The 48,701-nt window shown below is 43.8% G+C and carries 36 protein-coding genes and 1 pseudogene; 18 read left to right on the plus strand and 19 right to left on the minus strand.

Features of this window, described 5'->3' with window-relative positions:
- The first annotated feature begins 259 nt into the window (after positions 1 to 259).
- The 9 genes from JMX83_RS11905 to JMX83_RS11945 all read left to right on the plus strand — a co-directional run bounded on the left by JMX83_RS11905 (position 260) and on the right by JMX83_RS11945 (position 16,171).
- Positions 260 to 8,923, plus strand: a complete 8,664-nt coding sequence (locus tag JMX83_RS11905) for a YadA-like family protein (protein WP_201602055.1) — start codon at positions 260 to 262, stop codon at positions 8,921 to 8,923.
- An 85-nt stretch (positions 8,924 to 9,008) separates the two neighbouring features.
- A complete protein-coding gene (locus JMX83_RS11910; RefSeq protein ID WP_201602058.1) occupies positions 9,009 to 9,467 on the plus strand; it encodes an outer membrane protein assembly factor BamE in 459 nt (152 codons plus the stop codon).
- Positions 9,468 to 9,775: 308 nt separating this feature from the next.
- Positions 9,776 to 10,198: a tetratricopeptide repeat protein gene (locus JMX83_RS11915; RefSeq protein ID WP_201602061.1), complete on the plus strand. Its 423-nt coding sequence runs from the start codon at positions 9,776 to 9,778 to the stop codon at positions 10,196 to 10,198.
- A 27-nt stretch (positions 10,199 to 10,225) separates the two neighbouring features.
- Positions 10,226 to 11,380 (plus strand): flavin monoamine oxidase family protein, encoded by a 1,155-nt coding sequence (locus JMX83_RS11920; RefSeq protein WP_201602064.1) that lies wholly within the window; start codon positions 10,226 to 10,228, stop codon positions 11,378 to 11,380.
- Between the two features lie 72 nt (positions 11,381 to 11,452).
- Entirely contained in the window at positions 11,453 to 12,391 is a 939-nt protein-coding gene (locus tag JMX83_RS11925; protein ID WP_201602067.1) for a DMT family transporter, read from the plus strand.
- A gap of 189 nt (positions 12,392 to 12,580) precedes the next feature.
- Positions 12,581 to 14,341, plus strand: a complete 1,761-nt coding sequence (locus tag JMX83_RS11930) for a TrkH family potassium uptake protein (protein ID WP_201602070.1) — start codon at positions 12,581 to 12,583, stop codon at positions 14,339 to 14,341.
- Positions 14,342 to 14,419: 78 nt separating this feature from the next.
- Positions 14,420 to 15,121 (plus strand): potassium channel family protein, encoded by a 702-nt coding sequence (locus JMX83_RS11935; protein ID WP_201602073.1) that lies wholly within the window; start codon positions 14,420 to 14,422, stop codon positions 15,119 to 15,121.
- Between the two features lie 43 nt (positions 15,122 to 15,164).
- Positions 15,165 to 15,707, plus strand: a complete 543-nt coding sequence (locus tag JMX83_RS11940; protein ID WP_201602075.1) for a DUF3124 domain-containing protein — start codon at positions 15,165 to 15,167, stop codon at positions 15,705 to 15,707.
- A 50-nt stretch (positions 15,708 to 15,757) separates the two neighbouring features.
- Positions 15,758 to 16,171: a PaaI family thioesterase gene (locus tag JMX83_RS11945; RefSeq protein WP_201602077.1), complete on the plus strand. Its 414-nt coding sequence runs from the start codon at positions 15,758 to 15,760 to the stop codon at positions 16,169 to 16,171.
- A 46-nt stretch (positions 16,172 to 16,217) separates the two neighbouring features.
- Here the strand turns inward: JMX83_RS11945 and JMX83_RS11950 are convergent, their stop codons facing one another.
- The 10 genes from JMX83_RS11950 to JMX83_RS11995 form a co-directional block, all read right to left on the minus strand.
- Complete coding sequence (locus JMX83_RS11950; protein WP_201602121.1) at positions 16,218 to 16,847, minus strand: c-type cytochrome; 630 nt, start codon at positions 16,845 to 16,847, stop codon at positions 16,218 to 16,220.
- Positions 16,848 to 16,994: 147 nt separating this feature from the next.
- Complete coding sequence (locus JMX83_RS11955) at positions 16,995 to 18,596, minus strand: flavin monoamine oxidase family protein (protein ID WP_201602079.1); 1,602 nt, start codon at positions 18,594 to 18,596, stop codon at positions 16,995 to 16,997.
- Positions 18,597 to 18,689: 93 nt separating this feature from the next.
- The gene (locus JMX83_RS11960) at positions 18,690 to 20,084 is read right to left on the minus strand and encodes a c-type cytochrome (protein ID WP_406947636.1); all 1,395 of its coding nucleotides are present in this window, start codon (positions 20,082 to 20,084) and stop codon (positions 18,690 to 18,692) included.
- 140 nt (positions 20,085 to 20,224) lie between these two features.
- Positions 20,225 to 20,794 (minus strand): YceI family protein, encoded by a 570-nt coding sequence (locus JMX83_RS11965; RefSeq protein ID WP_227675843.1) that lies wholly within the window; start codon positions 20,792 to 20,794, stop codon positions 20,225 to 20,227.
- A 239-nt stretch (positions 20,795 to 21,033) separates the two neighbouring features.
- Entirely contained in the window at positions 21,034 to 21,828 is a 795-nt protein-coding gene (locus tag JMX83_RS11970) for a PAP2 family lipid A phosphatase (protein ID WP_201602083.1), read from the minus strand.
- 49 nt (positions 21,829 to 21,877) lie between these two features.
- Positions 21,878 to 22,339: a diacylglycerol kinase gene (locus JMX83_RS11975; RefSeq protein ID WP_406947637.1), complete on the minus strand. Its 462-nt coding sequence runs from the start codon at positions 22,337 to 22,339 to the stop codon at positions 21,878 to 21,880.
- Between the two features lie 222 nt (positions 22,340 to 22,561).
- Positions 22,562 to 23,908: a sensor histidine kinase gene (locus tag JMX83_RS11980; protein WP_201602088.1), complete on the minus strand. Its 1,347-nt coding sequence runs from the start codon at positions 23,906 to 23,908 to the stop codon at positions 22,562 to 22,564.
- Positions 23,909 to 23,985: 77 nt separating this feature from the next.
- Positions 23,986 to 24,687 (minus strand): response regulator transcription factor, encoded by a 702-nt coding sequence (locus JMX83_RS11985; protein ID WP_201602091.1) that lies wholly within the window; start codon positions 24,685 to 24,687, stop codon positions 23,986 to 23,988.
- Positions 24,688 to 24,743: 56 nt separating this feature from the next.
- Complete coding sequence (locus JMX83_RS11990) at positions 24,744 to 26,432, minus strand: phosphoethanolamine transferase (protein ID WP_227675844.1); 1,689 nt, start codon at positions 26,430 to 26,432, stop codon at positions 24,744 to 24,746.
- Between the two features lie 166 nt (positions 26,433 to 26,598).
- Positions 26,599 to 27,288: a Crp/Fnr family transcriptional regulator gene (locus JMX83_RS11995; protein WP_201602097.1), complete on the minus strand. Its 690-nt coding sequence runs from the start codon at positions 27,286 to 27,288 to the stop codon at positions 26,599 to 26,601.
- An 85-nt stretch (positions 27,289 to 27,373) separates the two neighbouring features.
- Here JMX83_RS11995 and JMX83_RS12000 point away from each other — a divergent pair, with 85 nt between their 5' ends.
- From JMX83_RS12000 to JMX83_RS12010, 3 genes are all read left to right on the plus strand, one after another.
- On the plus strand, positions 27,374 to 28,165 hold the full coding sequence (locus JMX83_RS12000) for a class II aldolase/adducin family protein (RefSeq protein WP_227675845.1): 792 nt from the start codon (positions 27,374 to 27,376) through the stop codon (positions 28,163 to 28,165).
- A 394-nt stretch (positions 28,166 to 28,559) separates the two neighbouring features.
- Positions 28,560 to 30,917 (plus strand): ATP-binding protein, encoded by a 2,358-nt coding sequence (locus tag JMX83_RS12005; RefSeq protein ID WP_201602100.1) that lies wholly within the window; start codon positions 28,560 to 28,562, stop codon positions 30,915 to 30,917.
- 33 nt (positions 30,918 to 30,950) lie between these two features.
- Positions 30,951 to 31,883, plus strand: a complete 933-nt coding sequence (locus JMX83_RS12010; protein ID WP_201602103.1) for a response regulator — start codon at positions 30,951 to 30,953, stop codon at positions 31,881 to 31,883.
- A gap of 123 nt (positions 31,884 to 32,006) precedes the next feature.
- On the opposite strand, the gene JMX83_RS12015 is transcribed toward JMX83_RS12010, so the two are convergent.
- From JMX83_RS12015 to JMX83_RS12035, 5 genes are all read right to left on the minus strand, one after another.
- Entirely contained in the window at positions 32,007 to 32,780 is a 774-nt protein-coding gene (locus JMX83_RS12015; protein ID WP_227675846.1) for a sulfite exporter TauE/SafE family protein, read from the minus strand.
- A 197-nt stretch (positions 32,781 to 32,977) separates the two neighbouring features.
- Positions 32,978 to 34,483, minus strand: a complete 1,506-nt coding sequence (locus JMX83_RS12020) for a tripartite tricarboxylate transporter permease (protein WP_201602105.1) — start codon at positions 34,481 to 34,483, stop codon at positions 32,978 to 32,980.
- A 5-nt stretch (positions 34,484 to 34,488) separates the two neighbouring features.
- Complete coding sequence (locus JMX83_RS12025; protein WP_201602107.1) at positions 34,489 to 34,944, minus strand: tripartite tricarboxylate transporter TctB family protein; 456 nt, start codon at positions 34,942 to 34,944, stop codon at positions 34,489 to 34,491.
- A 115-nt stretch (positions 34,945 to 35,059) separates the two neighbouring features.
- Positions 35,060 to 36,079: a Bug family tripartite tricarboxylate transporter substrate binding protein gene (locus JMX83_RS12030; protein ID WP_201602109.1), complete on the minus strand. Its 1,020-nt coding sequence runs from the start codon at positions 36,077 to 36,079 to the stop codon at positions 35,060 to 35,062.
- A 612-nt stretch (positions 36,080 to 36,691) separates the two neighbouring features.
- Complete coding sequence (locus JMX83_RS12035; RefSeq protein ID WP_201602111.1) at positions 36,692 to 37,981, minus strand: SLC13 family permease; 1,290 nt, start codon at positions 37,979 to 37,981, stop codon at positions 36,692 to 36,694.
- Positions 37,982 to 38,326: 345 nt separating this feature from the next.
- Here JMX83_RS12035 and JMX83_RS12040 point away from each other — a divergent pair, with 345 nt between their 5' ends.
- The 3 genes and pseudogenes from JMX83_RS12040 to JMX83_RS12050 all read left to right on the plus strand — a co-directional run.
- A complete protein-coding gene (locus tag JMX83_RS12040; RefSeq protein WP_227675847.1) occupies positions 38,327 to 38,929 on the plus strand; it encodes a GntR family transcriptional regulator in 603 nt (200 codons plus the stop codon).
- Between the two features lie 113 nt (positions 38,930 to 39,042).
- Positions 39,043 to 40,011: an IS4 family transposase gene (locus JMX83_RS12045; protein ID WP_227675850.1), complete on the plus strand. Its 969-nt coding sequence runs from the start codon at positions 39,043 to 39,045 to the stop codon at positions 40,009 to 40,011.
- Between the two features lie 22 nt (positions 40,012 to 40,033).
- Positions 40,034 to 40,249, plus strand: a pseudogene (locus tag JMX83_RS12050) (GntR family transcriptional regulator); the annotation flags it as partial.
- A gap of 157 nt (positions 40,250 to 40,406) precedes the next feature.
- Here the strand turns inward: JMX83_RS12050 and JMX83_RS12055 are convergent.
- Positions 40,407 to 41,102 (minus strand): hypothetical protein, encoded by a 696-nt coding sequence (locus JMX83_RS12055; protein ID WP_201602113.1) that lies wholly within the window; start codon positions 41,100 to 41,102, stop codon positions 40,407 to 40,409.
- 217 nt (positions 41,103 to 41,319) lie between these two features.
- The gene (locus JMX83_RS12060) at positions 41,320 to 42,711 is read right to left on the minus strand and encodes a GntP family permease (RefSeq protein WP_201602134.1); all 1,392 of its coding nucleotides are present in this window, start codon (positions 42,709 to 42,711) and stop codon (positions 41,320 to 41,322) included.
- A gap of 530 nt (positions 42,712 to 43,241) precedes the next feature.
- On the opposite strand from JMX83_RS12060, the gene JMX83_RS12065 reads away from it, so the two are divergent.
- Positions 43,242 to 44,105 carry a LysR substrate-binding domain-containing protein gene (locus JMX83_RS12065; protein ID WP_201602115.1) on the plus strand — a complete coding sequence of 288 codons (864 nt, stop codon included), beginning with the start codon at positions 43,242 to 43,244 and terminating at the stop codon, positions 44,103 to 44,105.
- Between the two features lie 385 nt (positions 44,106 to 44,490).
- A complete protein-coding gene (locus JMX83_RS12070; protein WP_201602118.1) occupies positions 44,491 to 45,915 on the plus strand; it encodes an aspartate ammonia-lyase in 1,425 nt (474 codons plus the stop codon).
- Positions 45,916 to 45,929: 14 nt separating this feature from the next.
- On the opposite strand, the gene JMX83_RS12075 is transcribed toward JMX83_RS12070, so the two are convergent.
- Positions 45,930 to 46,811, minus strand: coding sequence for an IS3 family transposase (locus JMX83_RS12075; RefSeq protein ID WP_201602136.1), 882 nt, complete (start codon positions 46,809 to 46,811; stop codon positions 45,930 to 45,932).
- Positions 46,808 to 47,119, minus strand: a complete 312-nt coding sequence (locus tag JMX83_RS12080) for a transposase (protein WP_192529932.1) — start codon at positions 47,117 to 47,119, stop codon at positions 46,808 to 46,810. The genes JMX83_RS12075 and JMX83_RS12080 overlap by 4 nt, the downstream gene beginning before the upstream one ends.
- 255 nt (positions 47,120 to 47,374) lie before the next feature.
- Between JMX83_RS12080 and JMX83_RS12085 the strand changes: the two genes are divergently transcribed.
- Positions 47,375 to 48,367: an IS110 family RNA-guided transposase gene (locus tag JMX83_RS12085; RefSeq protein ID WP_105244335.1), complete on the plus strand. Its 993-nt coding sequence runs from the start codon at positions 47,375 to 47,377 to the stop codon at positions 48,365 to 48,367.
- Positions 48,368 to 48,701: the final 334 nt, after the last annotated feature.

A 48,701-nucleotide genomic window follows, 5' to 3' on the forward strand; every position in this document is an offset into this window, starting at 1 on the left:
AAATTATAGTATATAAACCTTATGGTTAATAAGGAATTAAGATAAGCGGTAGTAAATTGATGATTAACGGCATTGATCTGAGTTTCAATGTGTATTAAGATAGACAGAATAGTATTGAATTTGTTACTTAAGATATTTAAATTATTTCTGCTTCGATATTCTTGCATAAAGCCCGAGTTTCAGTTGAGTTAGCCTTACTGGCTAAAAGGTTTTACTGTCGTACACCGCCCACTTACTCTTATTAAAGGAAGAAACCGATATGAACCGTAATTATAAAGTGATATGGAATAGGTCATTGGGATGCTTTACGGCAGTTGCCGAATACGCTAAGGGCCGCGGCAAGTCTTCAAGCTCAGCTGTTACCTCAGGTACCAGCCCACTTGAGACAGGAGGCACGCAAGCATTTACTCTAAATATATTAAGATCAGGCATGGTAACTGCTGGTCTGACCAGTTTAGTATTTATTGTATCGCCGCAGGCATTAGCTGAAACAGGGACAAACGGTGGTACTGGTACTGGTACAGCAATCTCGAATGACTGTATACCTGCGACTACAGGAACAGGTGCAGGCACAAGTGGAGTTGTAGCGAACTCAGGCCCTAGCACTAACAATATTGCTATTGGTTGCTCAAGTGCCACAAATAATGGCGGTGCAACTATTGCGGATCGTGGTAATCCTTATTATACGTCTCTCACTGCCAACTCCAATACTGTTCCAGCAGCAGATCGAAATACCTTTACACCACTTAATGCCTCTACTGGTTCTGTAGCGATTGGCACAGGGTCAACAACGGCATCAATCTTAAGTCTCGCAGTAGGTCAATATGCAAAGACAGAAAGCGTTGCTGGTATAGCCATCGGTACAGCAGCTTTATCAAAGGGCAATACAGCACTAGCACTAGGGCGACAGTCTGTTGCTAGCGGTGATTTCTCTCAAGCATTAGGTAACGTATCAGCTGCTATCGGTGTAGGTTCACTTGCTATAGGTCACTCTGCAACAGCCACAGGGTATCGCTCTATCGCTATTGGTGCACCAGATATTACTGGCGCTGGTAGTGTTGGCGGGCAGCCAGGTGCAGCGTATCAAACTGTGGGGCAAACTAAGTCATCTGCTCAGGACTCTATTGCACTCGGTGGCGGCGCACAAGCAACGGCAAATAATGCTTTATCACTTGGTGCTTTTTCAGCTGCAACCGCTGAAAAGTCAGTCGCTATCGGTACAAATGCTCAAGCAACCGCAACCAATGCAGTGGTAATTGGTGATGGTGCAAATACTGCTGTAACAGGCGGTGTTGCTATTGGTCTCAATGCACAGGTAACCGGTGATGATAGTGCGGCGTTAGGGCAAGGTTCAGTTGCAACTGCACAATCTGGAAGCTCATATTTAACGGATGTCGCTCAGAATAATCAAGGAACACTATCTGTTGGTCGTACAGCAACAGGTAACGGTACTGACATTAATACTCCTGGCTCAACAGCTAATAGATCAGCAATTACTCGTCGTATCACTAACCTAGCTGATGGTTCAGCCGCTAGTGATGCTGTCACTGTCGCTCAGTTAACGCAACGAAGCACATTAACTGATAAGCAGGGTACTGATACAGCCGCTGCACTTGGTGGTAACTCTCAGTATAGTTCTGCGACAGGAGCTATCACGGCACCTACTTACTCTGTCGTCAGTAACCCTGCCAATGCAGCGAGTAATGTCACTGGTGTCGGTGGTGCTATTAGCGCCCTAAACTCAGCCGTACAGACGCCACTGACTTTTACTGGAAATACAGGCACAACCACTCGTAAGCTTGGAGAGGCGCTAGCTATTACTGGTAGTGGCAACTTAAGCACTGTATCTTCTGCCACTGGTGTTGCTATTAGCTTAAGTAACACACCAACCTTTACCAGCGTTACTACGGGCAACAGCTTACTGAACAATACAGGTTTGACTATCACTGGTGGTCCAAGTATCACAACTAATGGTATCAATGCTGCTAACAACAATATTACTAACGTTGCTAATGGGAGTATTGCTGCGAACAGTAAAGACGCCATTAATGGTGGTCAAGTGAGTACTCTGGTAAACACTGTTACAGGTCAGCTAAACACAACCAACGCCAACGTAACCGACAATACCAATCGCTCTACAGGCAATATGACAGCGTTAGGTGGTAGTTATGATGCTGCAAATAATGTTTATACACCGCCAAGCTACAGCGTCTTTACTAACCCAAGTGAAACAGGTCCTACTGGTACAGGGAATGGTACAGGTGACACGGTCAACACTGTTGGTGGTGCGATAACCGCAATAAATAGCGCGTTACAAACACCACTGACTTTTGCAGGGGATACAGGCACTAACGTGACTCGTCAGCTAGGTCAGACACTTGCTGTAAAAGGTGGCATTACGACAGCAACTGATTTAACAGATAACAATATTGGCGTTGTGGCTAATGATACCGACAGCTCTTTGACCATCAAACTGGCTAAGAGTCTTACTGGTCTTACCAGTGTGACAACAGGCAATACAACTTTAAATAATTCTGGCGTAACCATTCTTAGCAGTACTGGTGGTGATACAGTCATATTGAACAGTTCTGGTCTCAATAATGGAAATAATAAAATTACTGCTGTAGCTAACGGGGACATTTCTACTAATAGCAAAGACGCTGTAAACGGTGGTCAGATCAACACTCTAGTCAACACGGCGACTACTGCAATTAATAACAACGCCACCAATATCACTGACAACACAAATCGCTCTATAGGCAATATGACAGCGTTAGGTGGTAGTTATGATGCAGCCACAGATACTTATACTCCACCAGAATATATTTTAGACAACAGTACTACTACGGTCAATACTGTCGGTGAGGCTCTTGGCAACCTAGATGGTCGTATTACGACTAACACAGGTGACATTGCTGATCTGACTAATACAGTTGCCCAACAGAGAGTGAAATATGTCAGCGTTAACTCAACTGGCGGCACTAATGAAAATAACGATGGTGCGATTGGTCTAGATGCGATTGCTATTGGTAAAAATGCACAGTCTGATTTAGAGGGAGCAACTGCAGTCGGTAGGGATGCGAATGCTGCCGGATTTAGTACGGTCGCTGTGGGTGATAATAGTACAGCTAATCAAGTCGGAGACGTTGCTATAGGGGTTAATTCTATCGCAACAGGTGGCGGTGCAGATAACATTGGAGCTGTAGCATTAGGTGCAGACTCGCGAGCGTTAGGGAATGGTAATATTGCTATCGGAGACAATTCAAGCTCAACAAGTGGAAATCGTGCAACAGCGTTAGGCTCAAATGCAACAACTACAGGCAGTCGGACCACTGCGCTAGGTTATAATTCAGTTGCAACAGGTACTGCTGCTACAGCTTTAGGAGATGCAGCAAGAGCAGAAGGTCAGTTTACAGTAGCTATCCGCGGACAAGCCTTAGCTGACAGCGCCATTGCGATTGGTGGACAAGCCTTAGCTGAAAATGCCATTGCACTTGGTGGCAGAGTAACAGCATCTGCTGCTAACTCTGTTTCAATCGGGCGAGGTAGCGTAGCAAATGGTAATACATTATCTACAGCTGCGTATCAGCCATTAGATGCAAATGGCAATGCTATCTCTGTTACATTGCCTACTGCTGCCGCTGAAGTAAACATTGGTAGTAGACGTCTAACAGGGCTAGCAGCAGGTGCTACTGATACCGATGCTGTCAATGTCTCACAGCTAAAGGCAGTTAATACTAATGTTACAACTAATACTACCAATCTTAATAATCTGACGACAGGTGTCACAGGTATCGTACGTCAAGATGCTGGAACAGGTGCGATCACTGTAGGTGGTCAGACTGGCGGCACTAGCGTAAGCTTTGCGAATTCAAATGATGATGCTCGTAATATAACAGGTGTTGCTGATGGCGACATCTCAGTGGGATCAACTGACGCTGTAAACGGTGGTCAGATCAACACTCTAGTCAACACGGCGACTACTGCAATTAATAACAACACCACCAATATCACTGACAACACAAATCGCTCTATAGGCAATATGACAGCGTTAGGTGGTAGTTATGATGCAGCCACAGATACTTATACTCCACCAGAATATATTTTAGACAACAGTACTACTACGGTCAATACTGTCGGTGAGGCTCTTGGCAACCTAGATGGTCGTATTACGACTAACACAGGTGACATTGCTGATCTAAATACCAGAGTTGACGGCATAGACTTCCCGATACGGTCGAGCAATGCTCAACCGTTTACAACAACTGCTACAGGTATCGATACGCTTGCAGTCGGCTCTAACGCTACGGCAAGAGGTATTAGATTAACTGCCGTTGGAGAAGGTGCTAACGCAAGTGGAATAAATGCAACAGCAATCGGACAGAATGCTAAAGCAGATGGTATCGCTGTAACAGCAATCGGGCAAGATGCTACTACGGATGGAATAAATGCAACTGCCATTGGGCAAAATGCTAAGGCAAATAGTATAAATACGACGGCTATCGGGCAGGGTGCCAGTGCAAATAGTATAAATGCGACGGCTATCGGTGTAGGTGCTAGCTCAGGCTTTAGTGGGTTAGCGGGTGGTCAAGGTGCCAATGCAAGTATGAGCTCAGTGGCACTTGGCGCTCAGTCTGCCGCAAGTGCAATGGGTAGCGTAGCAATCGGTAACAACTCTTCTGCTACAGTCAATAGCGGTATTGCACTAGGTCAAGATTCGGTAGCAAGTATCGAAGGCGGAGCAATAGGTTTTGTTCCAACAGCGGCACTAACTGCTGATCAAGATGCAATCACCGCGACGGACAGCACTAACTTAGGTGCGGTATCGGTCGGTACAGGTACAGCTGGAGGCAATCGTCAGATCGTCAATGTTGCAGCAGGTACAAATGACAGTGACGCGGTGAACGTCTCACAACTAAAATCCGTTGCGAACATAGCCAATCAAGGCTTCAATATCACTGCTGACAACAGTGATCTGGCTAATAATGAAACTGAAGACAATGTTCAATTGGGTGAAACGATTGATTTCACTAACACTGATAACAACTTAGTTGCAACTGTGTCAGACAATGGCATCAACTATGACTTGGCTGAAAACATCGACCTAGGAGTTAATGGTAGCGTCACGACTGGTAACACCGTGACTAACAATACTGGCGTAACCATTACTGATAGCACTAATACAGCTATTAAAACCACCATCACCACTGCAGGGACTAATGTGACTGATGGCAATGGCAATACTGGTAACTATGGTGCTGCTACCACAGTATTGACTGATGACTCAGGCAATACCAATGCGAGTGCGGCCTTCGGTAATGCGATATTCGACGACTCAGGAAATGCTAATTTAAGTGGTGCCATCGGTAATGCGATATTTGATGATTCAGGTAACGTTAACCTTAGTGGTGCTCAAGGCAATATAATACTGGATGATTCAGACAACGTCACTACTACCTCAGCAACTGGTACTAACGTTACAGACGGTACCAATACTAGTGACTACGGCGCTGATGGCTTCACAGCCACTAATGGCGTCACTAGCACCGTCTTTAATCAAGCAGGCGTTAGCTTCTTAGATGATCAAGGCGCACCGATAGGTCCAAGCATCACAGCCACAGGTATCGATGCAGATGACACGGTTATTACAAGCGTATCAAGCGGACTTGAGGGTGGCACTTTAGCTGCCGCTACCGGCGACACGTTAACCAATGCTGCTAATATCGGCGACTTACAGAATGCTACTACCGACCTAACTGAGCTTGGTCTCAACTTTGTTGGCGACGATGGCACTGTCATTGACCGTGACTTAGGTCAAACCTTAAGCGTTACAGGCAATGCGACTGGTAACTTAACTGATGGCAACATTGGTGTGGTTGCAGATGGCACAGAAGGACTTAGCATCCAACTTGCTGAAAACATCGACCTAGGAGTTAATGGCAGCGTCACAACTGGCAACACCGTGACTAACGACACTGGCGTTAGAATTGATGATGGCAATGGCAACGTGACCGCAGTCACATTAACAGGTACCAACATTACTGACGGTACTAACATCGCAGATTATGGCCTAACAGGTGCAAGCCTGACAGATGGTACCAACACCAACGACAGCACCGCACTTGGTAACACTATTACCAGTGGTACTGATGTGACCACCATCACGGGTACAGGTACCAGTGTGACAGACGGTAATGGCAATACTGGTAATTATGGTGCTGCTACCACAGTATTGACTGATGACTCAGGCAATACCAATGCGAGTGCGGCCTTCGGTAATGCGATATTCGACGACTCAGGAAATGCTAATTTAAGTGGTGCCATCGGTAATGCGATATTTGATGATTCAGGTAACGTTAACCTTAGTGGTGCTCAAGGCAATATAATACTGGATGATTCAGACAACGTCACTACTACCTCAGCAACTGGTACTAACGTTACAGACGGTACCAATACTAGTGACTACGGCGCTGACGGTCTAGTTGCCGCAGATGGTGCTGGTAATAGTACTATCGTTAACCAAACAGGTCTTAGTTTTACTAATACTAATGGTACAACAACTCCAAGTATCACAGCAGCTGGCATTGATGCTGGTATGACTCAAATTACTGGTGTCGAAAGTGCTGGTGATATTACTAATATTGCCAACGCTAATAATGCCACCAACGCAGGAGACGTGAATGCTGCTATCACTGGCGTCACAAATCTAGGCTTAACGTTTGCTGGTGATAGCGGTAACGACGTTCAGCGTAATCTTGGTCAAACTTTAAACATTACAGGTGGTGCAACTGGTAATTTAACTACAGGTAATATCGGCGTAGTTGCTAATGGTGCAGACGGCCTAAGCGTACAACTTGCTGAAGCCATTGACCTAGGAACTACTGGTAGTGTCAGAGTAGGAAACACTAACGTAAACAATGCCGGTATAACTATCTTAAATGGCCCAGTTGATACGGTTATTCTTGGTAGAGCTGGACTTAACAATGGTGGTAATAGAATCACGAATGTAGCTGATGGTGTTGTATCAAACGATGCGGCGACCTTTGGGCAAGTTGAAGCGGTTGATGCAAAAGTAGATACTTTGGGTAGCAACACTGCAACTAACTTAGGTGGCGGCGCTCTTTATGATGATACGACTGGTAGTATTAGTGCACCTACCTACACTCTAGATACAGGAGCTAATACAGGTACTACGGCTGACTTTAATGATGTAGGTAGCGCGCTTAGTAATTTAGATGGTCGTACTACAACTAATACAGGTGCTATCGCCGACATTCAAACGCAAGCAAACCAAGGTTTTAACGTTAGTGCAGCAGGCGGTACAGCTGATAATGTGCAGTTAGGTCAAACTGTTGACTTTACCAATACTGATGGCAACCTTGTGGTTACCAATGATGTCGATAATGGTATCAACTACAATCTAGCAGAAAACATTGACCTAGGCGTTAATGGAAGCATCACAACAGGCAACACCGTTACAAACAACGCAGGCGTCAAAGTTGATGACGGTGAAGGTAACGCAACCACCATCACCACAGGCGGTACCAATGTTGTAGATGCAGCTGGCAACAGCGCTGACTATACGGCTATCGGCTCAACCTTAGATGACGGTAACGGCAACACCAACGTCAGCACAGCCACAGGCAACACCTTAGATGATGGCAATGGCAATGTAACCATTACCTCAGCCACAGGTACCAACGTTACTGACGGTGCTAACACTAGCAACTATGGAGCTAATGGTTTTACCGCGACCGATGCTACTGGCAATAACGGTATCTCAATCAATCAAGGTGGAATCAGCTTTATTAATGGCGCAGGTGCACCGACTGGTCCAAGCGTTACTGCAGCTGGTTTCAATGCTGGTGGAACAGTTATCACCAATGTTGGAGACGGTGTAGCAGCAACAGATGCTGCAAACAAAGGCCAAGTTGATGCAGTGTCTGATGGCTTAGCAGATTTAACAGCAGGTGCAGTTCAGTACGATAAGAACCAAGACAACACTGTTAATAAAGGTAGTATTACCTTAGGTGGCACTGGAGGCACAACGATAACGAATGTTAAAGCTGGTAATGTCAGTGCTGGTAGTACAGACGCCATCAATGGTAGTCAGTTACATAATCTAGGAAGTGATGTTGCGAGTATTATTGGTGGCAATGCGACGCTCGATGCTGACGGTAACCTAACAGCTAGCAACATTGGTGGAACTGGCAAAGGCAATCTTAATGATGCGATTGCTGCTGTGAACCAAGGTAATGCTCAGGCTAACGAAAATATTCAAGCTAACACTGATAGACTGGATGCTGGACTGAGCTTCAGTGCCGATAATGGTGACAATATCAGTAAGTCAATAGGCGATGGCGTGATTCAGCTGGAAGGTGGTGATAATATCACAACAACCACAACTGCTAGCGGTATCAAGTTTGACTTGAGCGGTAATATTAACGTGGACAGTGTGACTGCTGATAGTGTGACCACTGGTAATACGACGCTTAACAGCAATGGCGTGACTATAACAAATGGTCCAAGCATGACCTCTGCAGGAATTAATGCAGGCGGTAAAACAATCACTGGTGTCGCTGATGGTATCGAAGCTACTGATGCTGTCAACTTTGGTCAGTTGAGTGCTCTAGATAGCAAACTGAGCAATAGCGTGAATGAGTTGGGCTATAAGATCAATGAAGTAGAAGATGATGCTAACGCTGGTATCTCTGCTGCTATGGCAATGTCTTCACTGCCACAAGCTTATATCCCTGGTAAATCAATGATTGGTGGTGGTGTCGCGACATACAATGGTGAGAGTGCAGTTGCTGTTGGTGTCTCTAAAGTATCTGATAATGGTCGTTGGGTATTTAAGGTAAATGGTACAGCAGATACCCAAGGGAATGCTGGTGGTGCAGTTGGTGCAGGCTTCCATTTCTAACATAGCCCTATTGTCTCATGATAGCACCTATCTAAAATAAACAGGTGCTATCAAATTACTCATAAAATACATTAAGGGATGGATAATGAAAAAATCTTTTTATCGTCATGGCTTATTAGCAACAGCTGCTTTACTATTCACAGTGACTGGTTGTACTCAAAAAAATATAATGCCGACTTGGCATTTAACGCCTGGCGCTCAGCACGGATCTGTTGATGCTAACAATTTAGTATTTCCTAATCCAGAGAAAGCATGGCAAAAAGGGGGAACTATTGCCACTCCTGATGATATTGCCAAGATTCAAGTAGGGACTACTAAAGATGATATTTACAAATTAATAGGTACCCCTCACTTCAGTGAAGGGTTCAATGCCCGTGAATGGGACTATATCCTCAAATTTTACGATGCTGATAATAATGTAGAAACTTGCCAATACAAAATCATCTTTGATGATAGTTATGAAGGTCGTATGCGCGACGATGAATTTTTTGCCACTGAGTTCTATTGGCAGCCAGCCTCTTGTGCTAAATATTCACAGTTCTAGCACTCGGTTTAATTCTCATAAGTAACAAAAAAAGCAAGGCATTTAGTGCCTTGCTTTTTTTTCAGAATAAAGTCCGATAAGATATATATCATACTGAGCTTTACCAGATACCGTATTGTTCTTCTTTTGACTTATAACCGCTCATATACAGAAAAGCCTAAATAACATCAATGATAGAACATACGATAAACTAAATGGTTTATTCTATAGCAATGAAAATTTGGGCGTCTCGAGTTTTTTAAACTTCATATCTCTTGTTATTTGCGACAAAAATTATCTAATGAGTTATACAAAAAAGGTTATAAGCAATGATCAATACCAAAATATATAAAGCCATCTATACCTTAGCCGAAGAATTGCTAGAGGCCGATCGCAGAGGCGATCAAGCAAGATTTGACGCGCTTTATGCAGAACTAAAAGCCATTTGTACCGACAACGAAAATACCGATAAAGATCATCCAGAACAGTGGGAGACACTTGCTGATTTCACAGAGGATTTGGACGAAGCATTGGTTATTTATGATAAAGCATTAGTCAAAGCTACGGCGATCAATTCAAAAGATCATATGTCATCAATTGCTTTTTCTATGGCGGTTCTACAGCTTGAGACAGGTGAGACTGAAGCTGCTATCCAAAATCTACAAAATGCCAAAGTCACAGCCAATAAAATTGAAGACAAAGAGTTTAAGGTTGAGATAGATGAGCTACTCACAAAACTGCTAGCTGAGTAACCTCAACTAAACAGGAATAAATCTAATATGCAAGACATACCTGTGGTGATCGTCGGCGGCGGGCTAAGTGGACTATACGCCGCCTTTTTATTAGAGCAAAAGGGCATAGCGTATAGACTGCTAGAGGCGCGTAATACCTTTGGTGGTCGCATTGCAGTTGCTAAATATTCAGATGCACACACTGTTGATAACAGTACTGATATCGATCAAGCAGAATCAAGCACGGCGTTCGACTTGGGACCATCTTGGTTTTGGCCGGATTATCAAACGCAGTTAAGTAGTCTGATTGAGTCGTTGAATTTATCACGTTTTTCGCAGTTCGAAGAAGGCAATATGATGGTTGAGCGCGCTGCCAACCAGCCACCTGTGCGTATGCAAGGTTATAAAAGCGCACCACCTTCTATGCGGCTAGTCGGTGGTATGGCTGCTTTGATTGAGGCGCTATACGCTCGTTTAGATGCTAGGTGTATCATAACCAATCAAACGGTACGGCAATTGAGTAAGACGGATGGACATATTGAAGTACAGAGCGAAGATACTTTCGGACATGTCACCAGACGTGTAACTACGTTTCGAGCGCAGCATGTGTTACTTGCGCTACCACCTCGGTTGGTAGAAGGTCGTATAACATTTCAGCCAGCATTACCGCAAAATCTGAGTACACAGTGGCAAGAGACAGCCACTTGGATGGCACCCCATGCCAAATATGTGGCGGTCTATGAGTCACCATTTTGGCGATATAACGGTCTCTCAGGCGCAGCGCGCAGTGCGGTAGGGCCACTCACCGAGATACATGATGCTTCTACGCTAGAAGGCAATGGCGCGTTGTTTGGCTTCTTTGGCGTTCCCGCGCAAGTGCGCCAAAGTGTCTCTGATGATGTGTTAAAAGAACACTGCCGTGCGCAGTTGGTGCGGCTATTTGGGAAACAGGCGGATACGCCAATTGCTGAGTATCTCAAAGACTGGGCGCAAGACCCATTGACGGCGATGCCAGCAGATGTCAGCGGCGATGGTCAGCATGCAGTAGCGCCACCATCTAAGCCACAAACAGGCGTATGGCAAGATTGTTTAACAGGCTGTGGTAGTGAATGGTCAGCGCAATTCCCTGGTTATATTGCGGGCGCTATTGATGCGGCAGCAACGGCGGTACAAAGCTTGCCTGCGACAGTGTTATCTCGATAGTGTTGTCTCGATGATAAACACTGCAAAAAGTTATCCAGCTAGATAAAACATCGTCATCCAATAGGATAGCTGATGAATAACTCGCTCAAAAAAAACACTCGCAAGGCTACTTGGCTTGTGCCTTTTGCTTGCTTATTAGCAGGCGGCGCGCTCACTGGTATTTCGACCAATCTAGCAAAATACGCTGGTGACATTGGGCTGACACCACTAGCGTTTTTGTTTTGGTCGATCACTGGTGCTGCTATTATTCTCTTGATAGTCTCTTTGCTTAGGAAAGAAGTCCTTCCTTTTAGCGCCCGTAGTATTGAATATTATTTCGTTGCTGCCTTTGTCAGTGTGGCTGCTGCTAACTTACTGTTATTTTCTGCTATTCCTCATGTTGGGGCAGGGTTTGTTGCCCTTATTATATCTTTACCCCCACTGCTAACGTATCTTGGCGCACTAATGCTGCGTATGGAGCGTTTTTATCTCATTCGTGCGCTTGGCGTAGTGGCGGCGCTTTTTGGCGCAGGGGTGTTGGCTATTCATAAGCTTTCTGCGCCAGAGTCTAGTGTCTTTTGGATTTTAGTCGCGCTGTGCGGGCCAGTGCTACTCGCCATTGGTAATATCTATCGGACATTACGCTGGCCTGACAATGCTTCATCTAGTGCGCTTGCACCTGGCATGCTGGTTGCGGCGGCGCTGCTGTTAGGTTTATTTAGTGCGCTCTCTAATTTTTCTGTCGCGATATCTTTGGGTGCTTGGTTGCCGCTAGGGTTGATAGCTGTACAAGCATGGGTGTTTGCGGGTCAGTTCTTATTATTATTTCTTTTGCAAAAAACAGGCGGCCCTGTTTTGCTCAGTTTATTAGGTGCAGTGGGAGCAGTCGTTGGTGTGCCTATTGCGATTTTTTTACAAGGAGAGCGTCCGCCTGAAGGCTTGTTTTTGGGAGCGATGTTAATAGCCATTGGTGTGGTGTTGGTTACATGGGGCGGTGTAAAGATGACGACGGTAACGATAAAGGATGAGTGAAAGTCAGCTTAGCAAGCAACACAATCAGTCAGTGTGCTATATCCTTGCAAGTATTTGATATTCTTTTTTAATCCTGATTATGTTCTATATTGATTCAATAATTAGTTACGATTATTTCAAATCAGTTTTTGTGAATACCATAAAAAAGGAGTATAAGTATCGTGGTTATCGTTGTCATGGACTCAGGCTATGAATGCAGCCGCACGCTATCAATTATTAAATAATTTTACGATTCTTATTAGTGTTATCGGAGTAGTTGTTGCCCTGTTAGATAGTGGCTTTACGCTACCGACATGGATACAACAAGTTTTTCATATTTTTTATTTGGTCATTATCTTGCTGAGCTTTGTGGTGACGGTTGGCCGTTATATTTACACAAAAAAACCGCTAACGCTTAATAAAGTCGCCGTGTTTGACGCCTTTACCAGTACAGCGATTGTCATTTTATTGATGGCGCATTTCACTGACTTGGTGCGTTCTGGATTGGACGCCGCCGTTGATGGTTTTGTCGCGATAAAAATCGCCGTGTTTGTCACCTTTATCCGTGAACTCTCTGATCATAATTTTAATCTCAATCGTACCTTTCTAAATCCTGCACAGTTTTTTATCTTAAGCTTCTTAGCCGTTGTGCTGGTTGGTGCTTTGCTCCTGATGATGCCCAATGCGACAACGCAGCCGCTGTCCTTTATTGATGCACTCTTTACCGCGACCAGTGCCGTTTGTGTGACTGGGCTTATTGTGGTGGATACGGCAACCTATTTTACGACGTTTGGCCAAGTCATTATCATGGGACTGATACAAATCGGCGGCCTAGGTATTTTGACGTTCGTGACGTATTTTAGTTACTTCTTTAAGGGCGGTGTCAGCTATGAGACGCAAGCGAGCATTAGCGAGATGTCTTATATGCGCGGCATGGGTAATGTGGTGTCGACGCTTAAGTCTATTTTATATGTGACATTTGCCGTTGAGGCAGTGGCGGCGGCACTCATTTATATCAGCATTTATGATATGCCTGATATGGACTGGTCTGAGCAATTGTTTTTTTCGGTCTTTCATGCGATATCCGCTTTTTGTAATGCTGGGTTTTCTACCTTTAGTGCTGGCATGTATGACGATTCGATACGCTTTAATTATCCATTGCAGCTTATCATTGCGATGACTTTTATCTTTGGTGGTATGGGCTTCACCATTGTGGTCAATGTGCTGCGATATTTGCGTCATCGCGCTGAGCGACTGATATATCGCAATGACCGGCACTATATTTATCAGCCTTGGTTGCTGAATATCAATAGCCGTATTACCTTGATTACGACTGGGGCGTTATTGTTGACTGGTCTGATTGGGGTGATGGTATTTGAATACAACAATGTACTCGCTGACCACACCAGCTTTTTTGGTAAGCTTATCACAGGGTTTTTTACGGCTGCCACGCCGCGAACCGCAGGATTCAATGTCATTGATATGGGTGAGCTGACTTTTCCAACAGTCATGCTAACGATATTTTTGATGTGGATTGGGGCGTCGCCCAACTCGACGGGTGGTGGTATAAAGACCAGTACCTTTGCGATTGCGCTATTAAATACATTGAGTCTAGCCCGTGGGCAAACGAAGATAGAAGTCTTCAAGCGTCAGATTGCGGAGATTTCAGTCCGCCGCGCGTTCTCTATTATGTGGTTGTCATTATTGGTCATCGGTACGGGTGTGACGCTGATTAGTTATGATCAGCCAGAGCTTGATTTGATCAAAGTGGTGTTTGAATGCTTCTCAGCTTATAGCACGGTGGGCTTAAGTTTAAACCTGACAGCAGACTTATCAGATTTTAGCAAAGTGGTGGTTTCGGTCATCATGTTTGTTGGACGGGTCAGTATGCTGACGATATTTATTGCGCTACTCAAAAACATGCGCCAACGCAATTATCGCTATCCGACTGAGGAAATCACGATTAACTAAATCGTCGTAAACAGACGGTTTTATGCTTAAAAACGAGTGAAGATATATCAAAAGATACTGAAAAAGGTCATTAAGGTTATGAAATACATCATCGTAGGGTTGGGGAATTTTGGTGCGTCACTGGGAGCAGCATTGACCCGCCAAGGTCACGAAGTGATTGCCATTGATAACAGCATGCAACGGGTAGAAGCCTATAAGGAGGTCATCTCTCATACGCTCTGTATGGATGCCACGGATGAGTACACCGTGAGCGGATTACCGATTGTCGATACCGATACTGTTATTGTGGCTATAGGGGAGGATCAAGGCGCCAACGTGATGGCAACGGCGTTGTTCAAGACGCTAAAAGCAAAACGTTTGATCAGCCGTAGCATTAATCCGCTGCACAAAAAAGTCCTGCAAGCCATCGGTGTCGATGACATTATTTATCCTGAAAAAGAAGCGGCCAATCGCTGGGCCAAACGACTGTCACTAAGCCATTTTGTCGATTCGTTTGAGCTAAGTGATAACTTCAGTATGGTGGAAATTAAGATTCCAAATGTGTTGATCGGTAAGACGGTTGAGGAGTTGCGGTTGGAGCAAAAATTCAATATCCGATTGCTTAGTACCTTGCGCTATGAGTATTATGAAGACAGCTTTGGTCGTACCCAGACCAAACCTAGCGTGCAAGGTCTGGCCACGCCTGATCAAATATTGCAAGACCGTGATGTATTGGTCATTTATGGCGCAAACAAACACATCAACCAATTCTTACGTAGTGTGGGTGTGAAAATCAAATAACGGCTTGCAATCGCAGTGACATGAGAAGAGACAGGGGAAGTTTATGAATAAGCGCAGTATATCCGTTCTATTGGTCACTGTTATGGTGTTGCTGTCAGGCTGTGATCCGTCCGCGCAAGATCCGAACGTTCTTCTGTCCGAGCGCCAACAAGATCCGATTGAAGCGTTAGAGGTGACCTCCGATGTGGATCGCAGTCAGTTCAGTTATAAAGAAACCTTTTATGTACCTATTTATTCTGATATTTATACCGATAGAGACAATCGCAAAGTGCTACTGTCAGCGACGCTGAGTGTGCGCAATACCACGCTAAAAAAATCACTGTATATTAATAAAATTGATTATTACGATACCGATGGTGCACTGGTAAAATCGTATCTAAGCAAGCCCATTGAGCTACCAGCAATGGCTACGCTCAACTATATTGTCGAAAAAGAAGAAGATAAAGGCGGGTCGGGTGCCAACTTCATCATCGAGGTCGAAGGTGTGGACGAAACCGTCAGACCGGTTATCGAAGCGGTCATGATTGGTAATTTTAGTAATAAAGGATTTGCCTTTAGTACGGAAGGTACGCCAGTAATACATTAAAGGAATGTATTCAGTGAAGTAATAAGGAAAGTTCAATTCAAGGAAGAATTATGTCTGCAACCAAAGAAGAAATCAGCGCCTTTATGGCGTTAGAATTTCCACAAACCAAATGTATCGTCGAAGCAGTCAGTGAAAATGGCGCGACCTTATCACACGATATTGGCATAGATGAGCTACGTCCCGGTGGCACCGTGTCAGGACCTGTCATGATGGCCGTCGCTGACGTCGCCATCTATGTTGCGATACTTGGGAAAATCGGTATCGTGCCATTGACAGTGACGACGAGTCTGACTATCAATTTTTTGCGTAAACCATCAGCGGATGCACGTATTATTGCTGAATGTACCTTACTCAAAGTAGGGCGAGCCTTGATAGTGGGCGAGGTGTCTCTGTATTCAGAAGGTTCAGATGAGGTCGTGGCACACGTAGTCGGTACCTATTCTGTACCGCCCAAGCGTATCTAAAATGCTATGTAAGCGTTTGGATATCTTATAAAATAGCGAGTGCCATTTATTCACTCGGATCTGAACCTGGTGGAAAATCATGGCGTAGCTGCGCAACATTAGCAGTCGTAACCGTGTCAGTGAAGTTGTTCAAATCGCTATGCACGTATTGTGTGACCGCTGCTATTTGCGCATCATTCATCATGCTATGGAACGACGGCATACCTCGCAGACCATTGATTAACACACTAATAATATAGTATTTCGATTGCATCTTACTGTTGTTAGCCAGCGGTGGATAGTAACCAGCGCCGTATGCACCTTCACCTTTGTGCATATGACAACCTGCACAAGAGTCGTTATAGAGTTTCTTACCATTGGTCGTAAAAAACCCCGTTTTGCCTTGTGTGCTGCCTTCAAATTTAGTGAGCCATTTCTGCATGCTAGCATCATCGCTCATTTTTGGTATTGAGCGCACATCGACAATATTGCTGGCGGGTTCAGCCAACTCTGCTTTGGACATATATACGCCGCCCCATGCACCTTGATTGCGACTGGCCTGATTGTCAAAACTATTGTTAAATAGCATGGGCGCTGTCTGCGGGCTAGCGATAGTGGCTGCGTTTTTTGCCTTATACTGACTACAGCCTGACAACGTTGTTAATGCAATTGACCCGCCAACCATGACCGTCATCATTGCTTTGCTCGAGCTGAGCGAGCTAGATGATTTTATCGGGTTTATTGTCACCATGTTCATGATTATTCCTAATGTACCTAGTCTCATTATTATCATCCTTGGTTCAAAGCCAAACTGGTCATCCAAAAGCTTATTAAAAAGACACTGCTACCCAAGTTTCTTGGCCTTTTGATGCAAGCGTTTAGCAGCATCCATACCAGATAATATTGCCCCTTCTTGCCACGCAGGAATGTGCGAACAGTGCTCACCTGCCAGTACGATGCGGTGATCAATCTCGCAGAGTGTCTCGTAATACTGCTCACGACTGGACTCGCTCCAGATACCATAACAGCCAAGCGACCAAGGGATACGGTGCCATGCAACCGAAGTGCCCGAGCGGAACTCTTTGGTATACTGCGGATGAATCTGTTTGCCATAGGCGAGCGCCGCGTTGATACGTTCTTTGGGTGTTAATGAGTTAAATTTGTACGAAGTCTCCCCAAATCCGTAAGCGCCAAGTAATACACCAGCGCCTGTGCTAAACATATCTTGTGACGGATAGGAGATTTGGGTGATCGGCAGATCAGTATAGGTGATACCGCCATAAATCCATTCATCCTCTTCCCAGAACCGCCGTTTGAATTCTAAACCCACTTTATACGAGCTGTCATAAGGGACGGCTGCCATCGCTTTTTTCATCGGATCGGAGACGTTGATATCAATTTGAGTCAATATGGATAAAGGAATCGTACAAATGCACCAATCCGCGCGCACCGTTTTGGTAGCACCGTCAGGGCTGTTGCTATCGACATAATCAACGCTAACGCCTGTCTCGTCTTGATTGATTTTGGTGACTTTGGCATTGAATGTGATCATATCTCGGCACTCGCGCGTGAACGCATCACCGATTTTTCCCATACCGCCGACAGGCTGAAACATCGTTGGTTGATGCACATGGACGGTATAGTTGCTATAAATGTCCGACCACATGCCTGAGTCCAATAATTTATCCATCGGTATGGGCGTTGATGGTTTGGCATCTGGCATCAATCCACCACCCGGATACACACTATAGCCGCGATGCTTGCCAGTTTCATGGCTTTTGACATAGCGATAGTTATTATCAAGGACGCCCCAGCCCTTTAGACCTTCGAGTAGTTTCTCTTTGTCCTCTTTATTAACCGTACTATCGAGACTGCCTTTATTTACGGCTTTGGACAATAACTCTGACACATAACCACGAATATCGCTCTGTACTTCGCCCAAGCGCTGCGGCGCGCCGTTAAAGTGATTGGTACGGTGTAGATAAGCACGATCATTGGTTTGGATAAAGGGTTGCAATGCGACGCCAAACTTTTTGCAGTAATGAAAGACCGCGTAATGATGGATGGGCAATCGCCATGGACCGCCATTAAAGTAATTGCCTTGTTTAAAGTCGCAAGTGACCTCAGCGCCGCCCAGCTCTGTATATTTGTCACCGCTATTGAGTGTCCAGCTACGTCCGCCGCCACGATTTTGGTACTCAAGCACGGTCACTTTGTAGCCTGCTTTGCGTAGCTCATAGGCCGCAGTTAGCCCGCCCAATCCTGCACCCAAAATCACAATGCTGGCACCAGCTGGTGCACCTTTCAGACTCATTTCTTCTTTAAAGCTCGACTCGGAGGCAAACCCCAACGTGGTCATCGCTTGATACATTGCGGTCGCGCCTGCGGTCTTGCCTATCATTGAGAGCAGTTGCCGACGCGTAGGGGATTGAAGCAGGTCATTCATAGGATTATCCTTATCGTGCGGGTCTCTGCCATATGATAAAAGGCGAAGATTAGAGCGCATTTTTATAGTTAGTTTTAATGCCAATTCTTAGGGTTAGCTTTTTTCTTTTATCACACGCGTGACATCAGCCGCGCTGACATCGCTGCTTGGTAGACCACCAAATGTGACTCGTACATAGTTAGTGATACTAGCGATTTGTGCAGGGCTTAAATCTTTTGAGAAGCCTGGCATTTTTGGTGCCGTGTTAAATGCACCTTTCGCGCCAAAGGCAATCACGCCAACGAGCGCATCAGGTTTTACGCGGCGAATACTACTGAGGCCAACGATGGATGCATAGCGTGCATCGGGCTGAGCGTAACCATCGACGCCATGACAGCTGGCGCAATTCGCTAAATATAAGTCTTTTGGCGAGTTGCTATTCAGACCACTATTGTTGACACTGCTGACAGTATTCGTTTTGGCCTGCGCCAGATAGTCTTTTTGCTCCAGTAAATTATAAGTAATGGAGTTGTTGACTGGCTGCGGCAGGCGATAGACATTGACCGGTATCAAATAGTCATCGGTCTTAATGGCTGGGACGACTTTTAGATAAGATGCCATCGCGATCAGGTCTTCGTCGGTGAGATAGCGCGTACTATGTGCCACGGCTTCCGCCATCGGTCCGCCCGCATAAGCGCGCTTATCAAGCGTTCCTGTACGCAGGTAAGTCACGATGTCCATTTCGCTCCAAAGGCCGATACCTGTGTCGTTGTCAGGGGTGATATTTGGGGCAAACCATTTGCCGAGTGGCGCCCCAGATAGATAACGGTCTTTATCAAGGCCTTGGGTTAAGTTACGCGGGGTATGGCAGGTGCCACAATGCTCTAAGTTATTGACCAGATATTCACCGCGTTGCTGGGTTTGCGTAAGTCCTGAGCGGTTTTCGGTAGAAGGCACATTGATGACATTCCATGCCAGCATTAAGCTACGGATATTCAACGGGAAAGGGAGGTGTGTGGTTTTTTCAGGAGGTTTGTCTACGATAGGAACGGTCTGGAAATAAGCAAATAATGCACTGATATCGTCATCTGTCATGCCATGATAGGACGGGTAAGGCATCGCAGGATAGATCTGATGACCGGGTGCACGACCTTTGCGCAAGGCTTTTTTAAAATCGGCCTCAGTATAATTGCCAATACCATAGCGCGTCGATGGTGTGATATTGGTCGAGTAGATATTGCCAATCGGCGTCTCAATCGGTACGCCGCCACTATAGTCTTCACGGTGACAGGCCATACAATCAGCGGTACGCGCTACGTAAGCCCCGCGGTTGGCAAGCGCACTATTGGCTGGGCTGACATTTGGTAGGGTTATTCGACTGGGCAAAGTATCTATTGGCAGGCTGACAGTTTCTGCCATCACGACGGTAGACACTAAGCTAAATCCCAGTCCCAATGCTACTGCCAATGAAAACGACAATGTTGGCATGACGGCAGAAAGTGGCTTCATAATGTCCTTATAATACTGATAAATCATCCTTAATCCCTCATCCTAATATGCCTGCAATTCGCCAGTCGTGTCTACCAAAATAAAGCAACGTGATAACTATCTATATTGAAAAAGCAATGTCGTAAAGTTAACACTGATTGCTATTGTCTGGCGGCTTCGACTTTTATATTTAAGTTAAGATTTTTGGTCAGTCCAAACCAGACAAATTTGTTTATATTCCATTTTGTGCGATCAATTGTCGCAGTGAAGTCGCCACCGCAAACATCCTTTTTAAGACTGGGGCTCAAATAACAATCAAAATTCTTGGCTTTCAGGCTAATAGGATGTGTCTCACCATGTAGTGTCAGCTTGCCATCTACTCTTGTTACCTGCGGGCTTTTTTTGTCTTGATCAAAATACCACTTCGTCGACTTAAATTGCGCCGAGGGAAATTTTTTTGCATCAAAAAAATCCGGCCCCGTTAGACTGCTGTTAAAAGAGGAGTTGCCTGTATTTAAGGACTCTATCGGTATGATTAATGAGATGTCGCCTGTTTGTAGACTTGGGTCGTATTGCAGTTGACCTTTGATGTCATAAAAGCCACCAGTAGTGGCAGAGGTTTTGAAGCGTTCAATGGCAAATCGTATGTGCGTATTGGTAGGATTGATGGAGTAACTGGCGGCATGACTGTCACCGATAGTGCTGACAAGCAGTAATGGAATAAGCAGCAAGGCGTAGATGTGCGGGATTTTTTGCCCAATGCATAAGAGGTGCCTGGCTACATTCCTTTGTAGGCTATCGATATGTAAAGCGTTTTATTAACGAGCACCATCCATGGTTTTGCTCAATACTAAGCCAGTTCTCATTCATTATTTATACATTGTTTTTCAAATGGTTAGTAGTGCTATTTTGGTAAATATATAAGCGCTGGTTTCAGTTATATCTCAACATTCATATCTCAATATTGATTCTAGATATTGGGTGCCTCAGTGTTAGACAGCTTCATGTCAGCACGGTTTTTATGATTGTCGGTATTTTTAGTTGTATTTGCTATTGAGTGTTTAAAGAAAAGGGTGGCAAGCGTACATGCTATTGTCAGTGATAGCAGCATCGAGACCAAAGTATGACTAAAGAAATGATCGCCAAACAGCATTTTATACAGCCCCATTGTCCATCCCAAGACCGTGACTGTTGTAAATATTTGATAGCGATATTTTTTTAACGTCGGCAAAAAAGCCAATCCATATAAGGAAAACCCTGCACTGGCGTGAGCCGCTGGGAAGCATCTGGCGGGCGTAGCTGCTACGATGTTTTGCCACAGGTTAAGATAGGGCAGATCACCGTTAAAAATGACCAAGTCATTTGGGCAGCTCACATGGGTGACACCTTTGAGCGTGGCAATGCTAGCCGGTACAATCGCTATTATAATCAGTAGATAGCCGATCTCTCGAATTGGTAACGGAAGCAGAAATTTATCGAATTTACGGCGATGCTGCGAGGCGGCGTCAGGCGAAGGCTGTCGATACTTTATGATTAACACTGCTATGAGGTAGACCGCCAGTAGAATTAATAGGGCTTTGGGCAAATCATAAAAGATAAACGCATAAGGCTGCGCGCCCTTTTCTAGTAGCCAGTGTCCATTGCTATAAAAAAGCTCACTGATGCGTATGTCCAACTGGCTATGCTCAAAAACCAAGGTGGCAATGATGGTCACGCACAGTAATTTTAGCCAGCCCCAAGCCATTGAGTGGTTTTCTAAAGTCATGGATACACCTGATAACGTATATTAAGTGGTGATAGATTCCAGCATGCTGCTATAAAAAGACAGACAGCGCCATTAACCATAAGACCGTTAAAAGAAATAACGACAAAAATTGCGCAGCGGAGCCGACATCTTTTGCTATCTTTGCGAGTGGATGCTTGGCGGTTGAGGTATGGTCGACGCAAGCTTCGATACCGGTATTGATCAGCTCAACAATCAAAGATAAAAAAGACGCGATGACTAGCATCATCTTTACACTCATTGCAAAAGGCATAAAAGCGATAGCCACAAACAAGGCAAAGTTGAGCCACACGACTTGTCTAAAAGCCGCCTCAAATTTATAAGCTGCCTTAAAGCCGTCCATTGAATAGCCAGCAGCTTTTATAATTCGGTAAAAGCCCGTTTTACCTTTGGCGCTCTCTGCAAAGCTATCAGGTGTGAGCGCACTGTGATGCGCTGCCTGCTCGATAGGGCCGTGACTGGCTGTCTTGTCTTCAAGATTAATAGGAGTAATTTTATTCATATAGAATTCTTAATGGTCTATTAATATCAAGGTACGCGCTCGGCTTTGCATGACCAAACAAACAGTCAGGCAAAGTCGATATCGCTTGAGTATAAGACGAGAGAGATTAAGAAAGTGTTAAGAGACTATAAAGAGGCTGGGATACGTGGTAATGAACATTAAATATGGAAGAGGGTGTTTTTTAGATGAGATTTTTTGGCGCTATTACATGTGCTACTTGTAATAAATACTAAAAGTGCTGCCGCCTGAATGATTGGCTTGATGGGTCAGCTGCCAGCCCATATGAGACATGATGCGTTGTACGATACTCAGCCCCAAACCTGAGCCTTCAACCTTGTGATTGATATCATGCTCCGATGACAAGGCTGTGCCTGTACCCTCGTCTTTATAGTCATGAGTCAATCGCTCAAACCGTTCATATAATAAAGGCATCATCACCTCAGGAATACCCAGACCCGTATCAGTAACCGTGATTTTTTCGTCATCGATAGTGATGGTCACTTCGCCATCGTCGGTATACTGAAACGCATTTTTTATCAAATTGCCCAATGCCATTTTTAATAGCTCAGGGCGCACATAGGCACTGTATTCTTGCTCAGCGACTACCTGACACGTGACCGTTTTATAGCGCAGCAAATAGGTCAGTCGCTCCACTTCGGCTAAGGCAATGCCATTAATGGATGTTTGCGGTGCATCTAGTTTTTCAGGGGCGCGCGAGAGCAAGAGCAGGGCAGTGATAATCTCGGAGGTCTCACGGGCTGTATTACTGATACGATTGGTAAACTCGTTCAGATAGCTGTCTGCTGCTAACTGTGATGCCAATACCTCAGAAGCACCCATGATGATGGTTAAGGGCGTGCGCAGCTCATGGCTGACATCACTGGTGAACAGTTGCTCGCGCTTGAGATACTGCTCTAGCTTATGATTTTTTTCATCGATAGCTCGCGCCAACACCCCAACCTCAGATGGCATGTGCATCAATTCTGTGAGGTTTTTATGATCCGTTTCGACCGCTTGTTTTAGATCCAATAGCGGCTTGATGATTTGTTTGGAGGACAAATGAGAGAATATAGCGGCAATAAGCAAACTCAAAATGACCGCCACTCTTAGCGTATCTGCAAATATATCTTCTAAGTTTTCAAAGATTTCTAAAACAGGGTAGTGACTCATCACCATCTCAACCCCTTCCAAGTACGTCAAAATGTAAGTCTGATTGCCTTGTTGATAGGCGAAAAAATGAAGGTTGCCGTGGGCTTTGCCAGACTCACCGTCTATAGTGACAGACTTCTCTTGCACCGTTGCCGTTGCTGTGGTTTGCAGATTAGTAGGGGCACTGTCGTAGCGATAGATCTTGATGCCTGGATCGGCAGTATAAATAGAGCGATCGCCATACTTTTCTTGACTGAGATCAAGCTGCTGCAACAGCCGACCCTTGACCAATTCCTGTTCTATTCTACTTTCCGCGTATAGAAAAATACTGACAAAAGCCCCGCATAGCAACAGCGCGAATATAAAGTAGGATAATCGAAACTTATTGGCTATCGAGTCTATATTGAACATAGTAAAGAGGTACTTAATCGAAGGAGGCAATTGATATAGTGAGCGATGGTAGACCGTATGAGGTGCTGCTCTCTCAGCTATACTACCGCGTTTTCTGATTTATTGGGATCGATGATTTGGTAACCAACACCAGGCACTGTCACTATCATGGTTTTGTCAAAAGGCTTGTCGACCTGCGCCCGCACGCTATGCATATGAGTACGTAGCGCATCACTGCTCGGTATATCCAGACCCCAAACCTTTTCTTCAAGTTCTGTCTTGCTGACGACGCGAGGTGCTGCACTCATTAGGATATGTAATATCTTAAATCCAGTTGGGGTGAGCTTAATCGATTTGCCTTCGCGCATAATAGTATGTTCACTATTGTTCAACGATAGCGCGCCCACAGCGATACTGTGTACAAAATGATCGTCCTCATGACGACGTATGAGTGCTTTGATACGGCACTCTAGCTCAATCAATGAAAATGGCTTGACCAAATAATCATCAGCACCGCTATCAAATCCTGCCACTTTATCCAAAATCGTATCGCGAGCAGTGAGCATGAGGACAGGCGTTTTGTCATGCAATTCTTCTCTGAGTTTCTTACACAGCTTGGTGCCATCCATACCTGGTAGCATGACATCGAGCAATATCACGTCATAATGATTGCTTGCGGCGAGCGTTAGCCCACTGTAGCCATTATGTGCGTTGTCCAGCTCAAAGCCTTTGGGCTCAAAAAAAGCATAAATATTGGCCACGATATCGGGGTTGTCTTCAATAACGAGTATCTTATACATGATGTTGACCTAAAAAATAGTGGCTACCTAAAAGATGGAGCAATATAGAAACGGATTTAGTTATTCACTTTAAAAAAGGTTGGCGCCCCTTTGACCGCATCAGTCGTGATGCCAAAAAAGCTAAGCAACGTCGGCGTAATAAAATCGTGTGATACGGGCTGACTGCTCATACTAGAGAGACTATCCGCATCGATGTGATTGCTGTCCGGTGACCAAATGACCGCAGGCACATGTTTTTGAGTATCTGGTGCAAACTTATAGGGTAGACCATGCAAGTAAATATTGTTTTCACCCAAACTCTCGCCATGATCGCTCATATATACCATGACTACATCATAATCTTGTTCGTAAGTCTTTAGGGTATCGATCACGTTATCCAAAAAGTAGTCGGTGTACAGAATCGCATTATCATAGCCATTGATCACAGACTGGGTATCACATTTAGAGAGCTCATTGGTCATACAGACGGGTTTATACGTTTCAAATTCTTTAGGGTAGCGCTGGTAATAAGCGGGGCCATGATTGCCCATTTGGTGTAACAAAATAAGCGTGTCTTTGGGCGTATCTTTCGGTGAGCTGCCTGACTTAACCAGTTTATCAAAACCATCAAGCATGCCAATATCTCGGCATTCAACATCGCAGTTCGGATTGGTATCAGCCGTTTTGAAGTCCTCAAAAGTGACACGATCAGCCACGCCTTTAGAGCTAGAGTTGTTGTCTCGCCAAACGACATTGACCCCTTGCTTGCTGAGCGTATCGAGTACGTTTTCATTGTACTTGGCAGTATCGATATCATAATTCTCCCGATTGGCATAACTGAACATGCAGGGCACTGAGTAAGCAGTGGAGGTGCCACAAGAGACGGCATCTTTAAAACTATAAAGGTTGGACTGTTTTGAGAGTAGCGGCGTGGTGTTGCGTGTATAGCCATTTAAACCAAAGTGATCGGCTCGAGCCGTTTCGCCAACGACGAACACCATCAGTTTGGGTTTTGTAGTGCTACTAGCAGGGGCGACGCGCTTTGCATCTGTCGCATGTAGCGTGAAAGTATCAGGACGGCGCAGCTCATTGACATAATTTTCGCCAAGTTTAATTGTAGAGTAAATAGGCGTGATTGGGTTGGCATAAGAGCGGACTTGTTTGTGCTGACGAAAGAAGCTGGCGTACTGGTCACCAAAGGGTAAAAGACATGCCGCGATGACTGCGATAGACAATATCAAGGTAGCTGTTTTTTGTAGAATACTGCGTTGCCAAGTAAAGCGTTTTAGACGAATTTTGCTAATGATAAATGCTGGTAACACGCCCATTAGCAGCACCCGAATGACCATGCTAGGGGCAAACAATCCCATTGCCTCTGCTTGATCGGTCTCCAGACTGTTGATCAGCATATTGGTGTCAAATATCGTCCCGTAAGCATCTGTAAAATAACCACAGATGGCGGCAGTGACCAGTAGCGCAATTAATACTGGTTTGGCAATCGGACGATAGCAAAGCAGCTGTAATACCAGCCACATCAGTCCAAACAACAAGCCAGTAATAGACAGTATAAAGCCGACATTTTTGCTAAATGGATAGACATTTAGCACCTGTTCAAAAAAGCCAATATTGGCAGTCGCCACCAAATACAAGGCAACGATGATAATAAGATAATTGAGATTTACCTCATGATCGTAGAGCTTACTCAGATAGCTGTTTTTTTTATTGGCTTTGGGCGTGGCGATTTTGGCGGCTTGAGATATGGACATATAAATACTTCTCAACAGAATGATAGGAAACGTCATTCCTTACCATAACAAGTGTGCTGTTAAGAAGATGTTAAGGTGGCAGTTTTGATGCTAATGCTTATGATAGTTTGCGAGGTGTTGAGTGGTTTATAGAAAATTTTACGGAAAGATTTTATAGCTATTCAAATTATTCAGGATTCATCATTGCCCTTAACTCAGACTGATTCTTTATAGTAATAAAACCATAGTGCATATCTATGAATTCCTGTTTTTGCCAAGACTGAATGATTTTATTGATGGTTTGTCTGGTGGTGCCAAGCATAAAGCCAAGCTCTTCTTGCGACAATCGTAAGTCTATCTTGATATCGCCATTCACTTGCTTACCATAAGTACCGATGAGTCCCATGAGCATGCTCGCCAGTCGCGCCGATGTATTGAGTGAGGTGGCATCATCAATCCAATCAAAGGCTCTACGAATACGCGCACAAGTGATAAGCGCGAGGTGCTTGTATAAAATTGGATACTGTTGCGCCGTCTGGATCACCACCTTTCTAGGGATAGAAATCAACGTAACCTTATTGATTGTCCACGCATCATGGGTACGAGGATGGTCATCTATGATAGATATCTCGCCAAACCATTCGCCACTAGATAGGTGAGCGAGGGTCATGGCATTGCCGCTAGCGCTCACATTGCAGACTCTAATCGTACCCGACACGACAAAGTGCAGCGCCGCATCATCGTTGTCACCAATCGCATGAATCATTTGACTTTTTTGGTATATCTTTAGCACAGCGTTATACGCTAGTAGCGCTTGCACATCGGCTGGCAAGTCAGCAAACCAAGGGTCGTTATTTAAATGATGATTGATATTCATAAGTGTCATGTTTTTGACAGATTTGGGTTTGAAGAATGGTGTAAAGTAATTATTCGGACTATCTACAACTGTAAAGGACTATACAATGCAAACAGCGATGAAAACGACCACACAAACTGATTCAACATCGAGTGTACACCATAATATGAGCGAACAAGAGTGGCAGATGCGAGTAAATCTTGCCGCTTGTTATCGCTTGGTTGCTTCTTATGGTTGGGATGATCTGGTATTTACTCATATCTCAGCACGCGTACCAGGGACGGAAGATGAGTTCTTGATCAATCCTTATGGCATGCTATTTGAAGAGATCACCGCCTCCAGCCTAGTCAAAGTCAATAAAGCGGGCGAAAAAGTCTCGCCATCAGCATTCAATGTCAATCCAGCAGGATTTATCATTCATAGTGCCGTACACGAAGCCCGTGATGATGCGCACTGCGTGATTCATTTGCACACCAGCGATGGCGTAGCAGTCTCGGCGCAAGAGCAAGGCCTATTGCCTATCTCGCAGCAATCATTATTTCCTTTGTCTAACTTGGCGTATCACGATTACGAAGGCGTTGCACTTAACCCCGAAGAAAAAGTCCGCTTGGTCGCTGATTTAGGTGACGCTCACTTTATGATTTTACGCAATCATGGTCTGCTGACTTGTGCTGATACAGTCGCCGATGCGTTTTTGAATATGTATATTTTACAAAACGCCTGCGAGATTCAAATTAAAGCGCAGAGCGGTGGCAGCGCATTGACGCCGATACCAGCACAAATATTGGCTGGTATTCAAGCGGCATCTGAGCAGGTGACCAGAGGGGCGAATGGTGATATCGCATGGCCTGCCTTATTAAGAAAGCTACGCCGTACTGACCCATCGTTTGAGGAGTGATTACATACGGGCAGCTTTGGATGAGTATTACCATAGCAGACGTGATATATATGCATAAGTAAAAGACACTTTGGTGATAACGATGGCTTATCTACCGTTTAGAACCCGCATTCTCTAAAAAAATGAATTCAAAAAACGCAGGGTATCAAAAGATGCGCTGCGTTTTTTTTATACATATCTAAAAATCCCTCTCGTTCAACCTTTCTCATTCTCCGTTTTTACAAGCCCTTTTCAATAATCCAACTTTTATCAACCAGTATCTTCTTTGTCATCATATGTTCACAACTCGGCCGTATTCTTAAGCCCACTATAAATAGTTGCTGCGTATAACTTATCTCTCTATCCATTAAGTGATTCATTGATACTAGTTAGTGCGTATATAGAAGGTGTGTTTATGAGCGTTGCTGGCAGGCTTGGTAGTATCTCTACCCGTATGCTGATTATTTTAGCGTTGGCTTTTTCACTGATTATCCTCATGGTGTACTTGGTCATAGAAACCCAAGGCAAGCCGCGCATTATGGAGATGACTTCAGAGACTGTGGTTGAAACAGGCAACGAAGTCATCAATAGCATCATGGTGAGTATCAACCATGTCGATGGGCTGGCAAAGGCGAGCAGCACGATGGCGGGCGGTCTACCTAAAGAGGATGCACTCTACCAAGAAACCTTTGGCAACCTCATGCAACAAATGGATCAAAGAATCGTGGGTGGTGGGGTGTGGTTCGACCCAAATATGTATGCCCAAGGTCAAGAGCGTCAGTCGTTTGTATGGGCGCGCGATGAGTCAGGCAGAATGCAGTCAGTGACGCGCTATGACCAAGTGAGCCAAACGCCCAATGCTTATTATCGAGACTGGTGGTATATCCCAGCGATGTATGCCAATCATGATCACTGCGTCTGGAGTCGGGCATACATCGATCCCACGAGCAATCAGCCAATGATGACTTGTGCTAAAGCGTTATACAACAGTAGCAATCAAGCGTTTGATGGCGTGGTGAGTTTTAACTTATTATTGGACAATCTTGATGCCGCCATGAAGAGATGGCAAGAAAAAATAGGCGGCTATGTCTTTTTAGTTGACTTGGACAATCGATTTTTGACCTTTCCTGATCAGTCGCTTGTCACTCAAACAACAGCCAACAATCCACAAGGCGAGATGATGAACGCCAGTCAATTGGCGGCTATCAATCCTAGCTTTGCCCCAATCGCGGACAGTTTGGGTCGCATTAATGATACGCTGATTGAGGATGCCACTGCCAAAGATAAAGGTCGCTTCACATTAGCGGCTCGTAGTATTTTGAGTACGACCAATCTGGGTAAAATAAGTGAGCAAGAATCTGAGTTGCTCTCAGCGCTATTACTATTAAATATCGATCAAACTTTCAATTTAGTCGACAGTCATCTGGTCGATACCATTGCGGTACCCAATGATTTTGTCTTACAGCAGCCAGCCACCGCCTTCGTCTTTCGCATGCCATTTACTTATTGGAAAATGGTGATTGTAAAGCCCAATAGTGACTTGCTCAGCGTTGCAAATGCTCTATCGAACCAGCTGATTCAAGCCATGCTGCTCGGTTTTATCCCTATTTTATTATTAACGGCATGGGTGTTCCGCAAGTACTTTACTCGTCCATTACAACGTATGTCGCTTTTGGTGTCTGAGATGGGTGCTTTGATTGAAAAAAAACAATATCAAAAACTACTCGCACATAAGCTGCCCAGCTCAAGCGTGAGCGAAATCCAAATCATCAGTGAGCAGACCAACCAGTTGATTGATCGTGTCGTTGAGAACGAAGGCGCGCTTGCCGAAAACAATGTCCATCTAGAAAAACAAGTCGCTGCCCGTACCCAAGATTTACAGCAAGCGATGGATGAGCTAAAAGCCTCACAAGTACAATTAGTGCGCTCCGAAAAAATGGCAACCTTGGGTCAAATGGTGGCAGGCGTGGCGCACGAGGTAAATACGCCACTGGGCTATGTACGCAGTAATATCGAACTGGTCGGTGACAATCTGATGCGTTTCGATGAGCTGATCAACCATACTGACCAGCTATTGCAGGCGCTAAAAGACTCCAATGCTGACCAAGCACAAGTAGCACAATTGACAGCGCAAACGCTACAGTGCTGTGAAGAGATCAAAGAAGATGAAGTCAGTGAGGACTTGGCCGACTTGATCAAAGACAGTTTATACGGTGTTGACCAGATTGCTGAGCTGGTTGTTAGTTTGCGCGATTTTTCTAGAATTGATGAATCAAAAGTAAAAGACGTCGATATCAATGACTGTATCAATACCTCGCTGGTCATGGCGCGCAACAACCTTAAAACCCTAGATATTACTACCAGCCTAGCGACACTGCCGCTGATTCAATGCAATCCCTCGCAAATCAATCAAGTGCTACTAAATTTATTCAACAATGCCGCTCAAGCCATAGCACCTGATCATAAAGGCGAATTGCATATCACATCAGCGGTCGATGAGGGGCAGCAACACGTCGTGGTGCAGGTCACAGATAATGGTATTGGTATCAACGAACAGGCTTTAGAGCGTATCTTTGAGCCGTTTTTCACCACCAAAAAAGCAGGCGATGGGACGGGTTTGGGACTGGCGATCAGCACACAGATTATGGAGCAGCATGGCGGCAGTATTGCAGCGACCTCCATCGTCGGCGAAGGTACGACTTTTACCATTATGCTGCCAATACAGTCGAAAACTTATGAGAATAAACCCTCCAAAACCTTGTTTGAAGGTTGAGATACTTCTCACCACTCACCTAAAGAGAGCATCATGCAAAAACCAAAAATTGCTTTTATCGATGATGAGCCGCGCATATTACGCAGTCTAAAAATGCATTTTCGCCAGTCACACGACGTGTTTGTCACGACAGATGCCACTGAGCTTATGAAATATGTCAGTGAGCACGATGTACAAGTGGTCATCAGCGACCAACGCATGCCGGATAAGCAAGGGACGGAAGTGTTGCGTGATATTAAAGAAGCTTCACCTAATACCATCCGTATCTTACTAACAGGCTATGCGGACCTCAATGCGGTGATTGACTCGGTCAATGACGGAGAGATTTACCGTTATATCACCAAGCCTTGGCAAAATAATGAGCTCAAAAAAATCGTAAATAAAGCCACAGACATTGCTCAGCAAACGCAAGATATTACCCAAAATATGAAGCAAGGGGATGAGTCTCAGAGCTTTATGAATGCTAGTAGCAAAAGAAATATACTGGTATTGGATGATGATGAGAGCATCTATCAAGAAATAAAAAATCAGTTTAAAAGTACTTATACAGTGAGCTGGGCAAGCAACCTCGAGCAGGCTGCGAAGTTATTACAAAAAAAGAAGTTTGGTGTCACCATCACGGATGCGACGCTCAACGAAGAGAACATCACTCCTATTGTCTACGCCCTAAAAAATATCCAGCCCGATCTGATGGTACTGATGTTGACTGAATTTAAAGACGCCCACATGGTGATTGATCTCATCAATAAAGGGCAGGTGTATCGCTGTCTGCCACGTCCTACCAACTTCTCTATCATGAGTATCAGTCTTGACCGCGCCTTTGAGCATCACGAAAAACTGGTACAGCAGCCGATATTAGCAACTCGTCATCATGTTGAAGAAGTACCAGAAGCTGAGACTTTTAATTTTTCTGAAAGATTGAAGGGTTTCTTTGCCAAGTTTAGAGGCTGGCGCATGATGATGTAAGGTATTCTGATTAAGATGTTATATCAGATCAGTATATGATTGAGCATTATCTTTAATAAAGAATAAATACCCGTATTTATAAGAATTTGCGTGACATAATTACGGTATCGAGTGATAGGCGTATTAAAACAATACGTTTATGTTTCTTATGATCATTATTAAACCACTAATCACCATTAGTATCAGAAGCATTATTCTAAACTGACTAATACTGATGCCAGCCAAAAAGCGTTTGCCAATGACGTTGCCAATAACGGCACCCAATCCTAATACCAGACCATACACACAGATCTTGACTGTGAGTATGCCAAAAAAGGCGTAGCTGACGACTTGTACAATACCGACAAAAAAAGAATTCGCCGTTTTGGTCGCAATCAGATTCTCTTTTTCTAGACCTGCATTCATATAAAAAGGGTTAAGGATAGGACCGAGGCCACCCACCAACGTGCTCATAAAGGCAATGAAAAAGCCCACAGGTACAAAACCTACTTTTGGCATATCAAACGTTTTACTTACTTTACCGAACTTGTATTGGAAAATAGTAGAGACTAAAAATGCACCTACCAATAATTGAATCCAACCTGCATCCAAACGGCTAAAGACCAATGCCGCCAACCACGCTCCTACGATAGCACTTGGCACATAGTATTTGGTCAATGACCAGTCAATATCATGCCAAAATAAATAGAGCCGCGAGGCATTACTCATAAAGGTAGCCACGTTAATCACAGGTGGCGCAACCGCAGTTCCTATCATCGAAGAAGTCACTGGTATCAGCAGCATCGCACCGCCACCACCAGATATCGTAGAGATAATAAAAGCGATCATACCAGCACTAAATAGTCCTACTAAGTGCCACGTTGGAATGGTTTGCAATAAATCTAAAACAAGGGGCACTATAAAATCCTATTTCATGAGTGACATCAAGTAGTGATGTTTTGCTAATGTTGGACAGCTGATAAAAAAGTGAAGAGTGTTAAGGGCTTGTCCCTAATAACTATTGAAAGTAGGGTAAAAGTATCTCTAAAAAAACGGTGGCCATACCTGAGTATAACCACCGCCGGAGAGACATTTAGAGATGAACTAGCAAAAACTTATGCAGCAGTCTTCTTAAAGCGTTTACGATACATTTTACGAATGATTGGCATGAAGATCATGACCACGACCAGACCCCATAGTGATACGGTGATTGGGCTGCTCCACAGAATAGACATCTCACCTTGAGAGATAGAGAGAGCACGACGTAGGTTAGACTCCATAAGCTCTCCTAGTACATAACCTAGGATAAGGGCTGATAATGGGAAATGCAGTTTACGTAAGAAATAACCGAAGATACCAAGTCCTACCATGAACACCATATCAAACGTTGTACTGTTGATAGAGTAGACACCAACGAAGCTGATAGCAGCGATTGATGGGATCAAGATATAGTTTGGTACATTCAGTAGCTTAGAGAAGAAACCAACCAAAGGGATGTTCATGACAAGCAAGATAACGTTACAGATGAACAATGAAGCAATAAGACCCCAAACGATATCTGGCTGCTCAGTAAATAACTGTGGACCTGGCGTGATGTTATACAACGTCAACGCACCCATCATAACCGCTGTGGTACCAGAACCAGGAACACCTAGGGTCAACATTGGTACAAATGAGCCACACGCTGATGCGTTATTAGCCGCTTCTGGTGACGCTAGGCCACGAAGATCACCTTCACCGAATTTGCCACTGTCTCCAGCAATTTTACGTTCGCTAGCGTAGGTCATCGCACTGGCAATTGTAGCGCCTGCACCAGGTAGGATACCAACGAAGAAACCCATTGCACCACTACGCAACATAGCACCGATGGTGAAGAGAAATTCTTTCATATTAAATAAGCTACGCTTACCTTGCGCAACTATTTTACCACCCGTACTGGTTCTTTCGAGCAAAATTAAGATTTCACTGACACTAAAGAAACCAATAACGATCGTTGTGAATTGGATACCATCAGATAGGTTGACAGAGTCAAAAGTATAGCGATAAATACCCGTCACTGCATCGACACCGACAGTCGCCAGACCCAAGCCAATCAAGGCTGATACTGCGGTCTTAATCGGTTGATCACCGACCAAACCACTCAAGCAGCAAATCGCGAATACCATCAATACGAAGTATTCAGCAGGGCCAAAAGACACCGCCCATTTAGCCAGTAGCGGGGCGAACAAGACCACGCCAAGGGTTGCAATCGTCGAACCAATAAACGAGGCGACCGCAGAGATGGACAAAGCAATACCTGCCTTACCTTGCACCGCTAGCGGATTACCATCCAATGAGGTCATCACCGCCGCAGCAGACCCTGGTACGTTAAGTAGAATGGCAGAAATACGACCACCATACTCACAACCAAGATAAACAGCTGCCAGTAAGATCAGCGCACTCTCTGGTGGCAGACCAAGGGCAAAAGCAAATGGTAGTAGGATTGCCACACCATTAATAGGGCCAAGGCCAGGCAACATACCCACAATCGTACCAATAAAAGCACCGATAAGCGCAATCAGTAAGTTTTTGGGCAACATCGCTACGCCGAAACCGTGCATTAAAAAATCAAAAGTTTCCATAATAGCTATCCCATTATTCCTGATAATATTCCAAGTGGCAGAATGACGTCCAAAGCTATGTCAAATAAGACATACAGGGCGATACTGATCACAACTGAAAAGATAAGGCTTTTAACAGGGTTGCCTGCAAACAGTAGACCAACCGCAAAACACATCAGGGTGGTAGCAACAACAAAACCTAAAGGCTCAAAAATCAAACTATAAATCAATAATGCACTGACACACAGAACCAGATTTCTAAGCACGACCTTGTTATAGCCTAAATCAATGACTTTGGTAAATCGTGCTGGACGAAAGGCAATAACCAAGGTCAAAAGTGCCATCAGTGAGAAAATTAAAATAGGATAGGGCCGAGGGCCGATAGGATCATAAGCAATGGGAGCAACGTAACCAATAGCCAAGTAGACCAAAAATAAGCTAAATAGTCCCATTAATCCGGAGAACGCACGTTCCATCGTCATAGAGGTATTCCTTAAATTTTAAATAAAAAGGTTGAGAGATGTCTCATCTTTCAACCTTCGATGAATACTAAACAATTTAGTATTCAATCATTAAGGGGATATAGTCTGGGTAATGCTATTGTGCAGCAGCATCAACAAGACCGTACTCAGCAGACAACTCACGTAGCTCACCAGTACGCTTATAGACATACTGCTCAAGCTCATCGCCAGTCATAGAGAATGGTAGTAACTCTTGTTGTTCACGCAATTCGGCAAATTTTGGATCAGCAAGCATTTTATCAAATGAGGCTTTCCACCAGTCGTAAGCGGCAGGGCTAACATCTGGCCCCATGTAGTAACCACGAACGACAGGCCAAGTCACATCGTAGCCTTGCTCGACTGCAGTAGGGATATCAGCCATAGAGCCACCCAATCTTTCATCTGCAAATACGGCCAATACACGTAATTTGCCAGCAGTAGCTTGTGGCATAATCTCAGCGATACCAGCACTCACAACAGTGACATGGTTACCCATTACTGCCGTAATTGCCTCACCGCCGCCTTCCATCGCAACATAAGTCATGTCGCTTGGATTAACACCAACGGCTTTGGCCAAAATAGCGGTTTGCATCCAGTCCTGACCACCAACACTACCACCAGCAGCGAAACTGATTGCTTTTGGATTTGATTTAAGCTCAGCGACCAATCCTGCTAGATCTTTGATTGGCGAGTCAGCATTGACAGCAATAGCACCGTAATCAGTACCAACGGCTGCTAGCCATTTCACGTCTTTTTCAGTGAATTTACCAAATTTACCTTGTGATAAGTTCAGGATTGATCCTGTTGAAAACGCGATGATAGCGTCTTCATTGCTGCGGTCATTGGCAACAATTTTGTTATATGCAACAGCACCTACGCCGCCTGGCATATAAGTGACGCGCATTGGATCTGTCAATATTCCCGTGTCTCTTAGACCTGACTGAGCAAGCTTACAAGTCAAGTCAAAGCCGCCGCCTGGTTTTGCTGGAGCGATACATTCTGGACGTGAAGGACCTGCAAACTCATCTGCACCTGCGCTCGCAGTTTCGTTAGCATTGTTACAAGCTGTCAAGGTAAGTACAGATAGACCAAGCGCTAGATAGGATAGTTTTTTCACACGACACTCCTTGTGTGTATTTTTTCAGTAAAAATCAATAAAATTTTGATTGAAAGGATAGGGCGACTATACAAAAAGTTGGAAGCAGACCAATAATGTTACCAACCTTTACAACAGTAGTCTTTTTGTTCACTTTGCAAAAGTAACAGAATAATTTAGAAATAACAAGAAACATATGTATGTATGTATGAATTTTTTCTAAGTAGCAGTATTAGCTATCTGACGAGTCGCACAAATGGCTATTTCAATGTGAAGTCACAAAGAAACCAGTTTGGGTCTGTAGATGAAATTTTATAATACCAACAATAACAAAAGGTTATGGTTTATCGTAAATAGCGCATATTGTTAATTGGCATAAAAATGATTTTCATTTCAAAGCGGGCAGCTTAATGGTAGGGGTAGGATAGATGAGGTGAGCGACAAAGCTTATGCTGTATTTTGACTACAAAGACTATCTGACAGACATAAAAATACACGCATTCTAGGAATGTTTTGCTAAATGAATACGTCTTTTACTGTGATTTGTTTGTTGTCATCTGTTTGTTGTCATTTGTCTGGATCGTATGCAATGGCATACACATGATCCCTATTGCTGTCTTTTTTCAATAAAAATTAGAACATCATTTGGATAAAGAAAATCGCTATTAGGCCAACGACGATATCTAGAGGCACTGCCTTGAACAGCAGAGTATGCAACAGCTTGTTCTTGTCTATATGCACTTGAGCGGCCCCTAATATCAGACTGCCTCCTGACGAAAAAGGGGAAATAGATGAGCTTTGGGCACCGATGACAATACAGATAAACAAGAAAAAAGGGCTCAAGCCAGAAGCCACAGCCAAGGCAGGTACCATCGGAAATAAAGTTGGTGCAACGACGCCAAGCGTGCTGGCAAATATCGACATAATTGCACTAATAATGAATACCAAAAATGGTATCATCCAAATAGGAACGTTGGTACTGAGCCACTCTGTCAGCTCATAAATAACGCCTACTTCCACACCGAGGCTAATCAACATACCTACGCCGCAAATCATAATAAGCGTATTCCACGGTATCAAAGCAATTACTGTTTTTTCATCACCCAGCTTCAAAAATAAGCTCATCAAAGCGAAGAAAATGGCGATAAAACCAATATCAATCCGAGCGTTCAAAAACTCAATGGCGTCTACGTTCGGTATGAGTAGGTTTGAGATGGGTACGATAAGTACCGTCGCCATCATGATAAAAATCAGCATGATCGACTTTTTCTGATTGCTGTCAAAAGGCTGTGGCACAATAGTCTGAATGGCTATTTTACTGGTCTTAGCATTAATAAAGCTATAAGTGCCTAATAAAACCACAGGCATCAAAAAGGTCGCGGCAAATATACCCAAACCATATGTAAAGGTATTGTCATTGGCAACGCCAGCACCGCTCATAAGCTCTCTAAAAATAACGCCACTCTGTGAGGTGATAAAGTTGGCACCCGCAAGCGCTCCATAGTTCACAGACAAGGTCGCAATAATAATGTTTAAGTTGGTTCTTTTAGATAACAACAAAATCATCGGTGCCATCGTGGCAAGAACCGTGTAATAACCGGCTCCTAAAGCTGCTACAATTGTCGCAGCAAAGAAAATAGCCAGCGGCAAAAACGCTGGAAAATGTCGACACTTGTATATCAAATGCTCACACAGTTTTTCTAACGCGCCATTCGCCAAGGAGAAATTATAGAAGAGTGTCACGGCAAAAATCACAAAAAAAATCTTCAGAGGCCATAGCTTAATAACCTCATAAGCGCTTAGCTGCATACCAAAACAGCCGATAAGGTACGAGAACACAATCGCAAACAAGCCAATATTGATTTTAGTGGTGTAACCCAATGCAATAGAAATTACTATGGCCGCTATAAGATATAGGGTCATATTCGCTCCTTGGTATTGACTGTATGACATCTAAATATCTACATACATATATATGTTTTAGATTAAAGAGCATTGTGATAATGTTGACAAACAGCTTTTTAAGCCAGCAAATCTTATCAGCTTTTTAAGTGTATATAACTCAATAGAATAATAGCAAAAAAGGAGCCGTTAATTAGGTGAGATTGACCAAAAAATCTAGATAGACTTTAATATCGATGAGATGTGTATAGAATTTGGTAAGGGCTTAAAATAGAGTGTCAGAGATATTTTATTTCTTATGAACATGATTGGGTTTAGAAAGATTGGGCGTGTTAATAAAGTCTTCCTATTGTGGTGAAAAAAATTATGGATAATTTTAAAAAATTTAACATGCCACGGTACGAGCAAGTGCGGTGGCATATTCAAACGTTACTGACAGAGAATAAGTGGGATGAAAAAACCCCCTTACCGACAGAACAGGAGTTTGCAGACAAGTATCAAGTATCGGTGGGCACCGTACGCAAAGCGGTCGAAAAGTTAGTGGATGACGGCGTTTTGATAAAGCAGCAAGGTCGCGGTACTTTTTTAAAAAGGCCCAACTTTGAGGGCTCGTTATTAAGGTTTTTCAAATACCGCGATAAAGACGCTTCTTATGTCATACCGACTGGCGTCATCAAAAAGGTCATGTTGATAGAGCCTGTTGAGGCAATTAATAAAGAATTAAACATTCACGAAAAGGAAAGTTTAATTTATATAGAACGTGTGCGTATTGTCGAAGACAGAGTGATTTTGAGTGAAAGAATTTGGTTACCCGAGAGCCGTTACCAAGATTTTATCGGTCTTGAACCTGAAGACTTTGAAAATCTTTTATATCCTTTTTCTCTGCACACGACAAAAAAACAAAAAAGTCTGTTAAAGCAAAGGCATAATAGTAATTTTCAAGACGAATCAGACCATGCCAAACTTTAACAGACTTAGTGAAACTTTAACTCAAAACCTGAGTATGAACAAGGCAAGAATCACATGTTTGAGCCTAATGATAATAGCCCTGATTACTGCTCAAAGCAGTAATCTTAAAAAAAATAGCAAGACACCTTCCTAAGGGTGGCAAGACCGACAGTCACTATCGCAGACTACAGCGATTTTTTGCCGAAGCGAGGATAGACTACAATCAACTGGCTTTGATGATATATCGACTATTTGGGCTAGGCAAAGTCACCTTAACCATTGACCGCACCAACTGGAAATGGGGTAAAAGTAACCTCAACATCTTTATGCTAGGGGTGGTATATAAAGGGATAGCCATCCCCTTATACTGGCACATGCTAGATAAGCGAGGTAATACAAACCATCTTGAACGCTGTGAACTTATTGAGCGGTTTATCAAACAATTTGGCAAAGATAACCTTGAGATGATAGTAGCAGACAGAGAGTTTGTTGGCGAAAAATGGTTTAACTGGCTCACCAATAATCACATACCCTTTGCCATACGGATTAAGAAGAACAGTAAAGTTGAGAATCATCATGGCAAGTTGGTACAGATTAAAGAGTTATTACGCCATGTTAGCCATCAAGAAACATATCGACATGGACGAATACTGACTGTCGATGGTTGTTTGGTTCGAGTATTTGCCAAGCGTGATAAAGACTATGGTTTAGTGATTGTGGCCACCAATCAACTAGAAACAGTGGATGCGATGACAAGCTATGCTAAGCGTTGGGAGATTGAGACTTTATTTGCTTGTCTAAAGGGCCGTGGCTTTAATCTTGAAGATACCCACTTAACCCATCTTGATCGGGTCAGTAAATTAGTCGCAGTGAACGCCTTAGCATTTTGTTGGGCTTATCATGTCGGTATTTATAAAGACAAAGATAAGCCGTTAAAGCGCAAGTTAAAGTCAAACGCTCGACCTCAAGCCAGTTTGTTTGCGCTTGGCCTGGATGTGTTGATTGAAGGTCTTCGTTTGGTGTTCTTTAACAATGATAAGACTGTATTTCGACAGTTAGTTAGCTTTTTAACCCCTAAACCTATGAAAATCGGGTGGGGATGATTTTTTTGTCGTGTGCAGAGATCCTTTTTATTACAAAAAGTGCGGTCAGTTTGTCTCGTCAGCTGTAGAAATGCTGTTTTTTATCTCTAATCATATAGACCCTTATCTGGACAATACCGAGCAAGAAAACTTAGTGAAAGTATGCCGCGTTGCTAAAAATCTAGAAGGGGACCCTATCGAATATAGAGAGTCTTATGGATTGGCAGAAAAGTTCAGTTATGAGGTCAATATCATTTAACCATTGGCCATTGGCGAGTGTGGTGGTTAAATAATAGTCCATAAGTCATAAAAAAGGAGCCGATGATTCGGCTCCTTTTTTATGTCAGTTTTATTTTTATTTGGAATCTAGAATCTATGAACGACCGATTAAAGAAATGGTTGATACATAGAACTGCTTACTTGCTGTTAAACGTAATCGTCTGTCCGCTATTACCAGCTGGCGGTGCGATAGTGACTTTGCTCGCAAGTATGTCGCCTTTGGCATTGATTTTGTAGCATTCTTTTGAGCTGCCCTCAGAGGTGCCACCAGCAAGCATATTGTCTGAGGTTTCGATACAGAACCATGCGGTCTGATTGCTATCTCGCGTCAGGGACCAGTTTTGGTTATAGGTTCCTATTTTTTTGCGCATGCTGCTATCGCTATAGACATTTTCAGTAATCAATTTGTTTGAGGCGCCCACCGTCGCCATTTTTGGGATAGTGGTCGTTTGGTTTGAGACCGAATATTTGCCTGTGCTGTCCGTAAAACCGTGAAATACCAGAGGGTTCAAGGTGAAGTAATTGATAGCGACTGACTGGTTAGTGATTTGATTGTTCACTTTGTTGATCGTGTTGATCTCAGTACCTTGTACCTTTTTATTATTGAAGACCATATTGCCTTTAGGCGTGACTTGAATATCTGCTGAGGCCGTCTGATTGCCGATAGTGGCAACCAAATTTTCACTACGTTGTTTGGTATAGATATTGAGCATAGCGGTCTCAACAGGGTACTCGGTCACTATGTTGTTTGGGTTGGTATTACCCATCGTTCCACCGCTCGCACAAGCGCTTAAGCCCAGTCCTGCGGCAATACATAATCCTAATGTTTTCATGATTTAATCCCTCAGTCTATTTAGATGAATGCTATTAGTAGCTACTGTAAGTAGCAGTTATTATAAGGAATATCTACTATAATCGAATTTTTTAGCAATGACATCTGCTAACCCTCCTAGACCTTGTATCATTACATCACTATAACAACCAGTAATTTTCTAGTGCGTTAAGAGTAGGCAATAACGTTTCTAAAAAATTCTGATAAAGCAAACCAACTTAAAAAGAACCGAATAGCGTACCGAGTATGATGACTAGAATGAGAGCAATCAAAGGAATGATGACAGCGACAGCAAATATGTCCTTATACGACTCTCTATGGGTCAAACCACAAATAGTGAGCATGGTGATGATGGCACCATTATGTGGTAGCGAATCTAAACCACCTGACGCGAGAGAGGCTATACGGTGCATCAGTTCTGGGTCAATATTATATTGCTCTGCCAATTGCATATAGTTTGCGCCCATGATTTCTAATGCTATGCCTAAGCCACCAGAGGCTGATCCTGTAATACCTGCGAGAACGTTAATCATAATGGCTTCTGATATGAGCGGGTTACCAGGGGAGATGGCCATCAGAGATTGCTTGATAATTTCGAAACCTGCAAGGGTCGCAATCACAGAGCCGTAACCCACTTCTGAGGCGGTATTGAAAATAGGTAGCAAGGATCCCATCGCACCTTTGTTCAAACTGTCTGCCACACTGTCTATTTTTTTAAAGTTTGTAGCAACCACAAAAACACAAGCCAAAAATAATGACAAAATAATCGCCCAAATACCAATCACTGAGCTGAGTGCGACGCCACCAAATTTTTCATCAGCCAAGTAGCTGTTGTTCCATAACGGTATGATCATTTTTGAAAACGCATAGTTGCCCACAATCACAATAATAATGGGGAACAGCGCAAGCCAAAAATTAGGTATATCCATACCTGAATGCGGCGCTTTTTCATTCAAGGTATGGTTGCCGTAGCCTTCATTATTAGCGCCTGCAAGTCGTAATTGGCGATTCATCCATAACATGCCGCCGCCCAACATAACGATCGAGGCAATAATCCCTAGCCCAGGCGCTGCGAAAGCGTCCGTCTCAAAATAAGGCATGGGAATGACATTATGAATGGAAGGAGAGCCGGGCAATGCGGTCATCGTCAAGGTCAGAGCACCAATACAAATCGCGCCAGGTATCAGTCTTTTTGGGATATTTGTCTGCTTAAACAAAGCAGCTGCGATAGGATAGATGGCAAACGTCACCACAAAGGCGGACACGCCGCCATAAGTTAAGATTGAACAAGCCAGTACCACAGCCAGCAAAGCATGTTTCTCGCCCAGCTTATCGACTATATTGTGTGCGATGCTATAGGCGTAACCAGAGTCTTCCATCAATTTGCCAAAAATAGCCCCCAAGATAAATAGGGGGAAGTATTTGACAGCAAACCCGCCAAGACCTTGCATAAATACTTCAGTATAGATGCCCATTGTTTGGTTGCTTTGTCCGCTTAACACAACGGCTAAAATAGCGAGTAAGGGCGCCAAAACTAAGACGCTCACGCCTCTATAGGCAAAATACATCAACAGTGACAAAGACAACAAAATGGCAAAAATACTCATGATTTTGATTTCCTTCCATGGAAAAAATAGGCGGTGAACTATACTTTGTGAAGCGGATCGTTTCTTATAAATAGGATTTAGGTGGTTTACCGTCCAATAAAATCCTATGGACTGTTTTTATTATTTTTTATTTAAGTGGTAGGATAATGCCCTTAAGTATCAGTGCTTTCTGCCGGATCAGTACTTGAGAAATATCGAGTAATGAAAAAAAATACGGTGAACGGTTGTTCATAAGGTCTATCCTTAGCATGAACGAAATGCAACTAATACAATGATCAAAAAACACTGTGAGAGTCAGTACTGTGAGAGTCAGTGAGGCAGACATTACTGTCTATTCGTTGCAATTTTTTAATAATGATACATTATGTATCGTCTTAAAATCTAACAGAGGAATAAACAAAGGTCAATCAGTAGACCTTGAGAGTCACGGTACTGATGCAATGGTTTATTTTTAATGAAGAGATACTAGCCGCTTTGAGATAAATTAGACCGTATTCAAATGTCAGGCATAACTTATAAGTGTGGTGATATCAATGATAAGAGAGCTTAAAACCTTTGTCGCCGTTTGCGAGTTAGACAGTTTTGCCGCAGCAGCTCGGCACATTAACCTGACCCAGTCTGCGGTCAGCGCACAAATCAAAACGCTTGAAGACAACCTAGGGTTGTCGTTATTCACCCGCTCTGCTCGTGCTATTACGCTTAATCCGCAAGGCACGCGTGTATTACCGATTGCCAAAGAGATTTTGGCGCTTTACTCGACGATGCAGCTGTCTTCAGATACTGATATTGCCAGCTATTATGGGCAGCTTAGGATTGGTTCGATCAACTCCGTGCAAGTGGGTATCTTACCAGAGGCACTAAAGGCGATTACGTTGCTCGCCCCATTAATGCAGACAGAAATTGTGCCTGGGCGTGCTGTAGAGTTATTTGAGAAACTAGAAGTCGGGGAGATAGATGCGGCGATTACGATACAGCCAGCATTTGCATTACCAAAAGATATCGTTACCCAATCCATTATGACCGAACCTTATGTGCTCATCAGTCCCAAAAAATGGCCATTTCATAGCCTCAGGCAGACGCTTGAGCAGCATCCTTTTATCCATTACACCTTACAGTCTTCAGCGGGCGCAAAGTTAAATAAGTTCTTTAAACAACAAGACATCAAGGTCAATACGATCATGGAGATCAATGACCTTGATGCTATCGTTCGGATGGTGGAGTCGGGTTTGGGCGTGGCGTTGATTCCTTATGCAGGACTATGGATTAGAAGTACGCCGCCCGTACAAATTCACCATTTAGGGGATAACAGTTTGGTGCGCGAGGTTGTACTGGCATATCGTTATACGGATCGTCAGCAGCCACAGATCAATGCCTTAAAGCAAGCATTGGGGCTGTAAGTGAGTCAATTTTATAAACCCTAGCTTGTCTCACTGAAGCTAGGTGTTTACTTATGGCACTTATAGTTAGCGATTAATCCATTGTCTCAATTAGTCAAACTTCTTATAAAAAAATTCTCATAAAACCCTTCCTGCCACATAAATTTTTTCCAAAAAACCTACCTTCAAAGTGCTCATTGTTTTTTATAGAACAACCTTATCTATCATATTTTTTATCAAGCAGCAAAATTTTTGGGGCTGAGAACGAAATATTTACGTTTTTCTTGTGCTAAATTCTCGGTTACGATGGCGCTAATCTTTAGTAGCACTAAGACAATGCACCTAAATAATTAAGTATTGTCTGTCTACTGCTTCAACCTTCCATACTTTAAGAAGCCATAAAAATATGACACATACAGATAACCTTATCGATAATAAAGCCCATACTCGCATTGAAAAAGACTTACTCGGTGAGCAAGCCGTTCCTGCCACTGCCTTGTATGGTATTCAAACGCAACGCGCCGCGCAAAATTTTGATATTACCGGTATGCCAATCAGCCATTTTCCTGATTTAATCAAAGCACTGGCAATGGTAAAAGCCGCCGCTGCAAAAGCCAATTATCAGCATGGTCTACTCAGTGAAGAGAAGCTCAGCGCCATTACTGAGGCATGTACCGATCTGATACAAGGCGAGCATCATGAGCAGTTTATTGTTGACCTCATTCAAGGCGGGGCGGGCACGTCAACCAACATGAATGCCAATGAAGTGATTGCCAATATTGGCTTAAAAAAGATGGGGTTTGAGTACGGTCAATATAGCCATCTACATCCTAATAATGATGTCAATCGCTCTCAGTCGACCAATGATGTCTATCCGAGCGCGGCACGTTTGGCGATGGTGTTTGCGGCAAAACCACTGCAAGAGGCTATCACCAATCTACAAAATAGCTTAGCTATCAAAGGAAAAGAATTTAGCGGCATTCTAAAAATGGGTCGTACTCAATTACAAGACGCGGTACCGATGACGCTGGGGCAAGAGTTTAACGCCTTCGCCAGTGATCTAGGCAGTGAAACAGCACGAATCGAACAAGCCTGTCTACAGTTATGCGAATTGAACTTGGGCGGTACGGCGATTGGCACGGGTATCAATGCGCCCAAAGGTTACGCCAGCTTAGCGATTAGTGAGCTTGCCGATATCAGTGGCCTACCGGTGACACTTGCTGAAGATTTGATCGCCGCTAGCGCCGACATGGGTGCTTTTATTACTTTCTCGAGTGTGCTCAAACGCCTAGCTATTAAGCTGTCTAAATTGAGCAACGATTTACGTCTACTATCGAGTGGGCCACGCACAGGTCTGGGTGAGATCAATTTACCAGCCAGACAACCTGGCTCGTCGATTATGCCCGGTAAAGTCAACCCTGTGATTCCTGAGGCAATGACCCAAGCTGCCTTTCAGGTGATGGGTACGGATATGACGGTTACCATGGCGGCAGAAGCAGGGCAGTTGCAGCTCAACGCGATGGAGCCGCTGATTGTTTATAACTTACTGAACAATGCCCGTCTGTTAGAAAAGTCGATTCGTATGCTCGATGAGCGCTGCATTCAAGGTATTACTGCCAATGAAGCCCGCTGCGCGCAGCATGTCGAAAATAGCATTGGTATTGTGACGGCACTAGTACCACATATTGGCTACGAAAACGCCAGTCGTATTGCAGGAAATGCGTTGCTGAGTGGGTCAGGCGTGGCGGATTTGGTCAAGCAAGAGAAACTGCTCAGTGATGAGGAACTCGCGGCAATTTTATCACCTGATACGATGGTCAGTAGTATATAGTCTGTAGTGGTCAACTAATTTAGGACACCTGATAAGAGGTTTTTGTTAAAATAGCGTCTCTCTGTTTCTAATGGTGTTAAGTAATTGTTGAAAGTATGGGGTCTCACAGTTTGATAATAGCCCCAGATATAGTCAGTGATAGCACTCTTAGCCTCAAAGATATCTTCATAACCACCCTTTGGCATCCATTCCGTTTTAAAGCTTCTAAAGAAGCGTTCAGTTGGCGCGTTGTCCCAGCAATTACCCTTTCTGCTCATGCTTTGAATCATGCCGTCACAACTAGCCACGGATTCAGCAAATGCCTTGCTAGTGTAATGCGTGCCTTGATCCGAGTGAAACAGCACCCTACTGGGTCTAAGTCTCGTCTGATATGCCATCTGTAGTGCTTTAGCAGTCAGCATACTGTCAGGAGAGTCTGATACGGCAAAGCCCACGACACGACGGGCAAACAGATCTAACACCACAGCTAGATAACACCAGCCGCTCTTGATACGGATATAGGTCACATCTCCCGTCCAGACTTGGTTAGGCATGCTTGGACTAAAATTGCGCTTTAGGATATTGTCGTGGGTTTTATGCATCTGATCAGCATGCTTATACTTGTGTGTCTTTTCCTGAAAGCTTTTAAGGTGCATACTCTTCATAAGACTACCTGCTAGGTAACGTGTCAGCCTGATGTTATGCTCATTCCATAAGATAGCGACAATAGTGCGAGCACCAGCCGATTGCTTGGAGTCATTGAATATCTGACGTATTAATGCTTTGAGTTTGACGCGTTCTATATCAATAGGCTTAGTCTTAATACCATAGTAGTAGCTGCTTCTAACGACACCAAACAGGTGGCATAGCTTACGCTTGCTCAGTCGTTTGTCTTGCTCTGCAAGCTTGCTGATCAGCGATAGACGTTCAGGCTGTCCAAGGCTAGCAGAGCCGAAGCCTTTTTTAGAATGTCGCGCTCCATAGTGAGTCGTTTAACTTGTTTACGTAGCTCTTGTAGTTCTCTTTGCTCATCGGTGAGGGCTAAACCTGCAGCTGGTGCAACCCCTTGCTGCTCTTTTTTATACTTGCGTACCCAGTTATCTAGGGTTGATGCACCAATTCCTAAAGACTCTGCCACTTCTGCTACTTTGCGCTTATGATCAACGACTAAGCTGATAGCTTCTAATTTGAATTCTCGGGTATATTCTCTGCGGTTGCTAGTCATACTATGTTCCTTCTTTTGGGTTAGTATAACCTTGTATCTTGAATAACCGCTTAATACTGCCAACGAAAGTTGATAAAATAAAGTAATTATTCATGAGCATTGAGAGTATGAGTATAACCTTAGTGCCTAGACACTGTGTAAGAGATTATGCCCAATGCTCATCCCATCATCTTCATATTCTGAATGGTATCCAAGTGCCTCGCCATCTACCAAGGTGTCATGAGTGACACTGCATAGACAAGGGAAGACAATAAGATGACACACTATATCGGCATAGACGTCAGTAAAAACAAGCTAGATATCGCCTGGCTCAAAGCCACTGATAATCTCAAATTTAAAACCAAAGTCTTTAAAAATGATTACAGTGACTACGCTGCTCTTATCAACTGGCTCATTGCTAACATCACTGACGACTTAAGTAATATTCACATCACGGTCGAGGCCACAGGAGTCTATCACGAGAACATCGCCTACTACCTATTTGATAAAGGTCTTAACGTCAGTATTATCAATCCTGCTTATATCAAAAGCTATGCTGCTAGTTTAGGAAGTCGCAACAAGACGGATAAAAAAGACAGTATGTTATTAGCCCGCTACACCTATAGTGCTAAGCCTAAATTATGGACACCGCCGCCAGCAGAGGCGCGTCACCTCAAGTCATTATTGTCGCGCTTAGACGCACTACAAGAAGACTTACAACGTGAGCTGAATCGATTGGAAAAAGCGCAGGCCACAGACACCGCTCCTATCGTTAAAGCTTCTATTGAGCATATGATAGCCTCTTTGCAAGCCGCTATTGTTAAGCTCAATGGTGATATTGATGACCATATCGATCATCATCACAATTTAAAGCAAGATCAGACTCTACTACAAACTATTAAAGGCGTCGGCCCTGTTGTCTCAAAGCAGATGGTGTCGCTGATGCATAATAAGCAGTTTAGTCAAGCGTCACAAATGGCCGCCTTTTTAGGCTTAGTTCCCAAACATAGTGAATCAGGGCTATTTAAAGGCAAGTCTCGCTTAGCAAAGAATGGCTCAAGTGATATCAGAGCCAAACTGTATATGCCAGCGCTAGTCGCCATTAAGCATAATCCTGATATTAAGGCGCAGTATGAGCGACTGCTTGCTAATGGTAAGTGCAAAATGCAGGCTGTCTGTGCAGCGATGCGCAAGCTTGTGCATATCTGTTTCGGTGTGATTAAACATCAGCAGTCTTACCAAGCAAAAGTTGAGCTAATTAGTGCTTGATTTGGCTTTTTTAAGATGGTATCTCTTAAGCGTGGTCCGATTTAATTATGCCACTACAGTCTTTACTATTTATTAGAGTCGGTATAAAACCATTGTAGTACAGCTGGTGTTCATTTTTCTAACCTATAGCGTATGACGCGCATAGTGAGCAAGAAAAATGAATATCAGTTAAGTGTTATATTTACTGTGTTTTTCATACTGGAAAATATATAGTCAGTTCAAAACAAAAATGTTATAGCTAGGACAAACATCATAAAATAATTTGGATAAGTCATTTTCCATCCACCCTTGGCGTAGAAACTTTACTTGTGCCCATTTTTTCTCAATAGGGTTC

The organism is Psychrobacter piscatorii (genome assembly GCF_904846415.1).
Classification (GTDB): domain Bacteria; phylum Pseudomonadota; class Gammaproteobacteria; order Pseudomonadales; family Moraxellaceae; genus Psychrobacter; species Psychrobacter piscatorii.

What these genes read in the sequence shown, in the direction of transcription:
- JMX83_RS11905 (WP_201602055.1), top strand. Translation starts at nt 260, where the DNA reads ATGAACCGTAATTATAAAGTGATATGGAATAGGTCATTGGGATGCTTT.
- JMX83_RS11910 (WP_201602058.1), top strand. Translation starts at nt 9,009, where the DNA reads ATGAAAAAATCTTTTTATCGTCATGGCTTATTAGCAACAGCTGCTTTA.
- JMX83_RS11915 (WP_201602061.1), top strand. Translation starts at nt 9,776, where the DNA reads ATGATCAATACCAAAATATATAAAGCCATCTATACCTTAGCCGAAGAA.
- JMX83_RS11920 (WP_201602064.1), top strand. Translation starts at nt 10,226, where the DNA reads ATGCAAGACATACCTGTGGTGATCGTCGGCGGCGGGCTAAGTGGACTA.
- JMX83_RS11925 (WP_201602067.1), top strand. Translation starts at nt 11,453, where the DNA reads ATGAATAACTCGCTCAAAAAAAACACTCGCAAGGCTACTTGGCTTGTG.
- JMX83_RS11930 (WP_201602070.1), top strand. Translation starts at nt 12,581, where the DNA reads ATGAATGCAGCCGCACGCTATCAATTATTAAATAATTTTACGATTCTT.
- JMX83_RS11935 (WP_201602073.1), top strand. Translation starts at nt 14,420, where the DNA reads ATGAAATACATCATCGTAGGGTTGGGGAATTTTGGTGCGTCACTGGGA.
- JMX83_RS11940 (WP_201602075.1), top strand. Translation starts at nt 15,165, where the DNA reads ATGAATAAGCGCAGTATATCCGTTCTATTGGTCACTGTTATGGTGTTG.
- JMX83_RS11945 (WP_201602077.1), top strand. Translation starts at nt 15,758, where the DNA reads ATGTCTGCAACCAAAGAAGAAATCAGCGCCTTTATGGCGTTAGAATTT.
- JMX83_RS11950 (WP_201602121.1), bottom strand. Translation starts at nt 16,847, where the DNA reads ATGATGACGGTCATGGTTGGCGGGTCAATTGCATTAACAACGTTGTCA.
- JMX83_RS11955 (WP_201602079.1), bottom strand. Translation starts at nt 18,596, where the DNA reads ATGAATGACCTGCTTCAATCCCCTACGCGTCGGCAACTGCTCTCAATG.
- JMX83_RS11960 (WP_406947636.1), bottom strand. Translation starts at nt 20,084, where the DNA reads ATGAAGCCACTTTCTGCCGTCATGCCAACATTGTCGTTTTCATTGGCA.
- JMX83_RS11970 (WP_201602083.1), bottom strand. Translation starts at nt 21,828, where the DNA reads ATGACTTTAGAAAACCACTCAATGGCTTGGGGCTGGCTAAAATTACTG.
- JMX83_RS11980 (WP_201602088.1), bottom strand. Translation starts at nt 23,908, where the DNA reads ATGTTCAATATAGACTCGATAGCCAATAAGTTTCGATTATCCTACTTT.
- JMX83_RS11985 (WP_201602091.1), bottom strand. Translation starts at nt 24,687, where the DNA reads ATGTATAAGATACTCGTTATTGAAGACAACCCCGATATCGTGGCCAAT.
- JMX83_RS11990 (WP_227675844.1), bottom strand. Translation starts at nt 26,432, where the DNA reads ATGTCCATATCTCAAGCCGCCAAAATCGCCACGCCCAAAGCCAATAAA.
- JMX83_RS11995 (WP_201602097.1), bottom strand. Translation starts at nt 27,288, where the DNA reads ATGAATATCAATCATCATTTAAATAACGACCCTTGGTTTGCTGACTTG.
- JMX83_RS12000 (WP_227675845.1), top strand. Translation starts at nt 27,374, where the DNA reads ATGCAAACAGCGATGAAAACGACCACACAAACTGATTCAACATCGAGT.
- JMX83_RS12005 (WP_201602100.1), top strand. Translation starts at nt 28,560, where the DNA reads ATGAGCGTTGCTGGCAGGCTTGGTAGTATCTCTACCCGTATGCTGATT.
- JMX83_RS12010 (WP_201602103.1), top strand. Translation starts at nt 30,951, where the DNA reads ATGCAAAAACCAAAAATTGCTTTTATCGATGATGAGCCGCGCATATTA.
- JMX83_RS12020 (WP_201602105.1), bottom strand. Translation starts at nt 34,483, where the DNA reads ATGGAAACTTTTGATTTTTTAATGCACGGTTTCGGCGTAGCGATGTTG.
- JMX83_RS12025 (WP_201602107.1), bottom strand. Translation starts at nt 34,944, where the DNA reads ATGACGATGGAACGTGCGTTCTCCGGATTAATGGGACTATTTAGCTTA.
- JMX83_RS12035 (WP_201602111.1), bottom strand. Translation starts at nt 37,981, where the DNA reads ATGACCCTATATCTTATAGCGGCCATAGTAATTTCTATTGCATTGGGT.
- JMX83_RS12040 (WP_227675847.1), top strand. Translation starts at nt 38,327, where the DNA reads ATGGATAATTTTAAAAAATTTAACATGCCACGGTACGAGCAAGTGCGG.
- JMX83_RS12055 (WP_201602113.1), bottom strand. Translation starts at nt 41,102, where the DNA reads ATGAAAACATTAGGATTATGTATTGCCGCAGGACTGGGCTTAAGCGCT.
- JMX83_RS12065 (WP_201602115.1), top strand. Translation starts at nt 43,242, where the DNA reads ATGATAAGAGAGCTTAAAACCTTTGTCGCCGTTTGCGAGTTAGACAGT.
- JMX83_RS12070 (WP_201602118.1), top strand. Translation starts at nt 44,491, where the DNA reads ATGACACATACAGATAACCTTATCGATAATAAAGCCCATACTCGCATT.
- JMX83_RS12080 (WP_192529932.1), bottom strand. Translation starts at nt 47,119, where the DNA reads ATGACTAGCAACCGCAGAGAATATACCCGAGAATTCAAATTAGAAGCT.
- JMX83_RS12085 (WP_105244335.1), top strand. Translation starts at nt 47,375, where the DNA reads ATGACACACTATATCGGCATAGACGTCAGTAAAAACAAGCTAGATATC.